This window comes from Xanthobacter versatilis (genome assembly GCF_043193975.1).
Classification (GTDB): domain Bacteria; phylum Pseudomonadota; class Alphaproteobacteria; order Rhizobiales; family Xanthobacteraceae; genus Xanthobacter; species Xanthobacter autotrophicus_E.
Genome location: NZ_JBAFVB010000003.1, coordinates 109,204 through 163,661, shown reverse-complemented (window position 1 = coordinate 163,661; position 54,458 = coordinate 109,204). Strand labels below are relative to the sequence as shown.

Below are 54,458 nucleotides of genomic sequence, written 5' to 3'. Positions count from 1 at the left end.
ACCAGGAGGCGCTGGCAGCCCAGCTGCACGCCATGGGCAACGACCGCGCGCGCCTTGCCGCCGAGCTGGACCTGGCCAAGGCCGATGCCGGACAGGTGGAGGAAGTGGGCCGGGAGATCATCCGCCGCCTGGACGTGGCCATGAGCACGATCCGCGACGTGCTCGCGACCCACGGCGGCTGACGGGCATGCCCCACGTCTCGGTCACCATCGCCGGTCGCCAGTACAGGATGGCCTGCGACGAGGGGCAGGAAGAGCATCTGATCCGGCTCGCCCACGACATCGACGGCCGCATCTCCCAGCTGCGCACCGCCTTTGGGGAGATCGGCGACCAGCGCCTCGTGGTCATGGCCGCCATCACCATCGCCGATGAGCTGGCCGAGTCGCGCCGGCGGGTGGCCGCTTTGGAAAGTGACATCGAGAGCCAGCGCGACGCCCGCGCCTCCGCCATCGCCCGCATCGAGGCGAGCGAAGAAGAGGTGGCCCGCACCATCGATCAGGTGGCCGAGCGCATCGAGCAACTGGTGTCCCAGCTCGCCCCCAAGGAGCGCGGCTCGGTGGGCATGGGCTGAAGGTCAGGACAGTGGACGGCGCGCCGTGCGCCTCAGCTCTGGCTTTCGCCGATGGCTTCGGTGGCGCGGGCATCCTGAAGCGTCGCCTGGCGCAGCGCATCGGGGATGCGCTTGGCCCGCCCCTCCGAGACGAAGGCCACGCGCACGGTGGCGGACACCAGCACCTCGCCGTCCCGCTTCACCTGCTGCAACAGGGTGATGGACGCGCCGGCCACCTCCTTGGAGAGGGTCACCACCTCCAGCACGTCGTCGATGCGAGCGGGCTTGCGGAAGTCGATCTGCATGGAGCGGACGACGAAGTGAAAGCCCGGCGCCTCGGCGGCCGCCTGCTCGAACAGCTCGCCCTGGAACACGCCCAGCAGCCGCATGTAGTCGGAACGGCCGCGCTCCATGAATCTCAGGTAGTTGGCGTGGTAGACGATGCCGGAGAAATCCGTGTCCTCGTAATACACGCGCACATGCAGCGCGTGGCCGCCGGGGATCAGCCGGCCGGCAAGGTTGAGGTGCGGATCGGACGGGGAGAATGTGGGGCGCTCGACCATGCCGCCCTCATAAACGAGACCGCGCCCCTTGTGAACAAAGGGCGCGGCCGAAGATGGTCTGGAAGTGTCCCGCGGCGGCAACGCGCCGCAGGATTTTGGATCACTTGCCGGACGGAGCGTCCGGGGCGGGCTCGGCGGGGCGGCCGCGGCGGTCGGCCATGAACTGGTCGAACTCCGACTTGTCCTTGGCCTGGCGCAGGCGCTCAAGGAAGTCGCGGAAATCCTTCTGCTCCTCCTCAAGGCGCCGCAGCGTCTCCTGACGATATTCGTCGAAGGCGCGGTTGCCGCTGGACGGCATGGTCCGGCTCCAGCGCCCGAAAGCGCCGCGCAGAGCATCGCCGCCCTCCTCCTGCCAGCGGCTGAAGCCGCGCTTGGCACCACATCCCATCCGTCCGCTCCCGATGGTGAAGGCCAGGATCGCAAGGCCCAGCGGCCACCAGGCCATGAAGCCCAGCACCGTCAGCGCGATCCACGCCGGTTTGCCGTAACTGTCGAGCTTGTAAGCGAGCTCCATAGCCGCGTTCCCGGTTAATGTTAATAACATTTACATAGATAGGCAAAGCCCCCCGTTTTGTCAATGCCCGCCCCTTGGCGGGGGCCAGGCTCAGGTGCCGGAGGGAGCGCCGAGACCCTTCAGATAGATGAGGAATGCGGCCTCAAGAAGCTCGTCCGGCCCCATGGGTAACTTGCGGCGGGCGCTGTCGGCCCGGCCGAACAGGGACGCCACCCCATGGGCCAGCGACCAGGTATGGAGCGCCACCATCAAGGCCGGCGGGCGTACCGGGCCGGGAATGTGAGAGACCAAAACTTCCGCCGCCTCGCGCAGCACGGCGAACGCGCGATTGCCCGCCTGCTGCAGGCCCTCATGGGCATCAGCCGGCAGTCCGGATTCGAACATGGCCACATATTCCGCCGGCGCCCGGCGGGCGAAATCGAGATAGGCCCGACCCACCCGCTCATAGGCCACGGCGGGCGAGGGCCGGCCATTCTGCCACGCGGTGGTGAGGGCATCCGCCAGCCGCTCGAAACCCACGGCGGCTACCGCCGCCAGCAATTCGTCCCGGTCGCGGAAATGGCGGTAGGGCGCGGCCGCGCTCACCCCGGCGCGGCGCGCCGCCTCGGCGAAGGTGACGCCGGCCACGCCCTTCTCCCCGATCAGGTCGAGGGTGGCCTGCATCAGGGCCTCCCGCAGGTTGCCGTGATGGTAGGACCGTGTTTCTCCGTTCCGGGACCAGCTCATGTGAATGTGATGTACATTGACGGCGCGGCCGCGTCGATGGGCATGGCGCTGGCCTACTCGCCCTCGTCGAACAGGGGCATGGGCTTGGCCACAACCGGTTCCGGCAGTCCAAGATGGCGAAAGGCGGTAGCAGTCAGCATCCGCCCGCGCGGCGTACGCTGGATGAAGCCCTGCTGCACCAGGAACGGCTCCACGATCTCCTCGATGGCGTCGCGCGGCTCGGACAACGCAGCCGCGAGCGTATCCACCCCCACCGGACCACCGCCGTAATAATCGGCGATGACGGTGAGATAGCGCCGATCCATGGCATCGAGCCCGGCGGCGTCGACCTCCAGCGCCAGCAGCGCCCGGTCGGCCACCTTGCGGTCGATGCGCTCGGCTTCCGCCACCAGGGCGAAGTCGCGCACCCGCCGCAGCAGCCGGCCGGCGATGCGCGGCGTCCCCCGCGCGCGGCGGGCGATCTCGGTGGCGCCGTCCGGGGCGATGGCGATGCCCAGCACCCGCGCCCCGCGCACCACGATCTTCTCCAGTTCCTCCACGGTGTAGAATTGCAGCCGCACCGGAATGCCGAAGCGGTCGCGCAGCGGCGTGGTGAGCAGGCCCGAGCGCGTGGTGGCGCCCACCAGCGTGAACTTGGGCAGGGCGATCTTCACCGAGCGCGCCGCCGGCCCCTCGCCGATGACGAGGTCCAGTTCGTAATCCTCCATGGCCGGATAGAGGATTTCCTCCACCGCCGGCGCGAGGCGGTGGATCTCGTCGATGAAGAGCACGTCGCGCTCTTCCAGATTGGTGAGGATGGCGGCAAGGTCCCCCGCCTTGGCGATCACCGGGCCGGAGGTGGAGCGGAAGCCCACCCCCATCTCCCGCGACATGATCTGGGCCAGCGTGGTCTTGCCGAGGCCGGGCGGACCTACGAACAGCACGTGGTCCAGCGCCTCGCCGCGGGCGCGGGCCGCCTTGATGAACACTTCCAGATTGGCGCGCGCCTGCGCCTGGCCCACGAACTCCTTGAGGAGCTGGGGCCGCAGCGTCGAATCGGCGGCATCTTCGCCGCGCTTCTCGCCCGAGAGGAGGCGGGTGTTCATGGAAGAGGTCTTGCTCCCCTGGGGGCCGGCGACTCGCGCGACTGTAGTGCGGGCCGGCCGGGTACGGAAGGGGAACGCAGGCGCGCGGCGGCGAGACACACTATGACATGCCACAACGCCGGTACGCCGCAATGGGCCTTATGGTGCGACGTGCTGGCGCCCAGCGCGGGATCGGCTCCCGATCCCGCCACAAAGCCCATAACACGCCGTGCAACCGGATCGGGCTTCGCTTCAGGAGGAGCGGCCATGAAGGATCTTCCCCTCGCCGAGGTCTACCAGCTCATCGAGCCCGGCCCGGTGGTGCTGCTGACCACCAGCCATCGCGGACGCCCCAACGTCATGACCATGTCGTGGCACATGATGGTCGAGTTCACCCCGCCGCTCATCGCCTGCATCGTCTCCCAGGGCGATTTCAGCTTCACCGCCCTGCGCGCCACCAAGGAGTGCGTCATCGCCATTCCCGCCGTGGAGATTGCCGAACAGGTGGTGAAGGTGGGCAATTGCTCCGGCCGCGAGGTGGACAAGTTCACGACCATCGGGCTCACGCCCCGGCCCGCCGCCCTGGTGGCGGCGCCGCTCGTCAAGGAATGCTTCGCCAATCTGGAATGCCTGGTGGTGGAGACCCGCCTCGTCAACCGTTTCAACCTGTTCGTGCTGGAAGTGGTGAAGGCGTGGCGCGACCCGGCCCAGAAGGCGCCGCGCACCATCCATCATCAGGGCTACGGCACCTTCGCGGTGGACGGGAACACCCTGAAGTTGCCCTCCCGGATGCCGTGAGGGTCGCGCAGGCGTTTTCCCTTACTTCGCCAGTTCCTTCAGCCCCAGCCGGATCAGAACCTCCGTCTTGGCCCCCTCCCCCGCGCCGCGCAGGGCGGCGGCGATGGCAGCGTTGGCCTGCGGCACGCCATAGCCGAGGTTGACCAGGGCCGAGACCGCATCCGCCGCCGCGCCCCCCTGCACCGGGGCGACACCGCCGCCGCCGAGCTGGGCCGCCAGCGGTTCGGAGGCGGAAAAGCCCGGCATCTTGTCCTTCAGCTCGGTGATGATGCGCGTCGCCACCCGCGGCCCTACCCCCGGAGCCCGCGCCACCGTGGTCTTGTCGCCCAGCGCGATGGCCTGCGTCAGCTCCGAGGCGCTCAAAGTGGAGAGCACGGCCAGGGCGGTCTTGGTGCCGATGCCCTGGATGCCCTGCAGCAGGCGGAACCAGTCCCGTTCCGCCGCCGAGCTGAAGCCGAACAGGCGGATCTGGTCCTCGCGCACATGGGTCTCGATGAACAGCGCCGCCGCCTCTCCCGCCCGCGGCAGGGCCGAGAGCGTGCGGCCGGAACAGTGCACGAGATAGCCCACGCCATGGACATCGAGGATCACATGGTCCTCCTCCAGCGTGTCCACGACGCCCTTCAACTTTCCGATCATCACAGGCCTTTCAGGGCTGGAACGGCATCAGGTCACCGCCGCCCACAGGAAGACGAAGGTGGCCAGCGCCCCGAGCCCGGTGCGCACCATGTGCAGTTGGCCCCAATTGGTGATGAGGCGCCGTGTCTCGGCGTCGGCCGTGTCCATGGCAAGGAGGCGCCGGTTGGTGGGCATGATGCCGATGAGGGTATAGGGCCAGTTGGCCAGCATCAGCACCCCGCCGGCGAGCCAGTGCCAGTCCCCGTCGCGGCTGAAGGCGACCGCGCCCAGCACCGCGCCGACCAGCGCGAGGGTCGCCTGCATGGCGAAGCCCCGCTTGTAGGACGGCTTCCATTGCCGGAGTGCAGCCCCGTCATCAAGCGCGAGCCGCGCCGGCTGCTCCACGGCATTGATATAGAAGGCGGCGCCGGTGAACAGCGCGGCCACCACCAGCGCCAGATGTCCGTAGATCATGCCCGCCCCCCGCGGTGTGGAGACTGGACTTTATAGCGCCGCGCGGGCGCGCGCAGCCGCCCCACGATGGTGGGCGTGGGTGACCGCCACCGCCAGCGCGTCGGAGGCGTCCTCGGTCTCCGGCGTGGCCTTGGGCAGAAGGATGCCGATCATCATGCGCACCTGCGCCTTTTCGGCGCGGCCGGCGCCCACCACGCTCTTCTTCACCAGCAGCGCAGCGTATTCGGCCACCGGCAGCCCCATCTGCGCCGGCGCCAGCAGCACCACCCCGCGCGCCTGCCCCAGCTTCAGGGTGGACGAGGGGTTCATGTTGACAAACGTCTCCTCCACCGCCGCCTCCTGGGGGGAAAAGCGCTCGATCACGCCCAGCAGTTCGCGGTGCAGATGGGCGAGGCGCTCGCCCATGGGCGCCTGCTCCGGAGGCAGGATGGTGCCACAGGCGACAAAGGCGAGGCGGGAGCCGGTGACATCGATCACCCCCCAGCCGGTGCGCCTCAGGCCCGGATCGAGGCCAAGGATGCGAATCGCGTTCAGGTCCATGGGCGCACCGTGAGTGAGGCGCGCCGGCAAGGAAAGGGCAACACGAAGAGGCGGCTCACTTCACCGCCGCCACGGTGCTGGCGAGGCGGGTCGCGCTCTTGGTGCGGCCCGGAAGGGAGGCCACCGGGGAGCCCGCGCTCTCCTCCTGCCATTCCGGACGGATCTCGACGATGTTGGCGGCCACGTTCTGCGGCCCCGGAGCGAAGGCGGCCACCGCCTGCTGCGCCTTGGTGAGTGTGGCGCCATCGGCCTCGCGGGCGAGGATGTCCCGCTTGCGGCCACTGTCGTCGTCGCCCTGGGCGGCGGCGAGGCTCAGCCACTTGAAGGCTTCCCCCGCATCGGCCGCGACCCCGAGGCCACGGGCGTAGACCACGCCAAGATTATACTGGCTGTCGCGGAAGCCCAGCTCGGCGGCGGCGCGGAACCAGCGTACCGCGCCTTCCCAGTCCGCCGGCTGGCCGTTGCCGGAGCACAGCAGCATCGCCAGGGCGTGCATGGCCCGCACATTGCCCTGCGCTGCCGCCCATTCATAAAAGCGGCGGGCCTCGCCCAGGTCGCGGCCGGCCGACTCATAGAGTGCGCCGAGGCGGTGCGCTGCGGGGGCGGAGCCGCGCTGCATGGCGAACGCCAGCCACTTCACCGCCGCGTCGGGATCGGCCTCCACACCCCGGCCCTCCACATAGCGGCCGGCCACCAGGAAGGCCGCGGCCGGATCGCCGGCGCGCGCGGCGGCCTGGAGCGCAGTCGGGCCGATGGCGGCGGGAAGGTCGCCTGCCGTCACGCCGGCCACCGCCGGAGCAGAGAGCCGACGCAGGGTCTGGGTCACGCCCGAGAGCAAGTCCGGCGCGTTGCGCCAGGCGAGACCCACGGCGGTGCCGGCGAAGACGGTGGTGGCGCCGGCAAGCAGCGCGACCATGGCCACGTGCCGCTTGCGAGCGAACAGCCCGGCGAAGAAGCCCTTTGGCACGCGCCTCTCCCGCGTCCGGTCCCGGCGGGCGCGGCGATCGACGCGAGGCCGCGAATCGCCGGTGTCGGTCGGCGCCGGGCCAGCTCGCTCGGAGCGGCGGGGGCTCCGGGGCCAGGGCGAGCCGGCAGCAGCATCCGCCGCCTGATCGGGCGATGACGCTGCATCAAAGGCGAGGTCGTCCATCTCGGCCTGCGGCGCCGGGGCGGGGCGTTCGGCCGTCCGGGGCGCCGGGCGGGGCGCGAAGGTGCCCTCCCCGTCCCGGTCCAGGGCGACGGAAATATCGCGCAGTTCATATTCCAGTTCGGCGGCGAGCATCTCGCCGGCGCGGCGCTCGATCTCGTCCTGCCGCGCTTCGAGGGCGGCAAGGCCCCGCTTCAGCCCCACCACGGCAGCGCCGTCCGGATCCTCGGAGACCTTTGCCGTCACTGCCGCCACCGCCTCGGCGGTCGCCACATGGGTGGTCTCGCGCACCTGCCGCATCTCGGCGACCATGTGCTGGAGCTGGATCTCGATGTCGTCCAGCCGGTCGAGGCGCGCGTGGGTGTCCCTGAATTGCGCGCTCAGTTCCGCAAGGGTGCGCTCCACCGCGTCGGCGAGGGGGGCGATGGCGGCCTTTCCAGCCGCCTCTGCCGCGGCGATGCGCTCGGACAAGGCCGACAGACGCTGCGTCACCTCGGCACCAATGGTGGGCGACAGGCTGGTGACCTGGCCGGAAATGGTGCTCGACATGGCATCGAGGCGGCGGTGGACGCCTTCGAGGGCGCCCAAAAGCGAGCCTTGCAGGTCCTGCGCGGCCGCCGAATCACCGGCGCGGGCGCGGGCTTCCACCTCGATCACACGGTTGAGCAGGGCCTCGGCCTTGCGCTCGAAGGCGCCGGTGGCCTCGGCGACGCGCCGGGCCGTCTCCTCGCCGGCGCTGGCCACCGCCTCGGCACAGGCCTGAAGACGCTGGGTGAGGGCGTGAAGGGCGGTAGTGTCATCCTGACGCTCGGCGGCGCGGAGTACCAGATGGTGGATCTCCTCCATCTGCCCCGTCAGCCGGGCCACCTCCACCGGGTCCACGGCGCGGGCGGCCATGAGGTCGATCCGGCGTGCGAGGGCATCGAGGCCGTCCTGAAGTGCGCGGACATGGGCCGGCTCTCGCAACGCGGCGACCCCGGCCCTGATGGCGGCGAGTTCCTCGGCGAGGGCGTGGTCGGCATCCTCGCGCACCGCCCCGGCGGCGCGGATGTCATCTACGCGCCGGCACAAGAGGGTGATGGCCTTGTCCATCTCCTGCACTGCGCGCTTGGGCGCGGCATTAGCGAGGCGATCGCGCAGGGCGCTCACCTCCCCGCGCAGGGATTCGATGGTCGAGGCCTGGATGTCGAACACGTCCCAGGCCGGGACATCAGGCATATCGCTGCGCGTGTCCGCCCACAGGGGGGCCGATCCTGCCGCAGCACGCATCCGGGCCGTGCGTTCCGTCCGCTCCATTCGGGCCTCCCCGGGGCACGGGTTGAGAGGTTTCTTATTACCGTGCCCATTCGCGGTGATTCACTGAACAGAGGGTTTCAATTCTTGGTAAATCCGCAGTTAACGTCCCGTCGATTTGCCCCGCGCCGGTCAGCGATGCGGAGACAGGCCGTGCACCGCCGGGCTCCAAGGAGGCGCTCGTGATGCCGTAACGTCAGCATGCGACCAGACCGGAATGCGCCATAAGTCATTGTATATATTATGTTGTAACTGTTACTTTCCCCAACGGTAGCCCGCAAACCCTCCCCATAGAGCCGGCTGGACGGTAAGCCTTGTTTGCGTTGCGGCATGCCGCGACGACGCAATCACGACGCACACCGATCCAAATTCCCGTGCCGAGCGCCTTGCGGCGGCCGGGCGTGCGAAGGGGACCAGACGTATGGACGCCAAGACGTTCGAACAGGGGTTTTCGACCCCGGCCTTGCACACCGGCCCGGCGGCCGCCGAGGGCACGCGCGACGGCGCGCTCTTCACCATCGGCGATCTCGCCCGCGAGTTCGGCATCACCCTGCGGGCGCTGCGCTTCTATGAGGACAAGGGCCTGCTCTCGCCGCGTCGCGACGGCATGACCCGCCTGTATTCGGAAGCCGACCGCCGCCGCCTGACGGTCATCCTGAAGGGCAAGCACCTGGGCTTCACCCTGGCCGAGATCCGCGCCCTGGTGGCCGCCCATGATGGCGAGGAGGCCAGCCTGTCGCTGACCCGCGACCGTTGCCTGACCCAGCTCGCCCAGCTCGAGCGCCAGCGCACCGAGATCGATGCCGCCATCGCCGAGTTGAAGACCATGGCGACCTCCCTCGCCGCCTGACAAAGAGCCGGTCAGGTCCAATGGCCTGACCGTTTCGAGCCGACCAAACAAAAAGGCACGGACCGGTCGGTCCGTGCCTTTTTGTTTGTGCATCAAGGCGCCAGCGCCTTAACCGAGCCGCCACCCGTTCAGGCGGCGCTCCGCTCTCACTCCGCGTTCAGTTTGGCGAGCAGCGCGTCGGACAGTTCGAAATTGGCGGTGACGTTCTGCACGTCATCGTTGTCCTCGAGGTTTTCAACAAGGCGCAGCAGCTTCTCGCCGGTCTCGTCGTCCACCGCGACGGTGTTCTGCGGCCGCCAGACCAGCGCCGCCTTCTTCGGCTCGCCGAACTTGGCTTCCAGCGCGCGCTGCACTTCCGCAAGGCTCTCCGCCGCGCAGATCACCTCGTGGCCATGCTCGGACGAGGTCACGTCGTCCGCGCCGGCATCGATGGCGGCTTCCATCATGGCGTCGGCGTCGGCCTTCTCGGCAGCGAACTCGATGGCGCCCACCCGGTCGAACATAAAGGACACCGCCCCCGTCTCGGCGAGGTTGCCGCCCGACTTGGTGAAAAAGGAGCGCACTTCCGAGGCGGTGCGGTTGCGGTTGTCGGTCAGGGCCTCGACGATCACGGCGACGCCGCCGGGGCCGTAGCCCTCATAGCGGATCTCGTCATAGTTCTCGCCGTCGGCGCCCGCCGCCTTCTTGATGGCGCGCTCGATATTGTCCTTGGGCATGTTCTCGGCGCGGGCCGCGAGGATGGCGGCGCGCAGGCGCGCGTTCATGTTGGGATCGGGCAGGCCCATCTTGGCCGAGACGGTGATTTCGCGCGCCAGCTTGGAGAACAGCTTGGAGCGCATCGCATCCTGCCGCCCCTTGCGGTGCATGATGTTCTTGAATTGCGAATGCCCGGCCATGCCGCCACCATTCCTTGAATTTCAATCCCGCGCCCCGCCACTGCAGCGCTGCCCGGACCGATCTGTTGACTGGAGCCGGCCTTATAGGTCCGCGGCGGGGAAAAGCGCAAGAAAGCGGGTGCAGCATGACGCCGGCCTTCGGTGCCGGTTCCCGCTTGCCCTTTCGTCAGGCCCAGAAGGCCGGCCGCGCCTCCTCAAGCCCCGCACCGAGGCGCACGGCGGCGACGCGCACGGCAAGGCCGGTGCGGTCGTCTGTCTCCACCGCCACGCCGGAGAGGGTCCCCGGCCCCGTTGCCGGCTCGAACCGGCCGGAGGCGAGCTTGCGGGTGAAGCGGCGCAGGGGTTCTTCCTTGTCCATGCCGATGACACCGTCATAGGCGCCGCACATGCCGGCGTCGGTCATGTAGGCGGTGCCGCCGGACAGGATACGGTAATCGGCGGTGGGCACATGGGTGTGGGTGCCCACCACCAAGGAGGCACGCCCATCGCAATGGTGGCCGATGGCCTGCTTCTCGCTGGTGGTCTCGGCGTGCACGTCCACCACCACCGCGTCCACCATCTCGCCCAGTGCCGCGCCATCCAGCGCCCGGTCAAGGGCCGCGAAGGGATCGTCCAGCGGGTCCATGAAGATCCGGCCCATGACGTTGAGCACCAGCACGCGGGCCCCGTTCTTGGCCTCCACCAGGGCAGCGCCGCGTCCGGGCGTGCCGGCGGGATAATTCATGGGCCGCACCAAAGCCGGCGCCCGCTCAATGAAGACGAGGGCCTCGCGCTGGTCGAAGGCGTGGTTGCCCAGGGTGATGGCGTCGGCACCGGCGGCGAGGATCTCGCCATAGATGGCTTCCGTGATGCCGAAGCCGCCGGCGGCGTTCTCCCCGTTCACCACCACGAGGTCGAGCTTCCAGTCGCTCACGAGGTCCGGCAGGCGGGAGACGACGCATTCCCGGCCGGGACGGCCGACCACATCACCAAGGAACAGGATACGCATTCAGAAGGGTCCAATGAGCAGCGGGGTCCCATGGCGGCGGGCCGGGGCCGGATCAGGCGCGCGGGCCGACGGCCCAAGCTTCGATATCCGTTACCATCATGTCCACCGGCTCGTCATGGGTCTCGACGGGCACCTGGTCCACTTCCTGGCACGCAAAGGCAAAGCCGATGGCGCGCACCGGCCGTTGCGCCCGCAGCAGGGCGAGGGTGCGGTCGTAGAAGCCGGCGCCATAGCCGACGCGGAAGCCGCGCCGGTCGAAGGCGGCCAGCGGCACCAGAAGCAGTTCGGGGATGATCTCCGGCGCCTCCGGCCCCGGCTCGGGAATGCGGAAGGCGCCCGTGGGGACGAGCGGCGTGTCCTGATCCCAGCGGCGGAACAGGAGCGGCTGGTCGCGGGCGATGATGACGGGAAGGGCGAGGATCGCTCCGGCCTCGCGCAGGGCGTCGGCCAGCGGCGCGGTGTCGATCTCGTCCCGGAATGGCGCGAACAGGGCGACGGCGCGCCCCTGAACCGCGCCGGCGGCGGCGAGGGCATGGCTTGCGGCCGCGCGCGAGGCCGCGGCTCGGCCCGCCTCGCCCATGGCCGCACGACGACCGAGCGCGAGGGCGCGCAGGCGTTTCTTTTCGGCGGCGATGTCCATGAGGGGCGAAGTCGGCTTTGTCAGAAGAAGTCGGCTTTGTCAGAAAACGTGCGGAGCCACAGAAGCCGTCGGAGTTCGATCCCGGGAACCTACAACGTAGGTGGGCGCCGTGTGTCCAAGTCCAGGGACGAGGTCAGGGACAGCTCCCTTAAGGATCGATAAGGCCCCGGGGAAATGTCTCCTAACGTGCCCCGCAGCCCCGCCTTGCCAATGTAGGCACCCGGCCGCCCGAGCGCCAGCCCCAACAGCGCGATCGGCCCCAACAGACACCTTAAGGGGAGTGAAAAGGCCCGCATCGGAGGAAAGCGAAGGGATCCGCCGCGTTCGGCCGCCGGTGCTAACCCGCCATTAAGCCTGTTCGTGCACAGCTTCCTGCGTGCCGCGAAACTTTCGCACCGCAGCACGAACCGGCGCGCCCGTCAAAGTTTGGACAGACTCGCTCGCTCAAAGAGCCTGCGAACTTCGAACGGGTGTCCGGCCGAGACGTTTCCCGGCGGCAGTGCGCCGTCCCTGGGAGCCGGAGGCTTTGGGCCAGGCGCATGCCTGGCACCCGAGCGCAGAAGCACCTCTTCCGCACGGGAGGGGCAGCGGAGCCGAGAATGACTGATTTGACACGCCGTCCCGGCATCGTGTCCCGCCTCCTTTCCGCGCCGCTGGCTGCGGCGGGCCTCGCTGCGGTCTTCACTGCGGCCCTGTGGCTGCCCACGGCGAGCTTCGCGCAGGACCTCTCCCAGGCCCCGCTGGCGGCGCCCTCGGCCGACATCTCCTTCCTCGGCCTGTTCCTGCAGGCCCATTTCGTCGTGAAGCTGGTGATGATCGGCCTCATCACCTCATCCATCTGGGTGTGGGCCATCATCATCGACAAGTGGATGCTGTTCTCCCGCAACAAGCGCGAGATGGACCGCTTCGAGCAGGTGTTTTGGTCCGGCCAGAGCCTGGAGGACCTGTACCGCACCCTGGCCGGGCGCTCGAACCAGGGCATGGCCGCCATCTTCGTCGCCGCCATGCGGGAGTGGAAGCGCACCTATGAGGGCAGCGCCCGCTCGTTCGCCGGCCTTAACCAGCGCCTCGACAAGGTGATGAACGTGACCATCGCCCGCGAGGTGGAGCGGCTGGAATCGCGCCTGCTGGTGCTCGCCACCGTGGGCTCGGCGGGGCCCTTTATCGGCCTGTTCGGCACGGTGTGGGGCATCATGACCTCGTTCCAGTCCATCGCCGCCTCCAAGAACACCTCGCTGGCGGTTGTGGCGCCGGGCATCGCAGAAGCCCTGTTCGCGACTGCGATGGGCCTCATTGCGGCCATCCCCGCGACGATTTTCTACAACAAGTTCATTTCCCAGACCGGGCGTCAGGCCCAGCGGCTGGAGGGATTCGCGGACGAGTTCTCCGCAATCCTCTCGCGCCAGATCGACGAGCGGGGCTGATCCATGGGCATGGCGGGAGGCGGAGCGGCAGGATGGCAGAGCCGGCGTTCGCGCCGTCGCGCGCCGCCCGTGATGGCCGAGATCAACGTGACGCCCATGGTGGACGTCATGCTGGTGCTGCTCATCATCTTCATGGTGGCGGCGCCGCTGCTCACCGTGGGCGTGCCCATCGACCTGCCGCAGACGCAGGCCAATGCGGTGAACCAGGACAACAAGGAACCCATCACCCTCTCGGTGAAGGAAAACGGCCAGATCTTCCTCGGCGACAGCGAGATCAAGTACGAGGATCTGGTCTCGAAGTTGCAAGCGGTGACCCAGGCGCGCGGCGGCTTTGACGAGCGCATCTTCGTGCGCGGCGACAAGAAGGCGAACTACGGGGCGATCATGCGGGTCATGGGGCGCCTGTCGGGCGCGGGCTTCAAGAAGGTGGCTCTCGTCACCGAAGTGGAACAGGGAGGCTGACGGGCCGATGCGCGCGGGGCTTGCGGCATCGACGCTCCTGCATGCGGGCGTCCTGGTTCTGACCCTGGTGTCCTTCACCGGGGCGAAGCCGTTTGAGCCCATGCCGGAATCGCTGCCGGTGGATGTGGTCTCCATCTCCGAATACACCAAGCTCACCAAGGGCGCCCGCAACGGGCAGAAGCTCGACAAGCCCAAGCAGGTTGCCGAGAAGGTGGGCGATCCCACCCCGGTCGAGGATGCCAAGCTGAAGGCGAGCGAGAAGGCGCCGGTGGAAGCCACCGCCCCGCCCCCTCCCCCGCCGCCGCCTCCCCCCAAGGTGGAGCCGCTGCCGAAGGACGCCGCGCCCGCCAAGGTGGAGCCCTCCCCGCCCAAGGAACAGGCGGAACTGGCGCCCAAGCCCGAGCAGAAGAAGCAGGAGCAGCCGAAGGACGAGGCGAAGACCGAGGCCGCCGCCGCGCCTTTGCCCCCGCGCAAGCCGGCGCCGCCGAAGGAACAGCCCAAGCCCGTGGAGGCGAACGCCCCGCCGAGCGAGTTCAACACCGACCAGATCAAGCAACTGCTGGACAAGCGCGCGCCGTCGCGCCAGGTGGCGAGCGCCGAGCAGGTGTCCACCACCTCCTCGCTGGGCTCGCCGCGTGGTGAGGGCCAGCAGCTGACCGCCAGCGAGATCGACGCCTTCCGGCGCCGGGTGATGGAGTGCTGGTCCACGGACGGCGGCAATCTCGACCGCAACATCCGGGTGGACGTGAACATCTACCTCAACAAGGACGGCACGGTCGCGGGCACGCCGCAGATCGAGCCGGGTCAGTCGGGCTCCGGCCAGCCGGCGTTCCAGGCCTACGCCATGAACGGCATCCGGGCGATCATGGCCTGCCAGCCGTACAAGATGTTCCGCCCGGAAACCTATGCCAACTGGAAGACGCTTCCGATCACGCTCAACGACAAGCTGTTCAGCCGCTGATGCCGCGTCCGGGCGAAGCCCTCCGGCTTCTGATCCAGATGATGGCGCGCGGCGCAGCGCATGGAAAACGAGGGATATAAATGAACGGGTTCGGACGGCCGGCCATGCTCGGGATGGGACGCCGGGCATTCATCAAGACCGGACTTGCCGCCGCGAGCCTCGCCGGCCTCGGTGCGGGGCTGGGCACTGGCCCGGCGGGTGCCGCGCAGCCGCGCATCGACCTCACCCCCGGTGCCTTCAAGCCCATCCCAATCGCCATCACCGACCTGCTCGGCGAGGTCGAGATTGGCCGCAACATTTCCGGCGTCATCACCGCCGACCTGCGGCGCTCGGGCCTGTTCGCGCCCATCGATCCCAAGGCGTTCGTGGAGCAGATCACCAATCCCGATACGCCGCGCTTCCAGGACTGGCGCGTCATCAATGCCCAGGCGCTGCTCACCGGCCGTGTCACCCGGCAGGCGGACGGGCGCTTCCAGGTGGTGTTCCGCCTGTGGGACGTGTTCGCCGGCCAGCAGCTCGCCGCCCAGCAGTTCGTCGCCCAGCCCGACAACTGGCGCCGCATCGCCCACATCATCGCCGACGCCATCTATGAGAAGATGACCGGCGAGAAGGGCTATTTCGACACCCGCATCGTGTTCGTGGACGAGAGCGGCCCGAAGGAGCGGCGGGTCAAGCGCCTCGCCATCATGGACCAGGACGGCGCCAACGTGAGCTATCTGTCGCGCGGCGACGGCCTCGTGCTCACCCCGCGCTTCTCGCCCACCAGCCAGGAAATCACCTACATGTCCTATGGGGCGGGTGACCCCAAGGTGTTCCTTCTGAACATCGAGACCGGCCAGCGCGAGATCGTCGGCAACTTCCCGGGCATGAGCTTCTCGCCACGCTTCGCCCCGGACGGGCAGCGGGTGATCATGAGCCTGCAGCAGGGCGGTAATTCCAACATCTTCGTCATGGACCTGCGCTCGCGCGCTACCACCCGCCTCACCGACACCGCGGCCATCGACACCGCGCCCTGCTATTCGCCGGACGGCCGGCAGATCTGCTTCGAGAGCGATCGCGGCGGCACCTCGCAGATCTATGTGATGAATGCCGACGGCTCCGGTGCGCGGCGCATCTCCTTTGGCAATGCGCGTTATTCGACCCCGGTATGGTCGCCCAAGGGCGACTGGATCGCCTACACCCGCCAGGCCGAAGGCCGCTTCGCCATCGGCGTGATGCGCACCGACGGCTCGGGCGAGCGCGTGCTCACCGAGGGCTACCACAACGAGGGGCCGACGTTCGCGCCCAACGGCCGCGTCATCATGTTCTTCCGCGATCCCGGCGGCGCCTCCGGGCCGTCGCTCTATTCGGTGGACGTGACCGGCTACAACGAGCAGCGCGTGCCCACCCCGAGCTATGCCTCTGACCCCGCCTGGTCGCCCCTGCGCTCCTGAGGACGGCGGCCTGCGCCCTTCCGCAGCTTCTCCCACCTCGGAGAGTGGAGGGCATTGGGGACGAACGCCCGCCGGCGGGGTGGCCGAAGGCGCCTGAGCCATGACGCACGCAAGGCAGCCCCGCCGCCCCGCCGCTTGACGGCCACGCCGCAGGCGGGCACACGCTCACCCAACCCTTTCCCCGGCCGCAGGCCCCGGCGACACGCGCGCCGGCCGCGGCCCGAATTTCAGGTCTCCTCATGATCCGCACGCCGCTCATCACCGTCATGGTCCAGGCCGTCCGCAAGGCCGGCCGGGCGCTCGCCCGCGACTTCGGCGAGGTGGAGCAGCTTCAGGTATCCATGAAGGGGCCGGGCGACTTCGTCTCCGCCGCTGACCGCAAGTCGGAGGAGACCCTCCACGCCGAGTTGCTGCGGGTGCGGCCCACCTACAGCTTCCTCATGGAGGAGAGCGGCGCGGTGGAAGGCGCCGACACCTCCAACGTGTGGGTGGTGGACCCCCTCGACGGCACCACCAACTTCCTGCACGGCATCCCGATCTTCTCCATCTCCCTGGCACTGGTGCGCAACGGGGTGCCGGTGGCGGGCGTCATCTTCAATCCGGTGATGGACGAGCTTTACGTGGCCGAAGCTGGCCAGGGCGCCTATCTCAACGACCGGCGCCTGCGGGTCGCCGGCCGCAAGAAGCTCGCCGACAGCGTAGTGTGCTGTGGCCTGCCGCACATGGGCCGGGGCGACCACGCCAAGTTCAACCGCGAGCTGGAAAAGGTGCAGGGACAGGTCTCCGGCCTGCGCCGCACCGGCTCCGCCGCCATCGATCTTGCCTGGGTGGCCTCGGGCCGCTTCGACGCTTTCTGGGAACGCGATCTCTCGGCGTGGGACATGGCGGCGGGCATCGTGATGGTGCGCGAGGCGGGCGGCATCGTCACCGACCTGTCGGACGGCGACAAGATGCTCGACAAGGGCTCCGTCATCGCCGGCAACGAGATCATCCGCTCCGACCTCATGCGCCTGCTGAAGAGCGCCTGAGCCGCACCCTTCCCGAGGTCCTGCCACGTCATGCCCGGCTCCGCGCCGGGCATTGTCGTTTGGGCCACTTGAAAATTCGCCGAGCTGGCGCTGGTAGCCCTCGCAGCCGAATTGTCGTCGTCATGGCCGGGCTTGTCCCGGCCATCCACGCGGGGAGGCTGGGATCAACGTTCGAAAGTGATCACAAGCCGTTCGGCGTGGATGCCCGGGACAAGCCCGGGTATGATCGGGGGAGATCGCGGTTATACGCTTTTGAATTTTCCAACGTGGACTTAGCCCCCTCACCGCCGGGCGAACAGCTTCTCCACGTCCTTCAGCGACAGGGTGACGAAGGTCGGCCGGCCGTGGTTGCACTCGCCGGCGTTGGGGGTCTCCTCCATCTCGCGCAGCAAAGCGTTCATCTCCTCCACCTTCAGGCGGCGCCCCGCGCGGACGGAGCCATGGCAGGCCATGGTGGCGGCCACATGGAGCAGGCGCCGCTCCAGCGGCAAGGCGTCGTCCCATTCGGCCGCATGCTCGGCAAGGTCGGTGACGAGGCGGGTCACATCGGCATCCTTCAGCAGGGCCGGCACTTCCCGCACCAGCACCGCGCCGGGACCGAAGCTCTCCAGCACCAGCCCCAGCGCCGCGAGATCGCCGGCGCGCTCGGTGAGGCGGTCGGCATCGGCGGGGTCGAGATCCACCACCGCCGGGATCAGCAGGCCCTGCCGGCCGACGCCGTCGCGGGCCAGCGCCGCCTTCAGCTTCTCATAGACCAGCCGCTCGTGGGCGGCGTGCTGATCCACCAGGACTAGCCCTTCCCGGGTTTGGGCGACGATATAGGTCTCGTGCAGCTGCGCTCGCGCCGCGCCCAGCGGCCGGTCGAGGTCGACGGCGGAGACGGGCGCTGCATCGGCGCGCGCGTCGGCCGAAGGCTCGGCGATGTCGAGGCGCGCCTGCTCCTCCTCGCCCAGCCCGGATGGCATCGGCCGGGCGGGCGACTGGCGCCAGTCATAATCAAGGGCCGGCGCCGGCCGGAAGCCGGCGAAGGCCCCGCCGCCGGGGGTCGCGAACGGAGCGGCAGGCGCGAATGCGGCCCGCGGCCCCAGCTCGGGCGTACGGGCCAGCGCCACCAGCCGGTCGGCCATGGTGCCGGCGGTCGAGGGGATGCGTGCGCCCAGCGCGTCGGACAGGGTGCGCACGATGAGGGCCCGCACATTGCCGCCGTCGCGAAACCGGACCTCGGTCTTCGCCGGGTGCACGTTCACGTCCACATCGCGCGGATCGAGGCTGATGAACAGCGCCAGCACCGGATAGCGATCCGACGGCAACAGGTCCGCATAGGCCGCGCGCACGGCGCCCATCAGCAGCTTGTCGCGCACCGGGCGGCCGTTCACGAACAGGTATTGGCTGAGCGAATTGGCCTTGGAGAAGGTGGGGAGGCCGGCGAGGCCCTCCAGCACCACGTTGTCGCGGATGCCGTTGACAGCCACCACGTTGCGCCCCGCCTCCGCCCCCAGCACGTCGGCGAGGCGCGCGGCGCGGCCGTCCGCATCGTCCGCGCGGGCCGGGAAGATCACCGCTGCGCGCTCGTCGGTGACCAGGGTGAAGGCCACATCCGGCCGCGCCAGCGCCAGCCGGCGCACCACGTCCGCCGCCGCCGCGCCCTCGGCCCGGTCGGATTTCAGGAACTTCAGGCGGGCGGGCGTCGCATAGAACAGGTCCCGCACCTCAACCCGCGTCCCGCCGCCCAGAGCGGCCGGGCGCGGCGGCGTAACGACCCCGCCATCCACCCGCACCTCGAAGGCGTGGGCGGCATCCCTCGGCCGGCTGGCGATGGCAAGATGCGCCACCGATCCGATGGACGGCAGCGCCTCGCCCCGGAAGCCGAGGGTGGAGATGGACAGCAGGTCTTCGCCGGCGAGCTTGGAGGTGGCGTGGCGTTCCACGCACAGGGCGAGATCGTCCGGCCCCATGCCGCTGCCGTCGTCGCTGACCCGCACCAGGCGCCGGCCGCCGCCCTGGATCACCACCTCGATGGCGCGGGCGCCGGCATCCAGCGCGTTCTCCACCAGCTCCTTCACCACGGCAGCCGGCCGCTCCACCACCTCGCCGGCGGCGATGCGGTCGATGAGCACGGGAGGCAGGCGGCGGATGAGCATGGCGGCTTGGCTACGATTCGGGATCGGCGATCTTAAGGCCCTGCGGCGGCCGCGCGAAGCCGGCGGCACCATGCTGCCGAAAGCGCTTTCTCCGCCAGAAACAGAGCGAAGCTTGCTTTGCCGGCCGCTTGGCCTAAATCTGTAGGAAGAGAAATTTCGTGAGCGGCGGCGCGAAAGGCGCAGCCTTGAAGGCGTGACCCATGAATTATGTTGAGGCGGCCAACGCGCCGCTGCGCAAGACCGGCCATATCAAGCTCTATGGGCCGGAAGGCTTCGCGGGCATGCGCAAGGCCGGGCAGCTCACCGCGCAGGCGCTCGACGCCGTGGCGGACATGGTTGCGCCGGGCGTCACCACCGACGCCATCGACCGGCTGATCTATGAGTTCGCCATGGATCACGGCGCCTATCCGGCGACCCTGATGTATCGCGGCTACCGCTTCAGCGTGTGCACCTCGGTGAACCATGTGGTGTGCCACGGCATGCCCAACGCCCGCCCGCTGCGCGAGGGCGACATCGTCAACGTGGACGTGACGCTGGTGCTCGATGGCTGGTACGGCGATTCGAGCCGCATGTATCCCGTGGGCGCCATCCCCCGCCGGGCCGAGCGGCTGCTGGAAGTGACCTATGACGCCATGATGCTCGGCATCGCCGCCATCCGCCCCGGCGGCCATGTGGGCGACATCGGAGCAGCCATCCAGGACTTCGTGGAGCCGCAGCACATGAGCGTGGTGCGCGACTTCTGTGGCCATGGCGTGGGCCAGGTGTTCCACGACGAGCCCAACATCGTGCATGTGGGGCGCCGCGGCGAAGGGCCGAAATTGGTGCCGGGCATGATCTTCACGGTGGAGCCCATGATCAACCTGGGCCGCCCCCACGTGAAGGTGCTGTCCGACGGCTGGACCGCCGTCACCCGCGACCGTTCCCTCTCGGCTCAGTTCGAGCACGCGGTGGGCGTGACCGAAACCGGCGTCGAGATCTTCACTCTGAGCCCCAAGGGCTATCACCAGCCGCCCTACATCTCCGCCTGAGGAAGAGCCGGACACGCTTATGGCCGAGGCGCCGGAAGACGGCCTGAACGAAGCGCCCCATTTCCATGGGCACCGCGACCGTCTCCGCGCGCGCTTCCGTGAGGCCGGGGCGCAGGCCCTCGCGGACTATGAGCTGCTGGAGCTGGTGTTGTTCCGCGCCGTGCCGCGGCGGGACGTGAAGCCCTTGGCCAAGGCGCTGGTGGACCGCTTCGGCTCCTTCGCCGAGGTGGTGGCAGCGCCCCCCGGGCTTCTGGCCGAAGTGGCGGGCGTGAAGGACGCCATCATCACCGAGCTGAAGGTGGTGGAGGCGGCGGCCCAGCGACTGGCCAAGGGGCAGGTGAAGCGCCGGCCGGTGCTGTCATCCTGGAGCGCGGTCATCGACTATTGCCGCACCGCCATGGCCTATGCGGACCGCGAGCAGGTGCGCGTGCTGTTCCTCGACAAGCGCAACCAGCTCATCGCCGACGAAGTGCTGCAGACCGGCACCGTGGACCACGCCCCGGTCTATCCGCGCGAGGTGGTGAAGCGGGCGCTGGAGGTCTCCGCCTCCGCCGTCATCCTTTGCCACAACCATCCCACTCGCTCAAATCGATCACGTTGGATCACGCACAAGCACGCTGAATCACTAGGAAATTCGCGTATTTTTGGTCTTGCGTAGTGGGGGCGGTTTTGGCAAATTGGGGGCGGTTTAAGGGGTAAGAAACGGCATTCCGCCCCCAGCAAACGATCCCCGTTTCTCCTTGACCGATCCCAGTTGCGGGACAGGAGAAACGTGATGCCAAGCCTGACCGATACCGCGATCCGACATGCGTTGAAGCGGGTCGAAGCGAGCCAGAAGCAAGAAAACCTCGCCGACGGCGAAGGGCGCGGGACCGGACGGCTCGTCCTCGTCCTGAAGCCCATGCCCAAGCGCGTGACCGCCGACTGGATGGCGCAGCAATGGCGCGACGGCAAGCGCGCCAAAAAGAAGATCGGCGCCTATCCATCCATGCCCCTCGTCGAAGCGCGCGCGATCTTCAAGCGCGACTATGCCGACGTCATCCAGAAGGGCCGGAGCATCAGGATCGCGACCGATACGCGGCCCGGAACTGTCGCCGACCTGTTCGAGGGCTATGTCGCCTCGCTCAAGAGCGCAGGCAAGCCGTCGTGGAAGGAAACGGAAAAAGGCCTGAACAAGATCGCCGACACGCTTGGCCGCAACCGTCTCGCTCGCGAGATCGAGCCCGATGAGATCGTCGAGGTGATCCGACCAATCTACGACCGTGGGGCACGGGCGATGGCCGACCACGTCCGCGGCTATATTCACGCAGCCTTTGGCTGGGGCATGAAGTCCGACAACGACTATCGGAACACTTCGCCACGCCGTTTCCGAATTCCCTTCAATCCGGCCACAGGCATTCCGACCGAACCCAAGGTCCAGGGCACGCGCTGGCTCGACGAGGACGAGTTCGTCCGTCTCTATCGCTGGCTGGAAAGCCCCGACACGCCCATCCACCCGCCCTACACCCGCGCCGTTCGCATTCTCATGCTGACCGGCCAGCGGGTCCAGGAAATCGCTCGCCTCCACATCGACCAATGGGATGCCAAGGAGCGGATCATCGACTGGTCAAAGACCAAGAACCTTCAGCCGCATGCCGTCCCAGTGCCGTCGCTCGCCGCCGAGTTGCTCGAAGCCATCAACGTGAACGAATATGGCTGGTTCTTCCCATCCGCGACGGATCCGTCGAAGCCGGTCAGCCATGGCACGCTTTACTCGTTCATGTGGCGCCAGCGCGATCGCGGCGTCATCCCCTATGTGACGAACCGCGATCTCCGCCGCACCTTCAAGACCTTGGCGGGCAAGGCGGGCGTCTCGAAGGAAATCCGCGACCGTCTCCAGAACCACGCGCTTCAGGACGTCAGCTCCAAGAACTACGACCGCTGGAACTACATGCCCGAGAAGCGGGCCGGCATGGCGAAGTGGGACAAATTCGTCCGCGCGATGCTGGCAAAGAAGAAAGGCGACGGCGCCTTGAAGAAGGCAGCGTGAGCGGTCGGCTTCTCGTGCTGGCCGCCGCCGCCACGCTCGGCTACGCCGCCCCGGCCCACGCAGATCCGTGCGAAGGCACTCTCCCCACGCGGGCAGGCGTCCAGTTCTCCGGCATCGTCCGATATGTGGGAGATGGCGACGGCCTCTGTGTCGGGCGAACGGCGGACCCCAATGAGTGGATTGAAGTCCGCCTCGCCGATTTCAATGCCCCGGAACTACACACTCCCGGCGGTCCTGCGGCCAAGGCGGCGCTCGAACGCCTGGCCCTACAGCGCGAAGTCATATGCGCATCCGAGCACGGGCACGGCGGCCGTGTCCGGTCCTTTGACCGCGTTATCGCGCGCTGCCGGATCAGCGGAGCCAGTCTTGGCGACCTGCTGCGTCAGGCCGGCGTAGCCGAGGGCGGCAACTGATGCGATCCATCTCACCATTGACTCGATATAGCTTGGAGGCTATATGACTTGGAACGTCAGACTCCATAATGCCTTCGAGGCGGAGTTTCTGGCTTTCGAGCGCGAGGTCCAGACCGAATTGCTGGCGGTCGCGAAGCTGCTGGGCGAATACGGCCCGCAGCTCGGTCGGCCCTATGCCGACACGCTCAAAGGCTCGAAACACGCTAACATGAAGGAGATGCGTTTCTCGGCTGCCGATGGCGAATGGCGTGCTGCCTTCGCCTTCGATCCCGAACGGAAGGCTATTCTTCTCGTCGCGGGAGACAAATCGGGCGGCAGCCAGAAGCGCTTCTACAAGCAGCTTATCGCAAAGGCGGACAGCCGGTTTTCCGATCATTTGGGAAACCTGAAATCTGCGAAGAAAGGATGATCCTATGGGACGGAGCCTCGATGAGGTCATTGCTTCCCTGCCCCGCGACCAGCAGGAGCAGATTGAAGCGCGCTATGACGAGCTTCGGCAGGAGGTCGAAGGACTCCGCGAATTGCGGCAGATCGCCGGCAAGGCCCAGGAAGATGTCGCAACGGCCCTCAACATCAAACAACCTTCCGTTTCCAAGATCGAGAACCAGGCGGATATGTATCTCTCGACGCTGCGTAGCTACGTCGAGGCGATTGGCGGGAAGCTCGAACTAACGGTGAAGCTACCGGCCCGGCCTCCGGTGCGGATCGAACATTTAGGCGATCTCGCTCAGCCGACCACGAAAGCGTCTGGTCGCAGGGCTGGGCCTCGACGGAGGATTGCTTGACTCCTCAGACGATCGCTCGGCTTCTAGCTTCCATGAATGCGGGCCGCCTGCTGGTTGTCTGCGGTGCTGGGCTGTCAATGGCGCCACCGAGCAGCCTGCCGTCAGCGCGCGCGGTCGCCGAGCGCTGTTTCGACAAATACCGTCTTGAATCGGACCCGACCTGCGACCTTGTTCTTCGGGATAATCTTGAGGCTCTCGCTGAGCACTTTGCCGGCCTGAGCACCCTGCAGTCGGTCTTCATCGAACATCTGGTGCCTTGGCCTGCTTTCGTGCGCCCTTCCAACACAGGGCACGCCGCGATAGCGGACTTCCTTATCACCCGCGCCGCCGTCGCCGGCATATCGAGCAATTACGACACTTTGATCGAACGTCGCGCATGGGACTATGGCGCTGACTTTCGCGGCTCGCTCGACGGCGACGAGGCCATTGGCGACGCCATTCGTCAGGCACCCTTGCTGAAATTCCATGGTTGCTCCCACCGCGACAGGCCATCCACCGTCTGGGCGACGTCGCAGCTCGACGATCCGACGATTTCCGCCCGCATTGCCCGAAGCAAGGTGTGGATGGCAGCGAACCTTCGGCATAAGGATCTTCTCGTCGTCGGGTTCTGGTCGGATTGGGAATATCTTAACGCCGTAATCGGCGAAGCCCTGATAGACGTGCAGCCTCTGTCTGTAACGGTCATCGATCTCTCGGCGACAAACGCGCTCGAGCAGAAGGCGCCGCAGCTTTGGCAGATAGCGCACGCGCAAAACGTGACCTTTGAGCATGTCCAGGAGTCGGGAGCCGTGGCCTTGGACGAGCTTCGCCGCGCGTTCTCATCAAACTATCTGCGCCAAGTCCTCGACGCTGGACGGGCGGCCTTCGAGCAAGCGACCGGCGTCGATTGCGATCCGGCATGGCTTGAAATCGGGGATTTCGACAGCGAGGCGCTGTATGGCCTCAGGCGAGATGCGGAAGGCGTTCCGGCGGCGGAGCCGGCGAAGCTGCTGCGCCCCGGCAGTCCCGAGGCGCTGGGCTTTTTTCATCTGCTGCTGCGCCAGGCTGGAGCCGTACAACGCGCCGATGGCTATGAGCTAAACGGTCGAAGCATTCGCGTCATCAACGGGACGCAGTCCATCCTCGGGACGCTGCGGGGAAAGTTTGTTGAACCGCCCGCTGCGATGCAGTCGGACATTGTTGTTGCGGTCGGTGCGACCGACTTGGGCGTCCCGGACAACGTGGTTCGCAGCGGGCGCGCAGGCGACGTCATTCGCCCTGACGCGGCGGGCGAATGGTTCGACCTCCAAGGGGCAAGAGGCGCGCTGGGCATCTAATGGACATCTTTATACAAGCCGAAATCGTCCTACGCGACGCCCAGTACGAGACATGGACATGGGCCGGCTCCGCAGGTCCCGTAACCTGCTTCGAGAACGCGGCGCTGATGGGATTTGTCCATGTCTTCGACACCGCGGACGCGCTCCTCGGTGGCTGGAAAGCAAATCAACAGGTTGCTCTTGCACGCCATGCCGCTTCGTTGCGCGGCGCCGGAGCAAAGGCCTGGAACGTCTATTCGGTCTTGCTGACCCCCGATCAGGATCCGCGCCGCGGACGAGAGATCGAGCGAATCGAAGAGGATTTTTCTCTCACGCGAAAGATCGCTAGAGCCTCGATCACGACAACGGAAGACGTCGAAAAGGCGCTGCTGCCGTTGCTCTCGATCCGCTCGAAGCCACTGCTCGGCGCGTCTAACTTCGAGACGAGACTTCGCACCCGGCTCAAAGATATTCCGGCGGACGCCGTCACGGCGTTCCTCAATGACACGTCGTCCGCAGAGGTCGCTCGCATATTGGGAGCGACTTCGTGAGGCTCGATTTCATCGAAATATGCGGTTTTCGCGGATTTAGGGATCTCGTCCGAATCAACTTCGGTCGTGGCTTCACCGTCATCACCGGCCGCAACGGCGTGGGCAAGAGCACGCTATGCGATGCAGTCGAATTTGCGATCACCGGCTCCATCGACAAATACGCCGTCGAGAAAGCCGCGAAAGAGAGCCTCAGCGATTATCTCTGGTGGCGTGGCGAAGGTGTGCCCAAAGCCCATTATGTTACGGCTTCGTTTATCGACGATGACGGGAAACCATTCACTATCAAGCGGACTCGGGAGTCCGGCTCCGATCGTTCGCCAGAGGAGATCAAAGCTGCGCTTTGCCGCGGTCCTGCGCCGGACGACGCGCTTCGTCAGCTCACCCGGACGTCGATCATCCGCGACGAATGGATCGCGGCGCTCAGCCTGGACCTTACCGAAACGGAGAGGTTCGATCTCGTCCGATCGGCACTCGGCGCAGTGGAAGGCTCCGAAGCGGGCAGCAGAGCAAAGGAAGTCGTGGCGGCCGCCGAAGCTGCCCACGCCAAGGATGAAGCCGCCTATGACAATGCTCGCACGCGGCTGGCCGACAGGCTTACGCAGCAGTCGGAGACGCAAGCCGCACTGAGCCGGTCAGGTGATGTCTCCGCCGCAATTCAGGTGATCGCCACAGCGGCCCCAGATGCGCCCCCCGAGCTGAGTGCTCGCCTGATCGCAGGTCGAAATGCGTTGGCGAACGCACGCGCCCGGTTGGCCCGGATGGGGGAAGCGCTTCAACTCGGTCGTGAAGTCGCAGCGACACAGGCCGCCTTTAACGCACCGGAGGCGCTTGCCGAACGCGAGGCCGCATCGGTTGCGCATGAGACTGCCCAGCGCGACCACGAGTCCGCCCAGAACACCGTTTCGGATGCCGAACAGCGCCTCGGCCGTGAGGAAGAGGTTGACGCGATCGCGGCCTCTCTGAGCATTCTCGTAGAGCACGGTGAGCGCCTCGGATTGCACGACGATCATTGCCCACTTTGTGCGGCCCACCGGACGTTGGATGAGTTCGCAGCAGGTCTAGCCGCAGCCCGGTCCCGCATTATTTCGCTGGCGTCGGGCGTTCAGGGAGCCCGCGATGCTCTCGCGGCCGCGAAGGAGAACGCACAGCAACCCAGCTTGGCCTTCAAGGCAGCGGCCGCTGTAGTCGAAGGTCATGCAGACGAGTTGCGCCAGTTGCGCGACCAGGAAGCCGCGCATGTCGGTTTCTACACGCAGTGGGGGCTCGATCACCGCTTCATCCAAGATCCTGACGGGCTGGAGCAGGCCATCTCTGTCGAACGCGACCGTTTCATTGATCTTGAGCGCGCGCTTCTGGTCCTGGAAGCGTCTCAAGCGGTCTCGCGGATGTCGTCGATCGAAAGCAACATCTCGGCTCTGCGAGCTGAAATAGAGAAACTGGCCGGAGCGGTAAGCCAGTCGCAGAACGCCGTCACAGCAGCTCGTGAGATCGAACGCTCGGTTAGGCGCGTGAGCGCGGAAATCATTGATGAACGGCTCGCTCAGATCAGTCCGCTACTCAACGAACTTTATCAGCGCCTGCGACCGCATGCCGACTGGCGGACGATCGATTACAGCATCCGCGGCGACGTCCGTCGATTTCTCAGCCTCAAGGTCGGAGACGGCCTGAACCCGCAATTTGTCTTCAGCAGCGGCCAGCGCCGCGCAGCAGGTTTGGCCTTCCTTCTCTCAGTCCATCTTGCGCGCGCTTGGACGCCACTCAGGTCTCTCCTCCTCGACGATCCCGTTCAACATATCGATGATTTCCGGGCGCTTCACTTGGTCGAAGTGCTCGCCGCTCTCCGCTTGGATGGGCGCCAGATCATCTGCGCCGTCGAGGACCCTGCGCTGGCCGATCTGCTGTGCCGGCGCTTGGTTAGCACCGCGACGGAGGGAGGCCGGCGTTTCGATATCGACCTTGGTCCGCTCGGCGCCACAAGCGTTGTCATTGACCAAGAAATCCATCCAATGCCGGTCGGTGTTCTACGTGGTGTTGTCACTGCATGAAGGCCGAGAGCGCGCAAATCGAACCTCCGGCATCGCGCGAGCGTCAAGCGCACGGCCCTTGGAGCGACCTGGCGCTTCATACCATCGGCTGGCGCGCGTTTCAGGATCTTTGCTCGCAGGTATGCGAAGTCGTGCTGGGCCGGCCCGTGGAAATCTTCCGCGAAGCCCAGGACGGTGGCCAGGACGCGGTCTTCCTCATCTCCTCGGGAAGCGACGCCCCGCCGATCGGCACGGTGCAGTGCAAGCATACATCGGAGGCCGCAAAGGCCCTGAAGGCCAGCGACCTCTCCACCGAGATCGGTAACGTCGAGGAATTGGTCAAGGCCGGCCAGGCCGACACCTATGCCTTCATGACCAATATGAGCGTGGACGCACCCGTCGCGGCCGCCATGCGCGCCAGGCTTCGCGCGCTCGGTGTACGCAAGCCGCACATTCTCGGCCGCCAGTATATCGTTCGGGTCATCAGAAGCAGCGCGCGCCTGCGCGCGCTCGTCCCGCAGGTCTACGGCCTAGGGGATCTAACATCGATCGTCGACGAAAGGCTTAGCGAACAGAGTCGTGCGCTGCTCGACAGCTGGATTCCGAAGCTTCGTACCTATGTTCCGACGCAGGCCCATCGCGACGCGATCAACGCGATTTCCAACCATGGCGTGGTGCTGCTGCTCGGTAACCCGTCCAGCGGTAAATCGGCGATTGGTGCCATCATCTCGACAATCGCTTCGGAAAATCCCGACAACACAGTCCTCGCTTTGACCAGTCCTCGCGATTTCGAGGCCGGCTGGAATCCAAACGACCCGGGCCGCTTCTTCTGGATCGACGACGCCTTTGGCTCGAATGTGCTGCGCGACGATTACGTGCAGGACTGGACTTCGGCCTTCTCGAAGCTGAGGGCGGCGATCAAGCACGGTAACCGTTTTCTCCTGACCTCCCGCAAGCACATCTACGAGGCGGCGCGACGGCGGCTCGGGCAGCGCAACCTTGCCCAGTTCGCTGATGGCAGCGCCGTGGTCGATGTCGGCGAACCGACCTTTGAGGAGAAGGCGCAGATCCTCTACAATCATTTGAATTTCGGCGAGCAGAGCCAAAGCTGGCGTTCGAGCGTCAAGCCCCACCTCGCCGCGGTCGCTGCCGTTCGCGACTTCCTCCCCGGCATAGCCGAGCGTCTTGGCGACCCGAACTTTACCAAGGGCCTGGCGCCGCGCGAGAGTTCGCTCGTTCGCTTTATGGAGGAGCCGACAGAGCATCTGATCGATACCGTCAACGCCCTGGACGATCAGCTGCAAGCCGCGCTCATACTCGTTTATGTTCACCAGACCGGGTTCGATCCCAGCGACCATGATGCTTCGGCCGCCCAAGCGGTCGCTGAGCTGACTGGCTACACTCTCACCAAGATCCAGGATTGTTTCACTGAGCTAAAAGGCTCTTTCCTGAAACTCTCCGGCGCGAATTGGACCTTTGCACATCCCACGATTTCCGACGCCCTGACCGAGATTCTGCGGCAGAAGCCACACATGATGGCGGCGCTCATACGAGGCGCGACAATCGACACCATCCTCAGCAGCTTCACCTGCGAGGGCTCGCCCCTTATTCGAGACGCGCTCATCATCCCGACCACTCTCGACGACGCCTTGGTCGCAAGGCTCGGCCGCACCCCCGATGAATTGCATCGCAACTGGATGCTGTTCCACTTTCTGTCCTACCGTGCCAGCGAGGCCGTGTTTGGAAAGGCGATTCAGCAGTCTCCCGGTCTGCTTCGGCGGTCCTGCTGGCAAACCGACGTGGCCGGCAACGACCCCCGACTTGCCGCTCGCGCCCGAGCCCATCATCTCGGTGTGTTACCCGATGATCTGCGTTCGGAAGCGGCCGAAAAGCTTGAATCTGCTGCGCTCACAGACCTCGACGTCTCCTTCTTCGACGAAGAAGAAATGCTCGCGCTCATCCCGCCGCTGCGCCTCGTCGGCCTCGGGCTGGCGCTGCGGGCAACGATTTTGCCGTCGCTAGAAGATCGCATCGACGAGATCGCCGCAGACGCTGATCTGGACGAAGAGCCTGACAGTCATTTCAAGAAGCTTCTCGGTGTGCTTGACCACGTTGAGGCGATCGGTGTCGACGCCGACGCCACGGCCTTCATCGACGATGCGCGCGACCACGTGAAGCGTTCGGTTGACTGGTCGCGTAATCCGCTGGCTGAGAGAGCGCAGAAACATTGCGCGCTCCAATCGTCCGGCAAGCTCGGGATCGAACACGCTGCCGCCGTCGCTGACCGCGCTCAGGGCGGTCAGGTCGAGCAGCTTCAGCGGCCGGATGATCTCGAACTGCGCCACGGCCACCTGGCTTCCAACCGGCGGGCGGACTTCAGCAATCGCCGCCGTTGGATCATTGGCACCGTAGAAAACCGATATGCCGCGGGCGTTCATGCGCCCCGCGCTAGCCAAGAACGCCGGAGGAGACCCGAGCTGCTGATCCGGCCGGCAAAGCGCGGCCTCCAGCTTATCATCGGACTGGAAGACCCTGGCGCGATAGACCGAGCTGAAGCTCGTGCCCGGGCCAGCATCGACGACAAGCGGGCGACCATCGCGGCTGCGCAAGACGTCTATTCCGTTGAAGATCGCCGCCAAGTGGGATGCCGCGGCTCTGCTGAAGAAGCGTGCTTCTGTTTTCAGCGACTTCTCGAACGAGCGCCATTCCTCCTGCCAGGCTTGGTCGCTCGTTCCCTTCTGCTCGTAATATGCATCGCTGGAAAATTCGGTTTCCTCACCCAGGGCGGCAGAGTCGAAATCATCGAACTTGTCCTCGAGGATCTGCTGGATGTCCTCCGCAGCCGCTTCGGGCATGTCGGCCGAGTTCATGACCGCATCGACGGTCTGCTCACCGTCGCGATCCCACTCGTACTCGGACTCCCTGTCGCTGAGCATTGTTTGCTGCCACGACGTCGGCTGATCGGATGTTCGAGCGTAATGCTGATCGAACGCGGCTTCGACGCGCTCCGCCATCTCCCCAATCAAGTATGACTTAGCCGTCCTGTCGCAGTACGAGCACTTGCGACGCTTACCATCACGCCGAATTTCCGCGCTGAGATAGTCTTCTCCGACGCATCGGTAACACAGCTTCTTTGCCGTCAGCTCTTCAACTTCATCCTGACTAAGCACCTGACATCCTATTCTATGGGAGAAGCGGGCACGGGTTCGCTTGCGGCGTCATGATGGTCACCGCACGTCGCGCTCGCGTAACAGCCACATGGAGGTTGAACCGTGCTGATCGCTCTGCATCCGCCCCTCGCGGTTGCAAATAGCGTTGATAGGCTCCCTCAAACACGATCACCTCGTCGAACTCTTTTCCCTTCGCCTTATGAATCGTCATCACGGTCACTCCGTGATGGGGCCGCGTCGTCGCCGCGAACTGATCCTCGACCACCGCTGCGCTCAACAGGCCGCGCGCGTCCCGATAAGCGCCGTGACCACGCCACGCCTCGGCGAACCGGCTCTCGATCTGCGCTCCGCGGCGCAGCAGCCGCATGTGTCGAGCTTCTTTGGCGACCGCCTGCAGCTCAGCGCGAGGGCTCGCCTCAAATATCGCGCGTATCGAACGCCAATCCGTCATCGGATCTCCACTGAGAGGATACGCGGCGACGCTCTCCAGCAGTGCCCGCACGTCCGGCCCTATGCCGCGAGCGCCAAACCCGGCATCACCTTGCGCTCGCAAAGACCGGGCAATCGTCCGCAGGCGCGCGGCCTTGGTAATCCCTCCGGCCGACGCAGTTTCGTTGCGTCCCAACTCAAAGGCCGCGAGGCTATCAAGCACCAGCGCACCGAGGTGGTCGGGATGATCTCGCGGTTCGAGCAGCAGCGCGATCATCGCGGCGGCGAGCATCGGGCCTTCCGCTGAGACCAGGATCTCCACGGGGTAACGCGGCAATCCATGATCGGCCCGAGCCATATAGTCGAAGACGCCAACGGCCAGTGCATTTGCCGGAACGAGCACCGCAAGAGACCATTCGTTTGCGCGACGCAGCCGGCCGACGGCACGAAGAATTTCCTGTTTCAACGGTCTGAGGCTTTGCCCACCGTAGCGGGAGATTGAAACACCCGTGTAGGCGACCGCGTTGAAGACGCCGTCGATCATGTCGTCAGCGAAGTCCGTGATTTGCGTGCCAGGACTGCGACGATTTTCGCCCAAAAAATCGAACTGCGTTGGCCTGAAGGCTTCGATAAATTCATCGAAGCGCCGAGGATCGGCACCCTTAAAATCATAGATGCGCTGTTTCGGATCGCCCAAGGCGATCAGCCGACTGTGCTGACCGAGCTGGGCGACCATCTGCCACTCAGCCGCGTTCGTATCCTGGAATTCGTCGACGATAATCAGCGGGTACGCCCGCGCGTAGGCTTGCGCCAAGAGCGGCACCTGCGCGAACAACTCGGTCAAAAGCGTGGGGAATAGATCGAAGGCGATCAACCCCTCCTGATCGAACAGCTCTCGTTGCCTTGCCAAGCGAGCTGCCCCGTCCAGACCCGCGAGACGCCCTCGCGCTTGAGCCGGAAGAAGGAGCGAGACGCCGGGCCGCGCGCAGAGAAGGTAGGCGTGGCTCTTGAGGATCGTCCACGCAAAGCCGTGATAGGTGTTGATCTCGATGCGGGCCAACTGTTCGCGCGGGATGGTCGCGGTCGCTTGTTCCGCGACCCGGGCGACGGTGGCGCGAGCAAAGCTCAGGAACAAAGCTTTCCCGGTGTTGCCGAGCCGGCCCGCTGCCAAATCCGCGCACGCCTTCGCGAGAGCAATCGTCGTCTTGCCCGATCCAGCACCCCCGCGAACGAGAATGCTGCCCTCAGTTTCCAATAGCCTTCGCCGCTGATCGCAAAGCATCAACACCATCGCGGCTATCCGAAAACGCCGGGCGGCTGTGGCGCCGGCGGCTGCGGAACTGGTGGCATTGGCGGCACGACCATGTTCTTCAACGCCGTCAAAATTCCCAGCATCGTCTGCGGAAAATGCCCGACCTGGCAGAGATCGAAAAAGACGGTGAGATAGTCGTCGCCTTTCTTGTGCGTGAACAGAGATAGGAACGGCGCGCGATAAGCCGCCTCCGGTGACCCGTTCGGTGGAATGAGATGGGCAAGTGCGGGCGGCCACTCGCCGGCGCCGGCAAACCACTGGACGAACCATGCCTGCATCGCAGGCGAAACCTCGGCCTGAAGCATATGCTCGAAACCCGCATAGGGCTGCTCGAAAGGCGCATGGCACGCGGCCACGATGGCTGCGCGAGCCTCCGGCTGCTGCTGATCGAAGATCGTCGCCACCGTCTTGCCGAGGCCGCGAAAGAAAGTTGCAAACGGTGCCACCGCCGTTTGGCCACCCGCGTCGAAGGGCACCCACCCAAGTGCATCGAGCCGCTTGTATTGCGCCGGGGCAAGTTCAGCCGCTCGACGCGCCACAGCACTGTAGGCGACCAGTTCCGTCTTACCCTCCACGACGATGACGCGGCGCGCCAGCAACGCCTCGCAAAAGCGAGTCCGGAAGCCGTCTCTGAAAATCTTGAGCTTGAGATTATCGGGCAAAACCACGCTCGTCGCGGTTAGCAGCCCGGCGTTATCGCGCGTCAGGACCGTCATCTGCTCGGGCGTGAATTGCTCGATGACGTAGGGCGAATGCGATGTAAACAGCGCCTGGGCTGCAAGCTCGCGCACCTTGTCCACCACACGCTTCTGAACATGCGGCGGCAGAGAAAGCTCGGGCTCCTCCATGGCGAAGATGACCCGTCCATTCCGGCGCTGGGCAATCAGCCCGAGCATCGCGAGCACGAGCGCATTGATGGTTCCCGATCCCTGGTGCTGAAACGGAGCCGCATAGCCCGGCACACCGGTCGCCAAAAATGACTTCAGAACGCGCCGCAAATCTTCCCGTGTCAGCTCTGAGACCCGCAGGTGCGGCGCGTCGGCCCATTCGCCCGGAACGATCTCCCGCATCGCGTCGCGTATCGCGGTCAGTATCCGGCCGAACTCAGCATCTTCCTCGCCCACCACATCGAGACCGCGCAGGCGACCGAGCAATCCCTCCCACATGCGGGTTCGGACTTCATATGTCTTCAGGATCACATCGAGGAGGGAGCCGCGTTCCATCGACAGTGCCCGGTTTCCAGTCCGAAGTGCCCGAAGATGGAGAAATCCGAACTCCCGTTTGTCCCCTGAGCGACATTCGCTGATAGGCGTGCCGTCCTCCTGACGTGGAACGGCAAACCACGTCTTCGCGGTGAACTCGTCGTTCTCGGAATCATAGGCGCCTTCAAACCGCACGCGAACGGCCGGCTCCGTGCCGGCCTGCGCCGCACCGCCGGCCGTACCCGCGCCCAAAAGCGATCGGTCGGCCGTGCGCCAAAATTCGAGATTGTTCCGGAACTTCGTGCAGTGCTGTTCGTCCAGGCCCGCGATCACCACCTCGACCACGATGATCTTAGGAGGCTGGTTCTCTACGGCGCGATAATCGCCGCCATAAAAGTCATGCTCGTCGATGGCTTGCGTTCGCGCCAGCCGATCCGCTCCGATCGCCAGTTCGATCGCCTCGAATACTGTCGACTTCCCGGTGTTGTTGTCGCCTAGGAGGACGGTTGTACCCTCGAAATATATGTCAGCGAGCTTTATGCCGCGAAAATTTTCTACGTGAACGCGGACAATTCTCACCCCAACCCCCCACTATGTTTTAGTATCTATTTCTTGGACTCATGTAGTAGCACTCTTCGACCTAGGCGGTGTGGACGGATTGCCGCACGAAGATCGGATAGGGTTCCTCTGACGCGCTTTGTCTGATTCATGGAGAGCCGACTGATTTGGAGGTCGGCGATGTCCACGAAGATGTATGAGGCGGATTGGTCGGTTGCGCTGGAGGTGTTTCGCGCCTCGCTGCCGCGCCGTGGTGACAAGGGTCGGGATGACCGTCTGTTTCTCGAAGCGATGCACTATTTCACGGTTCACAACATCACCTGGCGAACGCTGCCGGAACGGTTCGGCAAGTGGAACAGCGTGTGGAAACGCTTCGACCGGCTGAGCAAGGCCGGCGTGTTCGAGACCTTCTTCGATCACCTCGCCGCGCTGTCGTCGTCGGCGCATCTGGTGCAGATGTTCGACAGCACCATCGTGCGCGCCCATGTCTCGGCAGCCGGCGCCAAAGGGGGCAAAAGGGTCAGGCGCTCGGTCGCTCGCGCGGCGGCTTCTCAACCAAGATCCACCTGAAGACGGACTTCGACGGCCATCCCATCGCCTTCGACCTGACCGGAGGGGAGAAGGGCGATGCGCCGCACTTCCCGATCCTGCTGGCGCTCGGCCCCGATGTCGATCCGCGTGCGGCGGTCGCTGACAAGGGCTACGCCAGCAAGGCCAACCGACAGGCGGCGCGTTCACGCGGCATCATCCCGGTCATTCCGCACAAGGCCAACGAGAAGGACAGGCCCGGCTTCTTTGCAAAGGCCATTTACAAGGGCCGCGCCCGTATCGAGCAGGCCGTCGGCAAGCTCAAACGCTTCAAGCGGGTAGCCCTACGCTGCGAGAAGACGAAGCGTAACTTCGCATCCATCGTCGCTCTCGCAGCAGGATTCACCTTGGTCAAATCCGTCCACACCACCTAAGTGTCCGCAGATTGAACAGGTTTCGATGCTTGCCGAGCAAACGAATCTTGTAATCAGCCGTCGCTGCAGGGCGGCACCGTTTCGACGCTAGGCGCGCTCGCCGCGCACGGGCGCAACAACTCGCTCTCAGGCTTCGTCAGATAGACCCAGTGCGCCCAGTCGCCCGGCCGCAGAACCACTCCTTGAGCATTATAGGCTTATTTTTGAGGCAACGCCGGGGCCTACCCGTCCCTTGAGGGGAAAGCCTTCCCCTACGTCCGAGCCCGCCGTCTCGGCCGACCCCTTCTGCGGGGCGGCTGCCCCGCAACGCCCTGCTGAGAGTGAGAGCGTGGATCGGTTTTCTGTGACGGGTTGAAGGTTGGAGAAGAGGTCTCCGACGCCCGTCATGGAGATTGGTTCCATGAATATGCAGGTCCTCGATGCACGCCGTGACACCAGCGGCGGTTACAAGGTCGATGTCGGTCGTGGCGAGCGGATCGGCCGTGTCTCGTCGGAGTGGTTCTCGCGTCCGGCCGACGAGCGCTACCTCTCCTTGTCGGAGTTGGCCCACACGGTCCGTGACCGCACCGAACGTAGCCGGACGCGGGTGGTGGAGAGCGCGCTCATCCATGTCGAGGCGAACCGCAACGATTCAGAGCGGCTGGCCCTGATCCTGCCGGGCACGGATGCGGCAATCGCGCCAACACACTGGTCCTTCGGTCAGCTCGCCAGCCTGGTCGGCGCCCCCGCCGCCTATCTTCGGCAGCTCCCAGCCGCGCTTGCCGCCATCAACCTGCAGTACGGCCTGACCTCCAATCGGGCCGAGCAGATCAAGACGTTCGAAACCGACAACGGCCGCGTCGAACTGCGCGCCGTCACCGGCCCGGATTATGGCCGGATCTTCGACCACGAACTGGTCGAGGCCGTGCAGCGCATCGCCGGCAACGGCACAGGCGACACACGCTGGAAGGTCCCGGGCGTGCTCGACTGGTCGACCGGCATCTACAATCCGCGCGTCGACATCACCAAGGATACGACCACGCTCTATGCCTCCGACCGTGACGTTTTCCTGTTCCTGGTCGACGATCTGAATCCGATCGAAGCTGGCCGCCTGCCTGACGGCTCGCCCGACTTATATTTCCGCGGCTTCTACTGCTGGAATTCCGAGGTCGGTGCCAAGACGCTCGGCATGGCGAGCTTCTATCTCCGCGCGGTTTGCCAGAATCGCAATTTGTGGGGCGTGGAAGATTTCGAGGAAATCACCATCCGCCACTCCAAATATGCAGCCAATCGCTTCGCGCACGAGGCGGCCCCGGCGCTGCTGAACTTCGCGAACTCCTCGCCTCTGCCGTTCGTCAACGGCATCAAGGCCGCCCGCGAACGGATCGTCGCCAGAACGGACGAGGACCGCACCGACTTCCTGCGTCGGCGCGGCTTCTCCAAGGCCGAGACCGGCAAGATCATCGACAGGGTGCTGGCCGAGGAAGGCCGTCCGCCTGAGTCCGTCTTCGACTTCGTGCAGGGCATCACCGCCGTCGCGCGCGACAAGCCCCATCAGGACGCCCGCCTCGACATGGAGGGCAAGGCCAAGAAGCTGCTCGATCGAGCTGCCTGATTTCCGCGAAGCCGGGGATGCGGTTTCCCATGTCTCCGGCTTTGCGCTTCCGTGCCTTTCTGGTTCGCCGGTCCGTGGCGCTGCCCCCTTTAGAGGAAGAGGGCGGCGCTTCGCTCAGTGACGGGTTGGAGGTTGAGAGAGAGTCTCTCGGCCGCCCGTCGCGGAGTAAATCCCGATGGCTACTGCCGTTCAGAAGATCATCCTGTCGTCCTCGCGCGACATCCCCTTCAACAAGCTGGTGCTCAGCCAGTCCAACGTCCGGCGCGTGAAGGCCGGTGTCTCGATCGAGGACCTCGCGGCCTCGATCGCTCGTCGCGGCCTGATCCAGAGCCTCAGCGTCTTCCCCGTCGTTGACGCCGAAGGCAACGAGACCGGCATGTTCGAGGTGCCCGCCGGCGGCCGCCGCTTCCGCGCGCTCGAACTGCTGGTGAAGCAGAAGCGTCTCGCCAAGGTCGCGCCCGTCCCCTGCGTGGTCCGCGATCGCGACGGCGCCATCCTCCCCGAGGAGGTGTCGCTCGCCGAGAACATCGAGCGCGCTGCGCTCCATCCGCTCGATCAGTTTCGCGCCTTCCACGACATGCTGACCAAGGGCATGACCGAGGAGGAGATCGCCGCGGCATTCTTCGTGCCCGTCAACGTGGTCAAGCAGCGGCTGCGCCTCGCAACCGTGTCGCCCACCCTGCACGACGTCTATGCCGACGACGGCATGACGCTGGAGCAGCTCATGGCTTTCACCGTCTCCGACGACCACGAGCGTCAGACCCAGGTCTGGGACGCGATCAAGGACGCCTGGTCGAAGGAGCCCTATCAGATCCGGCGCATGCTGACCGAAACCACGGTGCGCGCCTCAGACAAGCGCGCCGTCTTCCTTGGCACCGAAGCCTATGAGGCGGCCGGAGGGATCGTCATGCGCGATCTGTTCCAGGCCGACGATGGCGGCTGGCTGCAGGACGTCGGGCTTCTCGATCGACTCGTCGCCGAGAAGCTGAAGGCCGAGGCCGAGGCGATCGCCGCCGAGGGCTGGAAGTGGATCGAGGTCGCGGTCAGTTTCCCCTACGACGCCGTGCGCGGTCTGCGGGAAATCCCCGGCACGCCAATCGATCTGACGGCCGAGGAACAGGCGACCATCGACGCGCTCACCGCCGAGCAGGCCAGGCTCGAAGCGGAATATCAAGACGCCGACGAACTGCCCGACCAGGTCGACGAGCGTATGGGCGAGATCGAGACGGCTCTGGCCGCCTTCGACGATCGCCCCGAGCACTTCGAGCCGGCAGACATCGCCATCGCTGGCGTCTTCGTCAGCATCGACGCCAACGGATCGCTTTCGGTCGATCGCGGCTTCGTCCGGCCCGAGGATGTCCCTCAGGTCCGGACCGATGGCGAGGAGGGATCGGAGACGGACACCGAATCCGTCGACGCCGATCGCCCATCAGTGCAACGCGCCGTCATCACCATCGGCGGCCAACCTGCCGAGTCCGATGACGACGATGAGGACGACGGGATCAAGCCGCTGCCCGAACGCCTCGTGATCGAACTGACCGCCTACCGAACCCTCGCGCTGCGCAACGCCGTGGCGGAAAACCCTCACATCGCCATGACGGCGCTTCTTCACAAGCTGATCTCGGACAACTTCATGACCCGCATGTATACGGGCGCCATGGAAGCCGGGGTGAAGCACGTCTTCTTCCCGGTTCAGGACGAGACGCTGAAGGACAGCCCCTCCGCGCGGGCCGTGCAGGAGCGTCACGAAGCCTGGGCCGCCGACATCCCGAAGGACGATGACGCCCTCTGGAACTGGCTCGCCGCGCTTGACGATGCCAGCCGCATGGCTCTGGTAGCGCATTGCGTCAGCTATGGCGTGAACGCGCTCTACGAGCGGCCGAACCCGCACAGCGCGGGCGGCGTGTCGCAGCACACGCTCGACATGAGGCTTGCGCAGGCCGACCGGCTGACGCGGGCGACCGGGCTCGACATCGTCGAAGCCGGCTGGCGCCCGACCTTCGGCAACTACCTCAACCGTGTCACCAAGCCGCGCATCCTCGAAGCCGTCCGCGAAGGCGCCGGCGAGCGAGCCGCCGAGCTGATCGGTCATCTGAAAAAGGGCGACATGGCAAAGGAGGCCGAGCGTCTCCTGGCCGATAGCAGTTGGCTGCCCGAGCCGCTTCGGCTTGCCGGCATTGACGGCGATCCCGCATCGGACGCGGACGGTGGCGGCGAAACCGAGGGGGCCGAGCTGCCTGACTTCCTCAGCGCCGACGACGAGTCGGAAACGCCTGCCGATGGCGAGGACGACGAACGTCGCCTCGTCGCCGCCGAATAAGCGGCTCGCGGGGCGGCTTCGGCCGCTCCGCACCTCTCCCCCAAATCGAAGGAGCGTTCACATGGTGCAATCCAGCCCCGCGCCGATCCGGCGCGTCGTCTTCCAGTATTTCGTGCCGGTCCACGTCGAGGTCGAAGATGGCCTCGTTTCGCGAGTGACCGTCATCGATGAGACGCCCGTCCGCGACCCTATCGTGGTCGAGGGCGATCCCGAATACCTCACCCAGGCCGTGGCGGCCGCTGACGACGGCCAATCTGGCCGTCCTGGCAGTTCGGCTACTAGCCCCCCCCTCCCAGCCACGACCCGATTGCCCCGAGCCCGGCCCAGCGCCGGGCTCTTTTCGTTTCAGGAGCCCGACATGCCCGATTATCTCACCCGTTTCTCCTGCCTGCTCGACGTCGGCTCGGTCGCCAATGTCGCGCGGGCTTTCGACATCTACACCGCGCTGATGGCCGAGAACGGTCGCGAGGAGCCGCCCACCGAGCCGTTCCTGCTCTCGCTGACGCCCGAGCACGGCGCGACGCGACTTTGGCTTCGTGACCCCGGCACCGCCGATCCGCAGTTGCTGATCACCTTCGTCATGCGCTGCGCCGAAACCTTCGCGCTCACCGGCACCTGGGGGTTTCAGTGGGCCGGCATTGCCTCGGACCCTGTCGTCGACGGCTTCTCCGGCGGCGCCCATCTGCTCGATCTCGGCACAGGCCGCACGATCGAATGGATGAGCACCCGCCGCTGGCTCGCTGAGGGAGGTGCGCGATGATTCCCGATCACACGCGCGCCAACTTCCAGACCCTGCTGCGCGCCGCGGAAAGCGGCGACCTGGCGCTGATGGAATGCACCGACGCCGCAACCGGCGAGCCGCGTTATGTCATCTGTGCGGTCGGCCGTGACGGTGGCGACTATATGTTCACGCCGTTTGGCCACCTGGCAGACGGTAATCCCTATGACGCTTACCTTCCGCCCAATACTGGCGGCGAAATGGCCGCCTGATCCTACCAGACGGCCACTTCCCACTGACCGTTGACGCGAGCAAAGCCGACCGGCCGGTTCTGGGGCGTGGCGTTCGCCCTGGTCGTGTCCATCGTGAGCTGCGTCATGCACGTCACGCCAGGCCCGACACCACCCGGCGAACAATCACCGAGCTTGAGCGTCGCATTGGCCAGCGACGTCCCCGTGAAGAGGCGATGCCGGCGGACGGCTGCGATGGCCTCTTCTTCTGTCGGCTGCGCCACGCCCGCGACCGCGGCGGCTGATGCGCCGCCGGGCGCGATCACCGGGCGGAGCGCGAATCCCGCCCCAAAGCCCACCACGAGGCATCCTGCGGCCACCATGCCGATCACACTTCCCTTCATCACCTTCTCCCTCCGGCGCCTCGCTAGGTCGGGCGGACATGCGTCTCCGATCGCCGAGGCCGCGCTTCGCCATGTGCTGGATGAAGGAGTGTAGCGCCGCGCATCCCACCTCGGAAGTCCGCGCGATCAGGCGGTCATGCCGCGCGCCAGAGTGAGAGGACGGCCGGGACGGGTTCGAGCCGGTCCGGTCGAGAGAGAGCGCCGCCGGCCCATGCCCGACATTATAAACACCACCGACGATTCCCCAGCGCGCGCCGTGGCCCTCGTACCGGAGGCTCGCCGGATGGACTTTCTGCCGCTGCTCTTCGGCCGCCAGCATGTCCTTGTGGCAGAGATGACCGTCTATCATCTGATGGAGCGCCTGAGCCCGCTCGATTATCGTGGCGGTCTCTGGGACTTCTATGAGCGCGACGGGAGGCCGTTATACCTCGCGCCAACCTCGAAGCCCCGCTTTCAGATCGTCTGCGACACCAATGGCTATGAGGGCGAGGTATCGGCCGACGCCGCCGGCATCATCGCGACGCTTTTCGCCTTCTCCCATCTCTCCTTCAAGTATCCGGTCGACGCGATGTCGGAAGGATATGGCCGCCTCTACGACTACGCCGCTGACCATCCGGAATCCGCCGAAATCTTCCAGGCGATCGACTGAATTGGGCTCGTCTTCCCCTCAGCGCCCGGCCTCAAGGTCGGGCGTTTTTTTATGTCGGCGGACGAGAGGAAGAGGACGGCCGCGACGGGTCGAGTCCCGGCGGTTGAGAGAGAGCGCCGTCCGGGCTTGTCCCTTCCACTGTCCCGAGGTTCTTCCCATGAACATTCTGTCTCCCGTGGCCCTCCCGGCCGCACCCGTCCCCCGTGCGTCCCCGATCCTCGCCGTGGCGCACCAGCTTCTCGATCATCTCGAACGCGGCCAGCGCGTCGACGCCGCGATCCTCCGTGCTGCGATGGAAGCAGCCTTCGGCGCATCCGACACCAGCGGCGTCTGGGACTGGAAGGCGGCCTATGAGGCATGCGAAGTCGCGACAGTTCTCTTCCTGCGCAAATACGGAAAGGCGCTTTTCCGCAAAGCCGCATCTCCGGCTGCACGACTTTCCGCGGTCACGAAGATCGCCGGGCTCCTGCCGACACATACGCGGCGCTCGGAAGAATCGCAGGCGCTCCAGCAGTTCTCGACGCCGGCGCCGCTCGGTCTCGCCGCCGTGGCGGCCGCCTCCATTGCTGCTGGCGACATCGTGCTGGAGCCGTCGGCTGGCACCGGCCTGCTCGCCATCCTGGCCGAGATATCAGGCGGAACGCTCCTCCTCAACGAGCTGGCCGAAACCCGCGCCGATCTGCTCGCTGCGCTGTTTCCGGCCGTTGCCGTCACGCGCTTCGACGCCGCCCAGATCAACGATCATCTCGCGCCGGGCGCCACCCCCTCCGTCGTGCTTATGAACCCGCCATTCTCCGTCATGGCAAACGTCTCCGGCCGCGTGGCCGACGCCGCTTATCGCCATGTCGCTTCGGCACTGGCCCGGCTCGCCGATGGCGGGCGGCTGGTGGCGATCACCGGCGCCAACTTCAGCCCCGACCATCCGGCTTGGGCAGCGGCCTTCGTCCGGCTCCAGGAGCGTGGCCGCGTCGTCTTCACTGCGGCCGTGGACGGCTCGGTCTATGCCAAGCATGGCACGACCATCGACACCCGGCTGACGGTTATCGACAAGCTTCCGGCCGACGATCGCGAGGCGTTTCCCTCTTCGCCTGGTATCTCGGCCGACATCGCCACGCTGCTCGGCTGGATCGAGACGCAGGTTCCGCAGCGCCTGACCGCGGCCCTCCCGCCGGTTGCAACCTCGGCATTCGCCGCGACGCCCCGGACTGTTCGCGGATACCTCGCCCGCACCACCGCTGCACGTCCCGCCACGCCGGCGTCCATCGAGCCCGAAGGCGTCCAACTCGCCTATGAGACCGTGGACTGGACGCCCGCCGAAGACGGCCGGATCACCGACGCGATCTATGAAGAATACGGATTGCAGGCGATCCGCATTCCCGGCGCGCAGGCCCATCCGACCAAGCTTGTGCAATCCGTGGCGATGGCGTCGGTCGCGCCGCCCAAGCCGAGCTACCGGCCCCGGCTGCCCGCCAACATCGTCTCGGATGGCCTTCTCTCCGACGCCCAGCTCGAAACCGTCATCTACGCCGGCGAGGCACATGCCGACTTCCTCGCCGGTTCGTGGACGCTCGACGAAACCTTCGACGTCGTCTCGGCCGCGCCCGACGATGCGCCGAACGCCGTGCGCTTCCGCCGCGGCTTCATGCTCGGCGACGGCACCGGCGCCGGCAAAGGTCGCCAATCGGCCGGCATCATCCTCGACAACTGGATGCAGGGCCGTCGCAAGGCGGTGTGGATCTCGAAATCCGACAAGCTGCTGGAGGACGCCCAGCGCGACTGGTCGGCCCTCGGCATGGAGCGCCTGCTGGTCACGCCGCTGTCGCGCTTCCCGCAGGGGAAGGACATTACCCTCTCCGAAGCCGTCCTATTCACCACCTATGCCACGCTACGGTCCGACGACCGCGGCGAGAAGCTTTCCCGCGTCAAGCAGATCGTCGAATGGTTGGGCTCCGACTTCGACGGAGTGATCATTTTCGACGAGAGCCATGCCATGCAGAACGCCGCTGGCGGCAAGGGAGAACGCGGCGACATCGCCGCCTCGCAGCAGGGCCGCGCGGGCCTACGGCTCCAGCACGCCCTGCCGAATGCGCGCGTCGTCTATGTCTCGGCGACCGGCGCGACCACCGTCCACAATCTCGCCTACGCTCAGCGCCTCGGTCTCTGGGGCGGCGAGGACTTCCCGTTCTCGACCCGCGCCGAATTCGTCGAGGCGATCGAGGATGGCGGCGTCGCGGCGATGGAGGTGCTGGCCCGCGACCTGCGCTCGCTCGGTCTCTACACCGCACGGTCGCTCTCCTATGCCGGAATATGCCGATAGCACCATCCATGTCGTCAGCGGGCTGTTGCTGCCAATCTGGAAGCGGCTGCCGAACGAGTCGACGCGGGTCTATCGACTCCAGACCGACGACGGCGAGCGCATCGTCGGCCGCCGCGTTTCCCCCGCATGGGTCGCCAGCGCACTCGCCACCGGAACGTCGACCCTGACGCCGGACGACGCCTTCATGGCGCTGATGGACGGCAAGACCATCCTCGACCTGACCGAGGGTCTTCAGCTTCGCCGCGTCCGGGTCATGGGCGCCAACCGCATCGAGCTGTCGGGCTTCACCGACGCCATGCGCGATCGCCTGCGGGCCTATGGCCTGTTCCATGAGATCATCTCGTGGAAGCTGCGGATGTTCGTGCCGGCCGACACGACCGGCGCCGCGATCCTGACCAAGGTGCTGGAGCGCTACCCGATCGAGCGCATCGGCGAGCGGGAGGCGGCGTGATGGCTCGGCAGGACGCCTCCGAACTGGCAATCCGTCTCGGTCGGCAGGCAGAGGCGGTGTGCCGTCATTATCTCTCCGCCGGTCATCGCGAGGGCCGCTACTGGCTGGTCGGCGATGTCCGCAACACGCCCGGCCGCTCGATGTTCGTGCGACTGAAGGGTGGCGAAACCGGCAAGGGCGCCGCCGGCAAATGGACCGACGCCGCCACCGGCGAGCATGGCGATCTCCTCGACGTCATCCGCGAGAGCTGCGGCCTGGTGGACTTCAAGGACGTTGCCGATGAGGCGCGCGCCTTTCTGTCGATGCCATGTCCCGAACCGGATCGTCCGCATGACGGCGAGCGCAAGACACCGGCACCATCCGGATCACCGGAAGCGGCACGGCGGCTCTTTGCCATGGCGCAGCCGATCTCAGGCACGCTCGTAAAGACGTATCTCCGCACACGCGGCATTACGGATTTGCACGGAACCGGAAGCCTACGCTTCCATCCTCGCTGCTACTACCGGCCTGACGAGCATTCCCCGACCGAGACCTGGCCGGCGATGGTCGCATCGGTCACCGATCTCGCCGGGCATCAGACCGGCGCGCATCGCACCTGGCTCGCACCGAACGGCTCGGGCAAAGCCCCGATCGACACGCCGAGACGGGCGATGGGCGACCTCATCGGGCACGCCGTTCGCTTCGGTGTGGCGGGCGACGTGATGGCGGCGGGCGAAGGCATCGAGACGATGCTGTCGCTCAGGATGGCGCTGCCCACCATGCCGATGGCGGCGGCGCTCTCGGCGGCACATCTCTCGGCCATCCTGTTCCCCGACGCGCTGCGACGGCTCTACATCGCCCGCGACAATGATCCGGCCGGCGACAGTGCGATGACGACGTTGATCGAACGGGCGAACGCGGCCGGGATCGAGGCGGTCGTGGTGTCTCCGAGCCTGGGCGACTTCAACGAGGATCTCCGTCTCGCTGGTCTGGACAGCCTCCGGGCAGCGGCACGGGTGCAGATCGCGCCCCAGGACGTCGCACGCTTCATGGCGCTGGCGGCATAAGCCGCAAGGAGAATGCAGACGGCGGGAGCGCCGTCGTCGGCATCGCTCGGATGCTCCCCAGATCGGAGAGAACCGCGCCCCGGCCTTCGAGAGGGCGATCGGCCAGCAAACGGCCCGGACCCGCAATGCCTGCGGCGGACTATTTTCCGGCGCGGCCAGAGGCCGCTTTCCATCGCGAGGCAAAATAGCCCGCCTTCGTCATCCTCCGCTATGCTCCGGCCCTCCGCTTCGCTGCGGGTGCAGGTCCGGCCCGCCCGCCGGCTTTCGTCGCCATGAAGGCCGCGAGGGTCGCGGTCGAACCGACGGAGCATCCCGATGAGCGAGCACGACGACTACGAACCGCATCACGCCTCTTCCCCCACCGACCATGTCCTCAGCGAACTCCAGCTCTACGGCTACCGTCCCTTCACGGATGAACCCGATCCCCGACCACTTCCGGAGGGCGACCATGTCGCCGGCGCCATCGCCGATATCTTCGACGCCCTGATCGTCACCCTGGAGGACACCCGCCTCGAGCCCGACCTCGACGATCTCCTCTGGTCGACCGTCAACGTCTTCCACCGGGCCACCGACCGGATCGAGCGCGAGCTGGACGGCAACGAGCAGGCGCAGCGCCGCGGTCAGCGGGAACAGGACGGCAGCGAAGTGAAGGCTGTCGAGCTGGAACGCCTGACGGCCGAGGGCCAGACCATGATCGAACGCCGCAACGCCTTCGAGCTGATGCGCGACCAGGCCGCAGAACACTACGAGCGCCACACCGGATCGAACTGGCGACCGCGCAGCGGATCGATGGTCAACCACCGCAACCTGACCTCGGCGATGATCGATAGCCGGGACTTCCTCGCCGCCAAGAAGCGGGCCGACAATCAGGTGCTGCTGCCCGCCGGTCCGAAGATCGGCTTCACCGGCGGGCTCGACTTCAACGATCATCGCCTGATCTGGGCCAAGCTCGATCAGGTCCACGCCAAGCACCCCGACATGGTGCTGCTGCATGGCAAGTCGCCGAAGGGTGCCGAGAAGATCGCGGCCAAATGGGCCGACGCTCGCAAGGTGCCGCAGGTCGGCTTCGCCCCCGACTGGACGAAACATGCCAAGGCCGCACCGTTCAAGCGCAACGATCAGATGCTGGACGTCCTGCCGATCGGGGTCATCGTCTTCCCCGGCACCGGCATTCAGGACAATCTCGCCGACAAGGCGAGGAAGCTCGGCATCCCGCTGTTCGACTTCCGCCCGAAGGGAGGTGGCGCGTAAGCGCCGCCTCTCACAGCATCTCGGGTCGAAACAGCGATCTGCGGCTGATGACCTTGCCGGACACCACAAACACGCCATCGCCGGTGTAATGCAGCGTCTCGGGATGCTTTGGCGACGTGGCGACATGCGCCTTCACCACCTCGAAGATGAAGAAATTGTACTTGTCGACCAGCGCGTCGTCGTGAAGGCGGCATTCGAAGCTGGCATGGCATTCGCCGATCAACGGCGCTTCGACCTTGCTCGCCTCTTGCTGCGTGAGATTGAACTTGGCGAACTTGTCGATCTCGGCCCCCGACGTGTTGCCGATCCCCACCACGGTATCGGTCAGCGCCGTCGTCGGCAGGTTGACCACGCATTCCCGGCTTTCGCGGATCATGCGGTGGCTGTGATTGCCGCCGGAAATCATGAGGCCGACGAGTGACGGCGAAAACTCCAGGATGGTGTGCCAGCCGAGCGTCATAATGTTGGTCGCGCCCTGCCACTTTGATGACACCAGCACGATCGGACCGGGCTCCAGATAGCGCCGCACCTGGCTCACCGGGAAATCGCTCTTCTCGGGAAACTTCGTCACGGGCGTCCTCTTCGGCTGTTGCGCTTAGCATGACCATACCCGACCATGTCGGCAGCATCACGATCGGCAGCACGGCGACGATGCTTTGGCGCGAAGCATTGAACGGGCGATCCCATCGTGGCCCCGTCATGGCGGAAACCATCTCCCGCTTCCATTGCGCTGATCCTTGGTCCAGCCGCTGGCCTGACGCCATCAACCCATAAAGGGTCGGACTACGCAAAGCGTGCCGCCGCTCCGGCTTCGCCTGCGCGGTGATTGCGGCCATCGGCCGGACACATCGGGCGCCTGTCGCGCGGGAGATGGCCTCCCGCCTCCAAGACAGGAGCCGGTCACATGTCCCTCAATCAAGCTCACGCCTTCGCCTTCAGCCTCGCCACCACCCTCATGGTCTCGATCGTCATCTTCCAGGCCGGCGACGGCACCATGGGCGTCATGCCCGCAGCCGAATATGATGGCGAACTCGCCGCCATCGTTCACGAGGTCGATCCCTTCGCCCCGTAATAGCGGGCAAGGCGTCGCGGCCGCAAGCGGAAGTCCCATGGGATTTCCGCTCCCGTTCCGCCTTCTCTTCGGCTATACTGGCAACGCGCTGTGGTGGTGGTGGAGGCGCGACCGTCAGACCTTTATCTCACGGAGGACACCACCATGATCTTCATCGGCATCCTCTCCAGCATCGCCGCGATCGGCGCCCTCTGCTGGCTATTGTTCACGCTGGCTGTCTTCGCGCTGCCATTCTTCACGGGCGTCAGCGCCGGGACTTGGGCCTTTCAGACCGGCGCCGGTTGGCTCGGGGCTATCCTCGTCGGCCTCTCCACCGCCGCCCTGACGCTCGGCGTCGGGCAGTTCCTGCTCGCCTTCATCCGTCCGCTCTGGATACGGCTCGCGATCGCATTCGCTTTCGTCGCGCCTGCGGCGCTCGCCGGGTACCACGCGAGCCATGGCATCGTGAAGCACACCATGCCCTCCGACACCTGGCAGATCATCTTCTCCGTCATCGGGGCAATCGCCGTTGGCGTCACGGCGCTGATCCGGGTGACAGCAATGGCCGCGCCCGGGCCAACCGTCCAGAACGTCGCGCGCGCCTGACATCGTTGCCGGCGTCGCCAGGACGGTGGGTTGATGTCTTACGTGTCGCCCTCCTCGTCGACGGGGCCGTTTGCAATCGCGTTGATCGGATCGACGGCGAACCCAACTGACGCGCCATGCCCTCGTTGATAGTGCTTGGGTGCAATGCCGTGACAGCGCGCCCGACGGTGCGAGTGCCGAGAGGGGCGATCTCGTGGGCGACGGGCAGGACTAGGCGGAACGTAGGGTCTGGCAGAGCTGATTTGAACCGCGGTGTCAGGCATCGTCACGGTCCATCGGTTCGGGATGGTTGCCACGTTCTCCTGTGATGCGTCTCTGTCAGGTCGACCGCTCCAAAACGGCCTCTTCAATGGGCTGATCTGGCCGAAGGTCGGCTGCGCCTCGATCGCCTATGCCGCAACAGCGGCGTCGAAACTTTCTTCCCCTGCCGGCTGCGCCGTCATTCCTCGCGAGCCAAGAAATCCCCTCCTTTGCTGTCAGGCCCCTGCGGGGTGCGCCGTCAATCGCCTCCGGCCTGTCGATCGCCATCGAGGCCGCAATGGTGCGGGCTCGGAACAGAGTTCAAGGAGAACTACCATGGCGACCATCGGCACCTTCAAGAAGACCGGCAACAACGAGTACACCGGCGAAATCGTCACCCTCAGCCTGCAGACCAAGAACGTCCGCATCGTCTCCGAGGCCCGCGCTACCGGAGAGAACGCCCCCAGCCACCGCGTCTTCGTCGGCCGCGCCGAGATCGGCGCCGCCTGGTCCAAGACCTCCAACGAGGGGCGCGCCTATCTGGGCCTGAAGCTCGACGATCCCAGCTTCAATGCCCCGATCTACGCCAACCTCTTCGACGACGAGGAAGGCGAAGGCTTCAGCCTCATCTGGTCCCGCCCTAGCGGCCGCCGCAACGGCGAGTAAGGCCAGCGCGACGCCCCGCCCGGACAATCCGGGCGGGGCCAAACGCCTGACGGTGGAGCGAATCACCTCTGGTTCTGGACACCGGAATCGCGCCCGCTAAAGCCAGAACCGCTGGTCTTTTCCAGCAAGAACGACTATTATAGCCGTAGTTCTGGCGTACGCGTAGGTCCGAGTGGGAGGTGATCATGCATGATCACCGCCCGACAATCACGGGCCGCACGCGCGTTGCTCGGCTGGACACAGGAGACGCTCGCTGACAAGGCCCGGGTATCACTGACCGCGTTGAAGCGCCTTGAATCCGACAGCGGGCTCGAGGTGTATGAATCAACACGCGATCAGGTCCGTCGAGCCTTTGAAGGTGGTGGCATCGTCCTGCTCAACTCCGGCCAAAGCGTGGGAGTGATGCTGGTTGGTGACAAGGACAACCCTTGACGACTTTTTCGGGCGAACCCGCCCGACCATCCTGATTTTGCGTCAAACCGCGGCGGTGTGGCGCGGGATATCATTACGGTTAACAAACCGCTCCAAATTGGATACGAATGACTCGTGGGGCTCATCGTGACCAACGCAGAATATCTGGACGAACCGCCGCTCGGCGCGGCGCTCACCGCCTATGACCAGGCGCATCTGAAGCTGTACCTGAGGCTGCTCGACGCCGAGGTGGACGGCGCGACCTGGGAGGAAGTCGTGGAGCTTCTCTTCGGCCTCGATCCCGCAGCGGACCCCAACCGCGCAGCGAAAATTCATGCCGCTCACCTCGCTCGCGCGAAATGGATGACCGAAAACGGCTTTTGCGAGCTTCTCGGCCCCCGCCTCCATTGAGGTGATGCAGAACCTGCATCACGTTGATCCGACTTCGTTCTTCCCACGCCACGCTCAACTTGGGATCGTGACCGCTGCTTGACTCGCGTTGCGTCATAATTTCGCGGAGGCGGTGGAGGATGTCCGAAGATGAAAGTTGGCGGTCTGAGACCGCCTACAACTATATCGACAATCTAACTCCGGGTGACCTTGCCTGGGAATTCCTGCGCCGAAACCCCGACTACCGGAAAGCCTATCAAGAGCTTGTGTCCAGCGGCCGACTCTCACTCGAAACGGCCGAAGAATTTGCGAACCTATGGGGGTTGCGATTTCGGCGCCGACCCTCTCATCGCGGCTCATGCCCAGCAGATTTTTTGGACCCCTCAAGTCGATCCGTCGGCAATAATGTTCGCCGCAGGTCCGCGCCCTGAAGGGTTTTCCATCACTGCCGACGAGTTACGCCTCCGTACCATATTCCAGCACGACCCTGCTCATCTCAGGCTCGATATCCGCGGCGAGCAGTATGACGTCACGCTCGCAGACCCGCAGGACGAGAACCCGCTCGCGGCGATGGTCATGTTCGATGCCCTCACACCGGATCGACAGACCGCGCTTACCCGGTTCTGGAGCGCGATCAAAGGCAAGCGCGTCCCGAACGACCCTCGAATGACGCCGCAGCGCCGCGAGCGCGCGCGCCAAATGCTGCGTGCGGTCGATGGACGTCGTGCCGGCGCGACATATCGATCGATCGGGGAGGTTCTGTTCCCTGGTCATAGAATCGACGCCGCCTCCTGGGCCGGGGACGCGCTGCGCGAAATCACGATCCGGCTGGCGCGCGACGGCGTGAAACTCGTTGAAGGCGGCTACCGCTCCCTCCTGCACCGACCCCGCCGATCATAGCCCGCCATCGACCGCCTGCGGCGTGTCGAAACTAGATTCCTATCTCCGACATCGTCCGACCCACCGCCTTCACGCCACCGTGCTCTCGAACCGCCGCCTGACGGCAGCGGCCCCCGATGAGACCACGGAGGCTCGACAATGGCCGATACGACCGCCGGCATCCCGCCACGCTACCTGCGCACGCAGGAGGCCGCTCGCTTCCTCGGACTGTCCGAGCGCACACTGGAGAAGCACCGCACCTACGGCACCGGCCCGTCTTACAGGAAGCTCGGCGGCCGAGTCGTCTACGCCATAGAGGATCTCCAGACGTGGGCCGATCGCGGCCTCGTCAGTTCGACCTCTGATCCGCGCGGCACGGTGCTCCCCGCCAAGCGGCAGGAGCCGTCGGATCGCCGCTTCGCCGGCCGCCAGCCGCGCTGAGACGACACGCCATGTCGTCCCGTCACACACAGCACGACGAGCGTGCGCAGCTCGATCTGTTCCGGGCGCTGCCCGGCGATCTCGCGCCGCGCGACGCGCAGGACCTCATGGCCTATCCGTTCTTCTCGCTTGCCAAGTCGAAGCGCCTGACGCCGATCGACTTCAAGGCGGGTTCGGTGAAAATCCGTGTCGAAGCCGTGCCCGAGCACGGCATGGCGACGATCTGGGACGCGGACGTTCTGATCTGGGCGGCCTCGCAAATCGTCGAGGCCCGTGACGTCGGCCTGCGCCCGTCACGCCTGATGGCGACCACGCCTTACGAGATTCTGAACTTCATTGGACGCGGTGTCTCGCTGCGCGATTACGACCGGCTTAAGGCCGCGCTCGACCGCCTCCAGTCCACCACCATAGCGACCTCAATCCGCCAGCCGACCGAGCGGCGGATGCACCGCTTCTCCTGGATCAACGAATGGAAGGAGCGAGCCGATCACCGCGGCCGCCCGCTCGGGCTCGAACTGATCGTGCCGGACTGGTTCTACGCCGCTGTCCTCGATGACGCGCTAGTCCTGACGATCGACCGCAACTATTTCAGGCTGACCGGCGGTCTGGAGCGCTGGCTCTACCGCCTCGTGCGCAAGCACGGCGGCAAGCAGGAACACGGCTGGAGCTTCGACTTCCCGCATCTCCACGCGAAGTCCGGCAGTCTCTCGCCGCTCAAGCATTTCGCCTACGACCTGCGCGACATCGTGCGCCGCCAGCCGCTGCCGGGCTATCGCCTGACCATCGAGCAGTGCCTCGGCGGCCCCGAAATCCTGTCCTTCGTACCCACCAATCCCGACGCGCTCGGCATCCCGCGCCGCCGTCGCCGCTCGACAACTCGACCTGGGGATAAGCTGTGAATCATCTCGTGCTATCAGGGACCGGCGCTATCGTGCCATCGGGGACCGGACTCTCGTGCTATCGGGGACCAGAATCGTCGATTCATCGCGCTGAATCAGCAGCTTGCGAGCCCCGTAACTTATCTAACCTAGATTCCTACGGAATCTTTCTAACGGACCCCGCTTTTTCGACCGCTGTGGACGAGTCCCCGATCGCCGGGAGACCGTCATGATCGTCGCGTTCCTCAACCAGAAGGGCGGCGTCGGAAAGACGACGCTCGCCCTCCATCTCGCCGGTGAATGGGCTCGGCATGGGCAGCGCGTCACGCTGATCGACGCCGACCCACAGGGATCGGCGCTCGACTGGTCACAGCAGCGCGGCCGGGAGGGATTGGAGCGGCTGTTCGGTGTTGTCGGCCTGGCTCGCGACACGCTCCACCGCGAAGCGCCGGAGCTGGCGCGCGACGTCGATCATGTCGTCATCGACGGACCGCCGCGTGTTGCCGGTCTTATGCGTTCGGCGCTGCTGGCTGCCGATCTTGTACTGATCCCGGTGCAGCCGTCACCGCTCGACGGCTGGGCGTCGGCCGAGATGCTGACGCTGCTCAGCGAAGCGCGGATCTATCGACCGGACCTCAAGGCGCGGTTCGTACTCAACCGCTGTGCAGCCCGCACGATCCTCGCCCGCGAAACCGCTGAGACGCTCGCGGAACACGATCCCCCGCCGCTCCTCACTACCATCGGTCAGCGCATCGCCTTCGCCGATGTCGTGCAGACGGGACGGCTCGCGGCCGAGCAGGACGATACATCGCCCGCCGCGCGGGAGATTGCCGCGCTCGCCGCCGAAGTCACGAGGATCGGGGCATGAGCGAGCGGTCCTCGAAACGCAGTTTCGCGTCCCGGCCGGCCGATCCGGAAAGCTGGATCAAGGCGCCAGACCGTCCATCGCCGCGCGCGGACCCCGCCGCCGAATTTACCGCCAGGCTGACGATCGACGTCACCGCCGACATGCGCGGCCGGATCAAGATTGCCGCCTTCCAGCGCGGACAGACGGTCGCCGAGATGCTGCGCGCGCTGTTCGAGCGCGAGTTCCCCACCAGCGAAGGAGAGCCGCGATGATCGGTGTCGCCGACCCGTCGCTGCGCAGCGGCTTGCCGCCAGCGCCAGCGGCCGATGCACTGACCCATGTCGAGTTGACGTGGGTCGAGAAGAAGATCGAATTCTGGATCAGGTTCGGCCGCGAGATCGCCGAACAGATCCTCGACCGCCGCCGACGCGTCGTGTCGTTCGCACCGGACAGTGTTTTCGCCTTCGTTCGCTGGACCTCCAACGACTACGGCACCGCACTTTCTCGGCTCGACATCGTGCGCGCCGTCGGTGCGGGCGAGCGCTGCCAGACTCTGCCATCCGTGCGCCCCGGCGGCGACATCCTGTTGCGCGCCGATGGCTGGCCGAAGGTCGAGCGCGTGCTCCAGCTCATCGATGCGATCGAGGCGCGGGGCATCGAAGCGATCGACGTTTCGCCCGATCACTGGCGACACGTTCACAACCGTCTGACGGCCGGTGAAACACCGCGCGCCTACGACGCGCAGCAGCATCGCGCCTTCCTCTTGCGCCGGAGGATCATGCCATGAGCCGCTTTGGATACGTCATGACGACGTACTTCGCGGTGATGCTGATGGGCGTCCTGTCGATCGTCTCCTTCGCGCCAAAGCTGATCTGGAATGCCTCCGCGAGCACGCCGATCGGCCTCTATGCGATCAGCGCCAGCGACGGATTGGAAGCGACCGACCTCGTCGCCGTAGCGGCGCCGGAGCCGATCGCCACGTTCCTTGCCGATGGCGGATATCTGCCACGCGGCGTGCCGCTGCTGAAGCGGGTGGCAGGCCTTCCCGGTCAACGTGTGTGCCGATCCGGCCGCACGATCACCGTCGACGGCCACGCCATCGGCGACGCGCTCGACCGTGATCGTCGGGGCCGCGAACTGCCGATCTGGCAGGGGTGTCGCGTCATCGCCGACGACGAGCTGTTCCTGATGAACTGGCAGGTCCGCGACAGCCTCGACGGCCGTTACTTCGGCACGCTCCCCGCCAGCTCGGTCATCGGCCGGGCCACCCCCCTCTACACCGACGAGGACGGCGATGACCGCTTCGTCTGGCGCGCGCCGACGCGGTGACGGCACGCCCATGTCCCCGTCCACCGCACAGCCAAGGAGAAACCCATGTCCCTCATCGGTCAATTCACGAGCGAAAATGACGGCTTCATCGGCCACCTAATGACGCTGACATTGCACCAGGACATCATCATCGTTCCGGCCGAACCGTCCGATGCCGAGAACGCGCCAGACTTCCGCGTCCATGTTCTCGACAGCATGAACAACGAAACCGGCGCGGAGATCGGTGCGGGCTGGAAGCGCACTGGCGAGAAGGCCGGCGACTACGTCTCGCTGCAGATCGACGATCCGACCTTCGGTCATCCGATCCGCGCTAACCTCTTCCAGTCCGCCGACGACAAGTCCGCCTGGGGCTTGCACTGGAATCGTCCGCCCAAGCGCGCAGAGCGGGACTGAACGATGTCGGTCCCGCTCCCCAAAGCTGTCGCCGGGCGGTCAAACACCGCCCGGCGCACAGTCCTCCTTCTCCTTTCCGGCCTTCTGCTTTCCGCACCGCTTTGCGCCAATGCGAATGCGCAGACGGTGTCCGCCGAGCGCCCCTCTCGCGTCGCTCCCTACGCCACATTCATCACCGAGGCCGCGCAACGCTTCGGCATTCCCGAGCACTGGATACGCGCCGTCATGCGCGTCGAAAGCGCTGGGGACGTGCGGGCGATCTCGTCGGCCGGCGCGATGGGCCTGATGCAAGTCATGCCCGCCACATGGGCTGATCTGCGCGCCCGTCACCGGCTCGGCGCGAATCCTTACGATCCACGCGACAACATTCTGGCAGGCGCCGCCTACCTGCGCGAGATGCACGACCGCTACGGTTCGCCGGGCTTTCTCGCGGCCTATAATGCTGGTCCCGGCCGCTATGAAGAGTATCTTGCTGGCCG

59 protein-coding genes, 1 other RNA gene and 3 pseudogenes (2 of these 63 only partly in view) are annotated in these 54,458 nt (G+C 65.9%); 45 read left to right on the top strand and 18 right to left on the bottom strand.

What is annotated here, in order from left to right:
- Positions 1-182 carry the 3' portion of a DUF4164 domain-containing protein gene (locus V5F66_RS08275; protein ID WP_049775956.1) on the top strand. Its footprint begins 124 nt before the window's first position, so 182 of the gene's 306 nt are visible here — the last part of the coding sequence; its start codon lies off the left edge, out of view; the stop codon is at positions 180-182.
- 5 nt (positions 183-187) lie between these two features.
- Positions 188-571 (top strand): cell division protein ZapA, encoded by a 384-nt coding sequence (locus V5F66_RS08270; RefSeq protein ID WP_012115049.1) that lies wholly within the window; start codon positions 188-190, stop codon positions 569-571.
- Between the two features lie 32 nt (positions 572-603).
- Here V5F66_RS08270 and ybgC read toward each other — a convergent pair whose 3' ends face one another.
- From ybgC to ruvB, 4 genes are all read right to left on the bottom strand, one after another.
- Positions 604-1,113, bottom strand: coding sequence for a tol-pal system-associated acyl-CoA thioesterase (gene ybgC, locus V5F66_RS08265; protein WP_393999075.1), 510 nt, complete (start codon positions 1,111-1,113; stop codon positions 604-606).
- A gap of 100 nt (positions 1,114-1,213) precedes the next feature.
- Entirely contained in the window at positions 1,214-1,627 is a 414-nt protein-coding gene (locus tag V5F66_RS08260; RefSeq protein WP_041575676.1) for a DUF2852 domain-containing protein, read from the bottom strand.
- 90 nt (positions 1,628-1,717) lie between these two features.
- Positions 1,718-2,353, bottom strand: coding sequence for a TetR/AcrR family transcriptional regulator (locus V5F66_RS08255; RefSeq protein ID WP_012115046.1), 636 nt, complete (start codon positions 2,351-2,353; stop codon positions 1,718-1,720).
- A 53-nt stretch (positions 2,354-2,406) separates the two neighbouring features.
- Positions 2,407-3,438 carry a Holliday junction branch migration DNA helicase RuvB gene (gene ruvB / locus V5F66_RS08250; protein WP_394036653.1) on the bottom strand — a complete coding sequence of 344 codons (1,032 nt, stop codon included), beginning with the start codon at positions 3,436-3,438 and terminating at the stop codon, positions 2,407-2,409.
- Between the two features lie 246 nt (positions 3,439-3,684).
- On the opposite strand from ruvB, the gene V5F66_RS08245 reads away from it, so the two are divergent.
- Positions 3,685-4,215, top strand: coding sequence for a flavin reductase family protein (locus tag V5F66_RS08245; protein ID WP_394008186.1), 531 nt, complete (start codon positions 3,685-3,687; stop codon positions 4,213-4,215).
- Positions 4,216-4,236: 21 nt separating this feature from the next.
- On the opposite strand, the gene ruvA is transcribed toward V5F66_RS08245, so the two are convergent.
- Genes ruvA through V5F66_RS08225 form a run of 4 tightly spaced genes read right to left on the bottom strand, consistent with a single transcriptional unit; the run spans position 4,237 to position 8,212 of the window.
- Positions 4,237-4,854 carry a Holliday junction branch migration protein RuvA gene (gene ruvA / locus V5F66_RS08240; protein WP_393999079.1) on the bottom strand — a complete coding sequence of 206 codons (618 nt, stop codon included), beginning with the start codon at positions 4,852-4,854 and terminating at the stop codon, positions 4,237-4,239.
- A 27-nt stretch (positions 4,855-4,881) separates the two neighbouring features.
- Positions 4,882-5,304, bottom strand: coding sequence for a DUF1772 domain-containing protein (locus V5F66_RS08235; protein WP_394008226.1), 423 nt, complete (start codon positions 5,302-5,304; stop codon positions 4,882-4,884).
- A gap of 33 nt (positions 5,305-5,337) precedes the next feature.
- Positions 5,338-5,847: a crossover junction endodeoxyribonuclease RuvC gene (gene ruvC, locus V5F66_RS08230; protein WP_012115041.1), complete on the bottom strand. Its 510-nt coding sequence runs from the start codon at positions 5,845-5,847 to the stop codon at positions 5,338-5,340.
- A gap of 55 nt (positions 5,848-5,902) precedes the next feature.
- Positions 5,903-8,212, bottom strand: coding sequence for a hypothetical protein (locus V5F66_RS08225; protein ID WP_394093617.1), 2,310 nt, complete (start codon positions 8,210-8,212; stop codon positions 5,903-5,905).
- Positions 8,213-8,708: 496 nt separating this feature from the next.
- On the opposite strand from V5F66_RS08225, the gene V5F66_RS08220 reads away from it, so the two are divergent.
- On the top strand, positions 8,709-9,137 hold the full coding sequence (locus tag V5F66_RS08220) for a MerR family transcriptional regulator (RefSeq protein WP_012115039.1): 429 nt from the start codon (positions 8,709-8,711) through the stop codon (positions 9,135-9,137).
- A 146-nt stretch (positions 9,138-9,283) separates the two neighbouring features.
- Here the strand turns inward: V5F66_RS08220 and V5F66_RS08215 are convergent, their stop codons facing one another.
- The 4 genes from V5F66_RS08215 to ssrS form a co-directional block, all read right to left on the bottom strand.
- The gene (locus V5F66_RS08215) at positions 9,284-10,033 is read right to left on the bottom strand and encodes a YebC/PmpR family DNA-binding transcriptional regulator (protein WP_012115038.1); all 750 of its coding nucleotides are present in this window, start codon (positions 10,031-10,033) and stop codon (positions 9,284-9,286) included.
- Between the two features lie 166 nt (positions 10,034-10,199).
- Positions 10,200-11,021: a TIGR00282 family metallophosphoesterase gene (locus V5F66_RS08210; protein ID WP_394051681.1), complete on the bottom strand. Its 822-nt coding sequence runs from the start codon at positions 11,019-11,021 to the stop codon at positions 10,200-10,202.
- A 52-nt stretch (positions 11,022-11,073) separates the two neighbouring features.
- Complete coding sequence (locus V5F66_RS08205) at positions 11,074-11,661, bottom strand: 5-formyltetrahydrofolate cyclo-ligase (protein WP_394093616.1); 588 nt, start codon at positions 11,659-11,661, stop codon at positions 11,074-11,076.
- A 49-nt stretch (positions 11,662-11,710) separates the two neighbouring features.
- A non-coding RNA gene (ssrS, locus tag V5F66_RS08200) (6S RNA) lies at positions 11,711-11,864 on the bottom strand.
- A gap of 396 nt (positions 11,865-12,260) precedes the next feature.
- On the opposite strand from ssrS, the gene tolQ reads away from it, so the two are divergent.
- From tolQ to V5F66_RS08175, 5 genes are all read left to right on the top strand, one after another.
- The gene (gene tolQ / locus V5F66_RS08195) at positions 12,261-13,085 is read left to right on the top strand and encodes a protein TolQ (protein ID WP_012115035.1); all 825 of its coding nucleotides are present in this window, start codon (positions 12,261-12,263) and stop codon (positions 13,083-13,085) included.
- A 3-nt stretch (positions 13,086-13,088) separates the two neighbouring features.
- Positions 13,089-13,547, top strand: a complete 459-nt coding sequence (gene tolR, locus V5F66_RS08190) for a protein TolR (protein ID WP_012115034.1) — start codon at positions 13,089-13,091, stop codon at positions 13,545-13,547.
- A gap of 7 nt (positions 13,548-13,554) precedes the next feature.
- On the top strand, positions 13,555-14,508 hold the full coding sequence (locus V5F66_RS08185) for a cell envelope biogenesis protein TolA (protein ID WP_394093615.1): 954 nt from the start codon (positions 13,555-13,557) through the stop codon (positions 14,506-14,508).
- 80 nt (positions 14,509-14,588) lie between these two features.
- Complete coding sequence (tolB, locus tag V5F66_RS08180) at positions 14,589-15,941, top strand: Tol-Pal system beta propeller repeat protein TolB (RefSeq protein ID WP_012115032.1); 1,353 nt, start codon at positions 14,589-14,591, stop codon at positions 15,939-15,941.
- Between the two features lie 239 nt (positions 15,942-16,180).
- Complete coding sequence (locus V5F66_RS08175; RefSeq protein WP_012115031.1) at positions 16,181-16,969, top strand: inositol monophosphatase family protein; 789 nt, start codon at positions 16,181-16,183, stop codon at positions 16,967-16,969.
- A 281-nt stretch (positions 16,970-17,250) separates the two neighbouring features.
- On the opposite strand, the gene mutL is transcribed toward V5F66_RS08175, so the two are convergent.
- Positions 17,251-19,110 (bottom strand): DNA mismatch repair endonuclease MutL, encoded by a 1,860-nt coding sequence (gene mutL / locus V5F66_RS08170; protein WP_394093614.1) that lies wholly within the window; start codon positions 19,108-19,110, stop codon positions 17,251-17,253.
- Positions 19,111-19,310: 200 nt separating this feature from the next.
- On the opposite strand from mutL, the gene map reads away from it, so the two are divergent.
- From map to V5F66_RS08120, 10 genes and pseudogenes are all read left to right on the top strand, one after another.
- Entirely contained in the window at positions 19,311-20,138 is an 828-nt protein-coding gene (gene map / locus V5F66_RS08165; protein WP_012115029.1) for a type I methionyl aminopeptidase, read from the top strand.
- Positions 20,139-20,157: 19 nt separating this feature from the next.
- Positions 20,158-20,796 (top strand): JAB domain-containing protein, encoded by a 639-nt coding sequence (locus tag V5F66_RS08160; protein WP_394093613.1) that lies wholly within the window; start codon positions 20,158-20,160, stop codon positions 20,794-20,796.
- A 117-nt stretch (positions 20,797-20,913) separates the two neighbouring features.
- Positions 20,914-22,167 carry a tyrosine-type recombinase/integrase gene (locus V5F66_RS08155; protein WP_092160922.1) on the top strand — a complete coding sequence of 418 codons (1,254 nt, stop codon included), beginning with the start codon at positions 20,914-20,916 and terminating at the stop codon, positions 22,165-22,167.
- On the top strand, positions 22,164-22,580 hold the full coding sequence (locus V5F66_RS08150; protein ID WP_092160923.1) for a thermonuclease family protein: 417 nt from the start codon (positions 22,164-22,166) through the stop codon (positions 22,578-22,580). The genes V5F66_RS08155 and V5F66_RS08150 overlap by 4 nt, the downstream gene beginning before the upstream one ends.
- 43 nt (positions 22,581-22,623) lie before the next feature.
- Positions 22,624-22,989, top strand: a complete 366-nt coding sequence (locus tag V5F66_RS08145; protein ID WP_092160924.1) for a type II toxin-antitoxin system RelE/ParE family toxin — start codon at positions 22,624-22,626, stop codon at positions 22,987-22,989.
- A gap of 4 nt (positions 22,990-22,993) precedes the next feature.
- Positions 22,994-23,365 (top strand): XRE family transcriptional regulator, encoded by a 372-nt coding sequence (locus V5F66_RS08140; protein ID WP_092160925.1) that lies wholly within the window; start codon positions 22,994-22,996, stop codon positions 23,363-23,365.
- The gene (locus V5F66_RS08135) at positions 23,362-24,681 is read left to right on the top strand and encodes an SIR2 family protein (protein ID WP_092160926.1); all 1,320 of its coding nucleotides are present in this window, start codon (positions 23,362-23,364) and stop codon (positions 24,679-24,681) included. The genes V5F66_RS08140 and V5F66_RS08135 overlap by 4 nt, the downstream gene beginning before the upstream one ends.
- Positions 24,681-25,211, top strand: coding sequence for a hypothetical protein (locus tag V5F66_RS08130; RefSeq protein ID WP_092160927.1), 531 nt, complete (start codon positions 24,681-24,683; stop codon positions 25,209-25,211). The genes V5F66_RS08135 and V5F66_RS08130 overlap by 1 nt, the downstream gene beginning before the upstream one ends.
- Positions 25,208-27,256: an ATP-binding protein gene (locus V5F66_RS08125; RefSeq protein WP_092160933.1), complete on the top strand. Its 2,049-nt coding sequence runs from the start codon at positions 25,208-25,210 to the stop codon at positions 27,254-27,256. The genes V5F66_RS08130 and V5F66_RS08125 overlap by 4 nt, the downstream gene beginning before the upstream one ends.
- Positions 27,253-28,314 (top strand): annotated as a pseudogene (locus V5F66_RS08120) (nSTAND3 domain-containing NTPase); the annotation flags it as partial. The gene V5F66_RS08125 and the pseudogene V5F66_RS08120, both read left to right, overlap by 4 nt.
- A 939-nt stretch (positions 28,315-29,253) precedes the next feature.
- Here V5F66_RS08120 and V5F66_RS08115 read toward each other — a convergent pair.
- From V5F66_RS08115 to V5F66_RS08105, 3 genes are all read right to left on the bottom strand, one after another.
- Positions 29,254-30,249, bottom strand: coding sequence for an RES family NAD+ phosphorylase (locus V5F66_RS08115; RefSeq protein ID WP_394093751.1), 996 nt, complete (start codon positions 30,247-30,249; stop codon positions 29,254-29,256).
- Between the two features lie 169 nt (positions 30,250-30,418).
- Positions 30,419-32,125: a UvrD-helicase domain-containing protein gene (locus V5F66_RS08110; RefSeq protein WP_092160941.1), complete on the bottom strand. Its 1,707-nt coding sequence runs from the start codon at positions 32,123-32,125 to the stop codon at positions 30,419-30,421.
- Positions 32,126-32,130: 5 nt separating this feature from the next.
- Positions 32,131-33,927 carry an ATP-dependent nuclease gene (locus tag V5F66_RS08105; protein WP_092160943.1) on the bottom strand — a complete coding sequence of 599 codons (1,797 nt, stop codon included), beginning with the start codon at positions 33,925-33,927 and terminating at the stop codon, positions 32,131-32,133.
- Positions 33,928-34,056: 129 nt separating this feature from the next.
- On the opposite strand from V5F66_RS08105, the pseudogene V5F66_RS08100 reads away from it, so the two are divergent.
- The 6 genes and pseudogenes from V5F66_RS08100 to V5F66_RS08070 all read left to right on the top strand — a co-directional run.
- Positions 34,057-34,257: pseudogene (locus V5F66_RS08100) on the top strand (hypothetical protein); the annotation flags it as partial.
- An 11-nt stretch (positions 34,258-34,268) separates the two neighbouring features.
- On the top strand, positions 34,269-34,868 hold the full coding sequence (locus tag V5F66_RS08095; RefSeq protein WP_175506927.1) for an IS5 family transposase: 600 nt from the start codon (positions 34,269-34,271) through the stop codon (positions 34,866-34,868).
- A 400-nt stretch (positions 34,869-35,268) separates the two neighbouring features.
- Positions 35,269-36,462, top strand: coding sequence for a DUF932 domain-containing protein (locus tag V5F66_RS08090; RefSeq protein ID WP_092161140.1), 1,194 nt, complete (start codon positions 35,269-35,271; stop codon positions 36,460-36,462).
- Positions 36,463-36,637: 175 nt separating this feature from the next.
- Complete coding sequence (locus V5F66_RS08085; RefSeq protein WP_092160947.1) at positions 36,638-38,782, top strand: ParB/RepB/Spo0J family partition protein; 2,145 nt, start codon at positions 36,638-36,640, stop codon at positions 38,780-38,782.
- Positions 38,783-39,140: 358 nt separating this feature from the next.
- A complete protein-coding gene (locus V5F66_RS08075; protein ID WP_092160949.1) occupies positions 39,141-39,542 on the top strand; it encodes a hypothetical protein in 402 nt (133 codons plus the stop codon).
- Complete coding sequence (locus V5F66_RS08070; RefSeq protein ID WP_092160951.1) at positions 39,539-39,772, top strand: DUF6117 family protein; 234 nt, start codon at positions 39,539-39,541, stop codon at positions 39,770-39,772. Before V5F66_RS08075 ends, V5F66_RS08070 begins: the two co-directional genes overlap by 4 nt.
- A gap of 2 nt (positions 39,773-39,774) precedes the next feature.
- Here the strand turns inward: V5F66_RS08070 and V5F66_RS08065 are convergent, their stop codons facing one another.
- Positions 39,775-40,134 carry a hypothetical protein gene (locus V5F66_RS08065; RefSeq protein WP_244543482.1) on the bottom strand — a complete coding sequence of 120 codons (360 nt, stop codon included), beginning with the start codon at positions 40,132-40,134 and terminating at the stop codon, positions 39,775-39,777.
- Positions 40,135-40,345: 211 nt separating this feature from the next.
- On the opposite strand from V5F66_RS08065, the gene V5F66_RS08060 reads away from it, so the two are divergent.
- From V5F66_RS08060 to V5F66_RS08045, 5 genes and pseudogenes are all read left to right on the top strand, one after another.
- Positions 40,346-40,783, top strand: coding sequence for an antirestriction protein (locus tag V5F66_RS08060; RefSeq protein WP_092160953.1), 438 nt, complete (start codon positions 40,346-40,348; stop codon positions 40,781-40,783).
- Positions 40,784-40,940: 157 nt separating this feature from the next.
- Positions 40,941-43,091: pseudogene (locus V5F66_RS08055) on the top strand (strawberry notch-like NTP hydrolase domain-containing protein); the annotation flags it as partial.
- Positions 43,081-43,551: a hypothetical protein gene (locus V5F66_RS22325; protein WP_445329421.1), complete on the top strand. Its 471-nt coding sequence runs from the start codon at positions 43,081-43,083 to the stop codon at positions 43,549-43,551. The pseudogene V5F66_RS08055 and the gene V5F66_RS22325, both read left to right, overlap by 11 nt.
- Positions 43,551-44,597, top strand: a complete 1,047-nt coding sequence (locus tag V5F66_RS08050; protein WP_092160957.1) for a DUF7146 domain-containing protein — start codon at positions 43,551-43,553, stop codon at positions 44,595-44,597. The genes V5F66_RS22325 and V5F66_RS08050 overlap by 1 nt, the downstream gene beginning before the upstream one ends.
- 315 nt (positions 44,598-44,912) lie before the next feature.
- The gene (locus V5F66_RS08045; RefSeq protein WP_092160958.1) at positions 44,913-45,848 is read left to right on the top strand and encodes a DUF2493 domain-containing protein; all 936 of its coding nucleotides are present in this window, start codon (positions 44,913-44,915) and stop codon (positions 45,846-45,848) included.
- A 10-nt stretch (positions 45,849-45,858) separates the two neighbouring features.
- On the opposite strand, the gene V5F66_RS08040 is transcribed toward V5F66_RS08045, so the two are convergent.
- Positions 45,859-46,419, bottom strand: coding sequence for a flavin reductase family protein (locus V5F66_RS08040; RefSeq protein ID WP_092160960.1), 561 nt, complete (start codon positions 46,417-46,419; stop codon positions 45,859-45,861).
- Between the two features lie 333 nt (positions 46,420-46,752).
- Between V5F66_RS08040 and V5F66_RS08035 the strand changes: the two genes are divergently transcribed.
- The 15 genes from V5F66_RS08035 to V5F66_RS07965 form a co-directional block, all read left to right on the top strand.
- Complete coding sequence (locus tag V5F66_RS08035) at positions 46,753-46,920, top strand: hypothetical protein (RefSeq protein ID WP_175506928.1); 168 nt, start codon at positions 46,753-46,755, stop codon at positions 46,918-46,920.
- Positions 46,921-47,064: 144 nt separating this feature from the next.
- The gene (locus V5F66_RS08030) at positions 47,065-47,505 is read left to right on the top strand and encodes a hypothetical protein (protein ID WP_092160962.1); all 441 of its coding nucleotides are present in this window, start codon (positions 47,065-47,067) and stop codon (positions 47,503-47,505) included.
- 576 nt (positions 47,506-48,081) lie between these two features.
- A complete protein-coding gene (locus V5F66_RS08025; protein WP_018429585.1) occupies positions 48,082-48,411 on the top strand; it encodes a DUF736 domain-containing protein in 330 nt (109 codons plus the stop codon).
- A gap of 189 nt (positions 48,412-48,600) precedes the next feature.
- The gene (locus tag V5F66_RS08020) at positions 48,601-48,843 is read left to right on the top strand and encodes a helix-turn-helix domain-containing protein (protein WP_026227536.1); all 243 of its coding nucleotides are present in this window, start codon (positions 48,601-48,603) and stop codon (positions 48,841-48,843) included.
- A gap of 114 nt (positions 48,844-48,957) precedes the next feature.
- Positions 48,958-49,233 carry a DNA -binding domain-containing protein gene (locus V5F66_RS08015; RefSeq protein WP_092160963.1) on the top strand — a complete coding sequence of 92 codons (276 nt, stop codon included), beginning with the start codon at positions 48,958-48,960 and terminating at the stop codon, positions 49,231-49,233.
- Between the two features lie 119 nt (positions 49,234-49,352).
- Positions 49,353-49,643, top strand: a complete 291-nt coding sequence (locus V5F66_RS08010; RefSeq protein WP_394093612.1) for a transcriptional regulator domain-containing protein — start codon at positions 49,353-49,355, stop codon at positions 49,641-49,643.
- On the top strand, positions 49,618-50,112 hold the full coding sequence (locus tag V5F66_RS08005) for a DUF2285 domain-containing protein (RefSeq protein WP_092160964.1): 495 nt from the start codon (positions 49,618-49,620) through the stop codon (positions 50,110-50,112). Before V5F66_RS08010 ends, V5F66_RS08005 begins: the two co-directional genes overlap by 26 nt.
- Positions 50,113-50,250: 138 nt before the next feature.
- Positions 50,251-50,532: a helix-turn-helix transcriptional regulator gene (locus tag V5F66_RS08000; RefSeq protein WP_018429589.1), complete on the top strand. Its 282-nt coding sequence runs from the start codon at positions 50,251-50,253 to the stop codon at positions 50,530-50,532.
- Positions 50,533-50,543: 11 nt separating this feature from the next.
- Positions 50,544-51,431 carry a replication initiator protein A gene (locus V5F66_RS07995; RefSeq protein WP_092160965.1) on the top strand — a complete coding sequence of 296 codons (888 nt, stop codon included), beginning with the start codon at positions 50,544-50,546 and terminating at the stop codon, positions 51,429-51,431.
- Positions 51,432-51,639: 208 nt separating this feature from the next.
- On the top strand, positions 51,640-52,278 hold the full coding sequence (gene parA, locus V5F66_RS07990; protein ID WP_092160966.1) for a ParA family partition ATPase: 639 nt from the start codon (positions 51,640-51,642) through the stop codon (positions 52,276-52,278).
- Positions 52,275-52,529: a ribbon-helix-helix protein gene (locus V5F66_RS07985; RefSeq protein ID WP_092160967.1), complete on the top strand. Its 255-nt coding sequence runs from the start codon at positions 52,275-52,277 to the stop codon at positions 52,527-52,529. Before parA ends, V5F66_RS07985 begins: the two co-directional genes overlap by 4 nt.
- The gene (locus V5F66_RS07980) at positions 52,526-53,044 is read left to right on the top strand and encodes a DUF2840 domain-containing protein (protein ID WP_092160969.1); all 519 of its coding nucleotides are present in this window, start codon (positions 52,526-52,528) and stop codon (positions 53,042-53,044) included. Before V5F66_RS07985 ends, V5F66_RS07980 begins: the two co-directional genes overlap by 4 nt.
- Positions 53,041-53,586: a S26 family signal peptidase gene (locus V5F66_RS07975; protein WP_092160971.1), complete on the top strand. Its 546-nt coding sequence runs from the start codon at positions 53,041-53,043 to the stop codon at positions 53,584-53,586. The genes V5F66_RS07980 and V5F66_RS07975 overlap by 4 nt, the downstream gene beginning before the upstream one ends.
- A gap of 45 nt (positions 53,587-53,631) precedes the next feature.
- Entirely contained in the window at positions 53,632-53,979 is a 348-nt protein-coding gene (locus tag V5F66_RS07970; protein WP_066115925.1) for a DUF736 domain-containing protein, read from the top strand.
- A 3-nt stretch (positions 53,980-53,982) separates the two neighbouring features.
- Positions 53,983-54,458 carry the 5' portion of a lytic transglycosylase domain-containing protein gene (locus V5F66_RS07965; RefSeq protein ID WP_092160973.1) on the top strand. It continues 286 nt past the right edge of the window, so 476 of the gene's 762 nt are visible here — the first part of the coding sequence; it begins with the start codon at positions 53,983-53,985; its stop codon lies off the right edge, out of view.

Excerpts from the sequence above, each read along its gene's own strand:
- V5F66_RS08270 (WP_012115049.1), top strand. The coding sequence starts at position 188 with ATGCCCCACGTCTCGGTCACCATCGCCGGTCGCCAGTACAGGATGGCC.
- ybgC (WP_393999075.1), bottom strand. The coding sequence starts at position 1,113 with ATGGTCGAGCGCCCCACATTCTCCCCGTCCGATCCGCACCTCAACCTT.
- V5F66_RS08260 (WP_041575676.1), bottom strand. The coding sequence starts at position 1,627 with ATGGAGCTCGCTTACAAGCTCGACAGTTACGGCAAACCGGCGTGGATC.
- V5F66_RS08255 (WP_012115046.1), bottom strand. The coding sequence starts at position 2,353 with ATGAGCTGGTCCCGGAACGGAGAAACACGGTCCTACCATCACGGCAAC.
- ruvB (WP_394036653.1), bottom strand. The coding sequence starts at position 3,438 with ATGAACACCCGCCTCCTCTCGGGCGAGAAGCGCGGCGAAGATGCCGCC.
- V5F66_RS08245 (WP_394008186.1), top strand. The coding sequence starts at position 3,685 with ATGAAGGATCTTCCCCTCGCCGAGGTCTACCAGCTCATCGAGCCCGGC.
- ruvA (WP_393999079.1), bottom strand. The coding sequence starts at position 4,854 with ATGATCGGAAAGTTGAAGGGCGTCGTGGACACGCTGGAGGAGGACCAT.
- ruvC (WP_012115041.1), bottom strand. The coding sequence starts at position 5,847 with ATGGACCTGAACGCGATTCGCATCCTTGGCCTCGATCCGGGCCTGAGG.
- V5F66_RS08225 (WP_394093617.1), bottom strand. The coding sequence starts at position 8,212 with ATGCCTGATGTCCCGGCCTGGGACGTGTTCGACATCCAGGCCTCGACC.
- V5F66_RS08220 (WP_012115039.1), top strand. The coding sequence starts at position 8,709 with ATGGACGCCAAGACGTTCGAACAGGGGTTTTCGACCCCGGCCTTGCAC.
- V5F66_RS08215 (WP_012115038.1), bottom strand. The coding sequence starts at position 10,033 with ATGGCCGGGCATTCGCAATTCAAGAACATCATGCACCGCAAGGGGCGG.
- V5F66_RS08210 (WP_394051681.1), bottom strand. The coding sequence starts at position 11,021 with ATGCGTATCCTGTTCCTTGGTGATGTGGTCGGCCGTCCCGGCCGGGAA.
- V5F66_RS08205 (WP_394093616.1), bottom strand. The coding sequence starts at position 11,661 with ATGGACATCGCCGCCGAAAAGAAACGCCTGCGCGCCCTCGCGCTCGGT.
- tolQ (WP_012115035.1), top strand. The coding sequence starts at position 12,261 with ATGACTGATTTGACACGCCGTCCCGGCATCGTGTCCCGCCTCCTTTCC.
- tolR (WP_012115034.1), top strand. The coding sequence starts at position 13,089 with ATGGGCATGGCGGGAGGCGGAGCGGCAGGATGGCAGAGCCGGCGTTCG.
- V5F66_RS08185 (WP_394093615.1), top strand. The coding sequence starts at position 13,555 with ATGCGCGCGGGGCTTGCGGCATCGACGCTCCTGCATGCGGGCGTCCTG.
- tolB (WP_012115032.1), top strand. The coding sequence starts at position 14,589 with ATGAACGGGTTCGGACGGCCGGCCATGCTCGGGATGGGACGCCGGGCA.
- V5F66_RS08175 (WP_012115031.1), top strand. The coding sequence starts at position 16,181 with ATGATCCGCACGCCGCTCATCACCGTCATGGTCCAGGCCGTCCGCAAG.
- mutL (WP_394093614.1), bottom strand. The coding sequence starts at position 19,110 with ATGCTCATCCGCCGCCTGCCTCCCGTGCTCATCGACCGCATCGCCGCC.
- map (WP_012115029.1), top strand. The coding sequence starts at position 19,311 with ATGAATTATGTTGAGGCGGCCAACGCGCCGCTGCGCAAGACCGGCCAT.
- V5F66_RS08160 (WP_394093613.1), top strand. The coding sequence starts at position 20,158 with ATGGCCGAGGCGCCGGAAGACGGCCTGAACGAAGCGCCCCATTTCCAT.
- V5F66_RS08155 (WP_092160922.1), top strand. The coding sequence starts at position 20,914 with ATGCCAAGCCTGACCGATACCGCGATCCGACATGCGTTGAAGCGGGTC.
- V5F66_RS08145 (WP_092160924.1), top strand. The coding sequence starts at position 22,624 with ATGACTTGGAACGTCAGACTCCATAATGCCTTCGAGGCGGAGTTTCTG.
- V5F66_RS08140 (WP_092160925.1), top strand. The coding sequence starts at position 22,994 with ATGGGACGGAGCCTCGATGAGGTCATTGCTTCCCTGCCCCGCGACCAG.
- V5F66_RS08130 (WP_092160927.1), top strand. The coding sequence starts at position 24,681 with ATGGACATCTTTATACAAGCCGAAATCGTCCTACGCGACGCCCAGTAC.
- V5F66_RS08115 (WP_394093751.1), bottom strand. The coding sequence starts at position 30,249 with ATGGCGGAGCGCGTCGAAGCCGCGTTCGATCAGCATTACGCTCGAACA.
- V5F66_RS08110 (WP_092160941.1), bottom strand. The coding sequence starts at position 32,125 with ATGGTGTTGATGCTTTGCGATCAGCGGCGAAGGCTATTGGAAACTGAG.
- V5F66_RS08090 (WP_092161140.1), top strand. The coding sequence starts at position 35,269 with ATGAATATGCAGGTCCTCGATGCACGCCGTGACACCAGCGGCGGTTAC.
- V5F66_RS08085 (WP_092160947.1), top strand. The coding sequence starts at position 36,638 with ATGGCTACTGCCGTTCAGAAGATCATCCTGTCGTCCTCGCGCGACATC.
- V5F66_RS08075 (WP_092160949.1), top strand. The coding sequence starts at position 39,141 with ATGCCCGATTATCTCACCCGTTTCTCCTGCCTGCTCGACGTCGGCTCG.
- V5F66_RS08070 (WP_092160951.1), top strand. The coding sequence starts at position 39,539 with ATGATTCCCGATCACACGCGCGCCAACTTCCAGACCCTGCTGCGCGCC.
- V5F66_RS08065 (WP_244543482.1), bottom strand. The coding sequence starts at position 40,134 with ATGAAGGGAAGTGTGATCGGCATGGTGGCCGCAGGATGCCTCGTGGTG.
- V5F66_RS08060 (WP_092160953.1), top strand. The coding sequence starts at position 40,346 with ATGCCCGACATTATAAACACCACCGACGATTCCCCAGCGCGCGCCGTG.
- V5F66_RS22325 (WP_445329421.1), top strand. The coding sequence starts at position 43,081 with ATGCCGGAATATGCCGATAGCACCATCCATGTCGTCAGCGGGCTGTTG.
- V5F66_RS08050 (WP_092160957.1), top strand. The coding sequence starts at position 43,551 with ATGGCTCGGCAGGACGCCTCCGAACTGGCAATCCGTCTCGGTCGGCAG.
- V5F66_RS08045 (WP_092160958.1), top strand. The coding sequence starts at position 44,913 with ATGAGCGAGCACGACGACTACGAACCGCATCACGCCTCTTCCCCCACC.
- V5F66_RS08035 (WP_175506928.1), top strand. The coding sequence starts at position 46,753 with ATGTCCCTCAATCAAGCTCACGCCTTCGCCTTCAGCCTCGCCACCACC.
- V5F66_RS08030 (WP_092160962.1), top strand. The coding sequence starts at position 47,065 with ATGATCTTCATCGGCATCCTCTCCAGCATCGCCGCGATCGGCGCCCTC.
- V5F66_RS08025 (WP_018429585.1), top strand. The coding sequence starts at position 48,082 with ATGGCGACCATCGGCACCTTCAAGAAGACCGGCAACAACGAGTACACC.
- V5F66_RS08020 (WP_026227536.1), top strand. The coding sequence starts at position 48,601 with ATGATCACCGCCCGACAATCACGGGCCGCACGCGCGTTGCTCGGCTGG.
- V5F66_RS08010 (WP_394093612.1), top strand. The coding sequence starts at position 49,353 with ATGTCCGAAGATGAAAGTTGGCGGTCTGAGACCGCCTACAACTATATC.
- V5F66_RS08005 (WP_092160964.1), top strand. The coding sequence starts at position 49,618 with ATGTTCGCCGCAGGTCCGCGCCCTGAAGGGTTTTCCATCACTGCCGAC.
- V5F66_RS08000 (WP_018429589.1), top strand. The coding sequence starts at position 50,251 with ATGGCCGATACGACCGCCGGCATCCCGCCACGCTACCTGCGCACGCAG.
- V5F66_RS07995 (WP_092160965.1), top strand. The coding sequence starts at position 50,544 with ATGTCGTCCCGTCACACACAGCACGACGAGCGTGCGCAGCTCGATCTG.
- parA (WP_092160966.1), top strand. The coding sequence starts at position 51,640 with ATGATCGTCGCGTTCCTCAACCAGAAGGGCGGCGTCGGAAAGACGACG.
- V5F66_RS07985 (WP_092160967.1), top strand. The coding sequence starts at position 52,275 with ATGAGCGAGCGGTCCTCGAAACGCAGTTTCGCGTCCCGGCCGGCCGAT.
- V5F66_RS07980 (WP_092160969.1), top strand. The coding sequence starts at position 52,526 with ATGATCGGTGTCGCCGACCCGTCGCTGCGCAGCGGCTTGCCGCCAGCG.
- V5F66_RS07975 (WP_092160971.1), top strand. The coding sequence starts at position 53,041 with ATGAGCCGCTTTGGATACGTCATGACGACGTACTTCGCGGTGATGCTG.
- V5F66_RS07970 (WP_066115925.1), top strand. The coding sequence starts at position 53,632 with ATGTCCCTCATCGGTCAATTCACGAGCGAAAATGACGGCTTCATCGGC.